Source organism: Vibrio sp. A8-1 (assembly GCF_013048685.1).
GTDB classification, from domain to species: Bacteria; Pseudomonadota; Gammaproteobacteria; order Enterobacterales; family Vibrionaceae; genus Vibrio; species Vibrio metschnikovii.
Window position 1 is genome coordinate 1 of sequence record NZ_VHTC01000018.1, and the last position, 57671, is coordinate 57671.

Consider the following 57671-nt stretch of genomic DNA (forward strand, 5'->3'; position numbering starts at 1 on the left):
TTTTCGTTTAACTCTCGCAGTTGCCAGACCGCAAGAGTGTTTTAACAAATTGAAAGGGGCTTTATAACTGACTTATAGCTGAAAGCTTTACGGAACCCCCAGCCTAGCTGGGGGTTTTCTCTATACAGAAAAAGCCCCAGCACAATGGCTGAGGCCTTAAATATGGTCGGTGAAGAGGGATTCGAACCCCCGACCCTCTGGTCCCAAACCAGATGCGCTACCAAGCTGCGCTATTCACCGAATTGATTTTTTACTTTGGATTAGCAAAAGAAGAAACTTCTCTGGTCCGCTATTCCTAAACTCAGAGATGCACTACAAAGCTGTGCTAATCACTGAATTGATTTCTACTTTGGATTAGCAAAAGAAGAAACTTCTCTGGTCCGCTATTCCTAAACTCAGAGATGCACTACAAAGCTGTGCTAATCACTGAATTGATTTCTACTTTAGATTAGCGAAAGAAGAAACTTCTCTGGTCCGCTATTCCTAAACCCAGAGATGCGCTACCAAGCTGCGCTATTCACCGTTCTATGCTGGGTATGTTACCGATTCTTTTTTGTGAAGCAAGTCCTTTTCGACGCTTTTCAATTTTCCAGATGACGTTCGAACAAAACTTGAACAAAGCGAACAAAATGTGATTAAAGGCACACAATCTTAAACATAAATGCAACCAATTAACTACATTTGATCCAGATCAGCGTCAAAACTTGGGCAGGGTTTTAAGGTGTCAGGGTCTTTAAACACTTTGTGAGAAACAGAGACGTCAGACCTAAGTAACGACTGGGTAATGCTATCCGCTTAATCTACAGACGGTCAGCCTCAGGCTACTTTTAGCCAGTTTAGTGGTTTACAAAGTGATCAAGGACAAATCTCCTCACTAGATCGCTTAGCTTCGATTGTTAAATAGTCTCACGCTATGCACCGAAGTAGATAATTTGTCTACTTCGGTTTTTTTTAATAACAAACTGATCAACGCTTTCTCTGCATCGGTATAATCAACTTACCAAGCCAATTGCGAATTTAAGGTGTGATGATGCCTAACGATGATTTAGAACTATTTCAGCAAATGATGGATGATGTAAAACCACTGGCTCACGATGTCGCACAACTTAACAAACCGTATACTATCACCGAAGCACAACTCGCCAAACGCCAAACGCCAAGCAGCCATCACGTTATCGACGCAAGAACCGGATTATCTTTCCATCGATTGCGCCCCCATGCTCAAACCTGATGACATCATTGAATATAAAAAAGCAGGTATTCAGGATGGGGTGTATAAGAAACTCCGCTTAGGTAAATACCCCTTACAAGCACGACTAGACTTACATCGAAAAACCCTCAAACAAGCTCGCGATGAAGTGATTCACTTTATCGCTCAATGCATAAAAATGGACTTGCGAACCGTGCTCATCGTCCATGGTCGAGGGGAGCGCTCTACCCCACAAGCGTTAATGAAAAGCTTTGTCGCCAGCTGGTTAACTCAAATTGATGAAGTACAATGCGCGCATAGTGCACAACGCTTTCACGGTGGAAGTGGTGCGGTTTATCTGCTGTTAAAGAAAAGTAAAAATCAGAAAAGTGAGAATCGAGAACGCCATCAAAAACGGCTTGGTTAAAGTGCAATAACTGGTAAAATGCTCCGTTCATCTACTTCATTTCATTTTTTCACCATTCCGTTGAGAAACGTCAGGAGTTTTCATGTCATCGTTAACCGAAAAACGCTTAAATAAATACATTAGTGAAACGGGCTTTTGTTCGCGCCGTGAGGCCGACAAACTGATTGAGCAAGGTCGTGTAACCATTAATGGGCAACTGCCACCAATGGGCAGCAAAGTCACTGAACACGACCAAGTATGCATTGATGGCAAACCGGTCGGCTATAAAGAAAAACCCATTTATATTGCGTTAAATAAACCGACTGGCATCACCTGTACCACCGAACGAGATGTCCCTGGTAATATTGTCGATTTTATTGGACACAATAAACGTATATTCCCCATCGGTCGCCTCGATAAACCCTCTGATGGGTTGATTTTTTTGACTAATGACGGTGATATCGTTAATAAAATTTTACGTGCCGGTAATAACCACGAAAAGGAATACGTGGTACGGGTCAATAAACCGATTAGTGCAGAATTTATTCGTCAAATGTCTGCGGGGGTCAATATTCTTGATACCGTCACCCTACCGTGTAAAGTGGTTCAAGAGACCCAGTACTCATTTAGAATTATCCTTACCCAAGGATTAAATAGACAAATTCGTCGCATGTGTGAAGCACTGGGTTATGAAGTGTTTAAACTACGTCGTGTACGTATTATGAACATCACACTAGATGGCATACCGAATGGTCAATGGCGTTATTTAACCGATGCCGAAGTCAATGAGATCCTCGCGATGTGCGAAAGCTCAGTCAGTACTGAAGAGGCATCAAAAACCGATAGTTCAGGTAAACAGATCCGCAAAGCCACCGATGCAAAATTGTTTGATAGTCGATTGGCGCAATCCAAAACCACCTCCGAAACTCCCCACAAAACTTATCAGGGGCGTCAAGCCAATGAGTTTCGTCATGCGCCAAATTCAAAAAAAGGCCGAGAACAGCGCCAGCAGCACGGCGACGTTAAACGTAACGACAATACTGCTCGCTCTGCACGCCGTAATCCAACCCGAAAAGCCGGCACGCTGAGCTTGAAAAAATAGCAGACCTTGAAACATGATGAGGAGCCAAGGCTCCTCATCATGTTTGTATCACTTAGCGAATTAAAAAACGCCGTTATTTAGTACCAAAAATCTTATCGCCAGCATCTCCCAAACCAGGCACGATGTAGCCTTTGTCATTGAGTTTCTCATCAATGGCGGCGGTGTAAAGTTCAACATCTGGATGCACTTTTTTCAGTGCTTCAATGCCTTCTGGCGCTGCGACCAAGACTAGCACTTTTATTTGATTACATCCTTTCTCTTTTAGAAGATCAATCGTTGCAATCATCGAGCCACCAGTCGCCAACATAGGGTCAACCACCAGCGCAATACGCTCTTCAATGTTCGATGCCAGTTTATTAAAGTAAGGCACTGGCTCAAGTGTTTCTTCATCACGGTAGATGCCGACAACACTGATTCTTGCGCTAGGAATATGCTCTAGTACCCCATCCATCATACCAAGGCCCGCACGTAGAATCGGGACAACCGTGACCTTTTTGCCTTTAATTTGATCAACAGCAACAGGACCATCCCAGCCTTCAATCGTCACTTTTTCTGTCTCAAAATCTGAAGTCGCTTCATAAGTTAATAAACTGGCAACCTCAGTCGCTAGCTCACGAAAACGTTTAGTGCTGATATCACCTTCTCGCATTAAACCCAGTTTATGTTTGACTAGAGGGTGTTTCACTTCAACAACTTTCATTTTCATCTCCGGCATAATTTAAATAAACTTTTCGATTATACACGCATTTCTACCTATTTTAAGCGTTTAAATCTGGATAAAAAAACTGACGCAAACGTTTTCCTTTTTGATTTAAGCCCTGTAGAATAGCGGCGTTTTCATATCCAATTAGATCGAGGACTTCCCCCGTGAGCGGTAACAACACTTCTCTTAGCTACAAAGATGCCGGTGTAGATATTGATGCAGGCAACGCACTGGTTGAACGAATTAAAGGCGCAGTAAAGCGTACTCGTCGTCCTGAAGTTATGGGTGGCCTTGGCGGCTTTGGTGCCCTGTGTGAACTTCCAAGTAAATACAAGCATCCGGTTTTGGTTTCTGGGACCGATGGCGTAGGGACAAAACTACGCTTAGCTTTGGATATGAAAAAACACGACACCATCGGCATCGATTTAGTGGCGATGTGCGTCAATGATTTGATCGTACAAGGCGCTGAACCGCTGTTTTTCCTTGATTATTATGCGACCGGAAAACTGGACGTCGATACAGCAGCGGATGTCGTCTCTGGGATTGCCGATGGCTGTGTCCAAGCGGGATGCGCGTTAATCGGCGGAGAAACAGCAGAGATGCCGGGAATGTACGAAGGCGAAGACTATGACGTCGCTGGGTTCTGTGTCGGTGTGGTTGAGAAAGAAGCGATTATCGATGGTTCCAAAGTGGCCGTGGGTGATGCACTCATCGCTGTCGGTTCCAGTGGTCCTCACTCTAATGGCTATTCACTAATCCGTAAAATTCTTGAAGTCTCGGGCGCTGATAAGAATGAACAATTGGCTGGTAAAACCATCGGTGAACATTTACTTGAACCAACCCGAATTTATATAAAATCTGGCTTAAAGCTGATTGCTGAACATGATATTCACGCCATTTCTCATATTACTGGCGGCGGTTTCTGGGAAAACATCCCACGAGTATTACCGCAAGGAACTAAAGCGGTGATTGATGGTAGCAGTTGGCAATGGCCAGCGATTTTCACTTGGCTACAAGAGAAAGGCAATGTAGCAACGCGTGAAATGTATCGTACGTTCAACTGTGGCGTCGGCTTAGTGATTGCCCTACCTCAAGCCCAAGCACAAGCGGCGGTTGAGCTGCTACAGCAAGAAGGTGAAACGGCATGGGTTATCGGTCAGATTGCTCAAGCACAAACCAATGAAGAGCAAGTAGAGATCAAATAATTCATGAAAAGTATTGTTGTTTTAGTTTCAGGAAATGGTTCTAATTTACAAGCGATCATCGATGCTTGTGAGACAAGTATCCATAATGGCAAAGTAACGGCTGTTTTTTCAAACAAAGCAACAGCATACGCTTTAGAGCGAGCGAAAAAAGCGGGAGCCGCAGCGCATTTTATTGATCCTAAGGCCTATGAAACTCGTGATGCATTTGACGCTGATTTAATGAAGTGGATGGATGAATATGCGCCAGATTTAGTGGTACTCGCTGGCTATATGCGTATCTTAAGTAGTGATTTTGTTCGCCATTATTTTGGTCGGATGATCAATATCCATCCCTCATTACTGCCTAAGTACCCAGGGTTAAACACTTATCAAAGAGCCATTCATGCTGGCGATGAAGAACACGGTACTAGCGTCCACTTTGTTACTGAGCAATTGGATGGCGGCCCGGTGATTTTACAAGCCAAAGTGCCTATTTTTGATAACGATACGGTAGAAAGCCTGACTGCTCGAGTACAATCTCAGGAGTATCGGATCTATCCCTTAGTCGTACAGTGGTTTGTCGAAGGACGCTTAACCATGACGAATGGCAAAGCCCTTTTGGATGGTCATATTTTAGGGATTCATGGCTACGCGGATCAGTAGCTCACGCCACGAAATAACCAAGGGGAGTATCAACTCCCCTTGGTATTAATGAAACTCTTTAGCCTAAAGGTTCAGTCGGGGCCTGATTACCCGGCTTGGCTTGGGCAAAGGCGACCGCAGTCAATTGGTCAACATTCGTCGCCACTCGCTCACCTAAGTGGAACAAATTAAACTCGCCTGGCTTCATACGTTGCCATATTTCATTTCCTGTCAAAGGTTGAGTAGCAATCACCGAGACTACATCATTAGGCGTCGTCTCTTCTTGAAAATTCACTTCAACATCTTCATCAATCAATGCCGCATGGCCAAAGGGGGCTCGGCGAGTGATCCAGTACAGATGGTTAGTACAATAACTCATCAGATAATCGCCATCAGAAAAAAGCATATTAAATACGCCTTTATCACGCAGTTGATCGCATAATTGACTCACATACTGGAAAACCGACAGCATATTGTCGGGGATCTGCGGGTAACGCTGCTCTAACTTATCCAGTAACCAACAAAATGCCGCTTCACTATCAGTTTGACCAACCGGGCGATGACGCCCTTGCGCCAAACGCTGATAATCAACCAGTTGACCATTATGCGCAAAAGTCCAATATCGCCCCCATAATTCACGCGTGAACGGGTGGGTATTTTCTAAGTTAACCGCCCCACGATTCGCTTGACGAATATGGCTAATCACTGCACAACTTTTTATCGGATAGTTCTGCACCAACTGAGCGATTTGTGACTGACAACTGGGCGCTGGATCTTTAAACGTCCGAAAACCACGACCTTCATAAAAGGTTATCCCCCATCCATCACGATGGGGACCCGTTTTACCGCCGCGTTGCATTAAACCCGTAAAGCTAAAGCAGATATCGGTCGGAACATTGGCACTCATACCGAGTAATTCACACATGGTTTATATCACTCCTAATAAACCCTCGGCGATTAGATTCACTCTCAGCAAATCCATCGTTCGATTTATGCCATCTCTTTTTCAATCAGTTGGATAACAATGTGAATGATTTTAATGTGCACCTCTTGGATGCGATCAGCATAACCAAAATGTGGAACGCGAATTTCTACATCAGCAAGGCCAGCCATTTTTCCACCATCTTTTCCGGTGAGGGCAATCGTCTTCATCCCTTTCGCCTTCGCCGCTTCAATCGCTTTTAAAATGTTGCCTGAATTACCTGAAGTAGAAAGACCAAACAGCACGTCGCCTTTACTTCCCACCGCTTCTACGTAGCGCGAAAAAACGTAGTCATAACCAAAATCATTACTTACACAAGAAAGATGGCTGGGATCTGAAATCGCAATTCCAGGATAACCCGGACGATTGTCACGATAACGACCCGTTAACTCTTCAGCAAAATGCATCGCATCACAATGCGAGCCGCCATTACCACAAGACAGTACTTTCCCCCCCTGTTTAAAAGAATCAGCAATCATTTTTGCTGCAGCTTCAATTTGCGCGATATTGTGATCATCGCTTAAAAAGGCATTCAATACTTCGGCGGCTTCATTAAGTTCACTGCGAATTAAATCATGATACATAATCTGGTCTCTTGGTTATTCTGCTGACAGGTAAGTTTCAATTAGGGAAACTCAGGTATGTCATTGAGTTTACCCAAACGAGATTCTCTGTCGAGAGTCTGTTCTCAACAAATTGACCGAATCCGATGATATTTTCTATGCAAAATTGACGCTTGACGCACAATTTGCAGTTTTCTTTTCACTGAGATCACTTTTTGACCGGTTTGATGTTTTACATTTCATTAATATATTGATTACAATCCTACTGGTTAGACCACCTCACCTATCAGGTCTCATTGAGTCTGTAAAAGGAAATAATTATGGATATCTTGCTCTCTACACTCGGCATATTGCTGGTATTAAGCGCTTGCTTATACCATCGTACGTCGCTATTTACTGGATTAGTCGCTTTAACCCTAACCATGTTTGGCTTAACCCTGTTTGGCCCGATTGGTTTCTTTGGCTGGGTTATCTATCTAGCGGCAGTCGCTATTTTTGCCGTTCCATCCGTTCGCCAAAGCTTAATCAGCGGGAAAGCTCTACGGGTTTTTAAAAAAGTATTACCTGCCATGTCACAAACGGAAAAAGAAGCGCTCGAAGCGGGTACCGTGTGGTGGGAAGCCGAGCTGTTTAAAGGTAAACCAGACTGGCAGCAACTGAAAAATATCAAAGCTCCAATACTGAGTGCGGAAGAACAGGCTTTCCTTGATGGCCCAGTTAACGAAGTCTGCGCGATGGTGAATGACTATCAAGTCACTCACGAGTTGGCCGACTTACCCCCTGAAGTCTGGCAATATCTTAAAGATCATAAATTTTTTGCGATGATCATTAAGAAAAAATACGGCGGTTTAGAATTTTCAGCTTATGCACAATCTCTGGTACTGCAAAAATTAACTGGTGTCTCTGGAGTGCTTTCCTCCACCGTTGGTGTTCCAAACTCTTTAGGCCCAGGTGAGCTGTTGCAACATTATGGTACTCAAGAGCAGAAAGACTACTATTTACCTCGCCTCGCGGAAGGTAAAGAGATCCCATGTTTTGCACTCACTAGCCCAGAAGCAGGATCGGATGCTGGCTCTATTCCAGATTTTGGCGTGGTCTGCAAAGGCGAATGGGAAGGGAAAGAAGTGCTTGGTATGCGTCTCACCTGGAACAAGCGTTATATCACTTTAGCCCCCGTCGCTACCGTACTTGGCTTAGCTTTTAAACTGCGAGATCCTGATGGTCTACTAGGGGATACTCCTGAGCTGGGCATCACCTGTGCTTTGATACCCACTCACTTAAAAGGTGTTGAGATTGGTAATCGTCATTTCCCGCTCAATGTGCCTTTCCAAAATGGTCCAACCCGAGCGACCGATCTTTTTGTTCCCCTTGATTTCATCATTGGTGGGCCAAAAATGGCTGGGCAAGGCTGGCGTATGCTGGTTGAGTGTTTATCGGTTGGTCGTGGTATTACTCTTCCCTCCAACTCAACGGGAGGCCTAAAAACCGCCGCCCTAGCAACCGGAGCTTATGCGCGTATTCGCCGTCAGTTCAAGCAACCGATTGGTCAAATGGAAGGCATTGAAGAACCACTCGCGCGTTTAGGGGGCAACGCTTATGTGATGGATGCAGCGAGTAATTTAACCGTAGCAGGCATCGATTTAGGCGAAAAACCGTCCGTTATTTCAGCGATAGTGAAGTACCACTGTACTCATCGTGGTCAACGTTCAATTATTGATGCGATGGACATCGTCGGCGGAAAAGGGATCTGCTTAGGCCCTGCCAACTTTTTAGCGCGTGGTTACCAAGGTTCACCGATTGCCATTACCGTTGAAGGGGCGAATATTTTAACTCGTTCCATGATCATCTTTGGTCAGGGAGCCATTCGCTGCCATCCTTATGTACTAAAAGAGATGGAAGCCGCTTACTCAGACCGTTCAGACGCTGTAGAGCAGTTTGACCAAGCTCTCGCTGGCCATGTTTCCTTTACTTTAAGTAACCTGGTGCGCAGTATTTGGTTTGGGATTACCGATGGCTATGGCTCGTCAGCGCCAAGCAAAGGCCCCACCAAGCGTTATTACCAAAAACTTAATCGTTACAGTGCCAACTTAGCATTACTGGCCGATATTTCGATGGCGGTATTGGGTGGTTCACTCAAACGTAGAGAGCGCTTATCGGCACGTTTAGGAGATATCTTAAGTCAGCTCTATTTAAGCTCTGCTACACTGAAACGCTTTGAAAATGATGGGCGACCAAGTGAAGATTTACCATTCGTTCATTGGGGACTTCAAGATAGTTTGAAACAAACCGAACTAGCGATTGATGAGTTCTTAGCTAACTTCCCTAATCCTGTTATTGGTAAGTTACTTCGTGTTCTTATTATGCCTATTGGACGAGTTCGTAAAGCGCCCAATGACCATTTGGATAGTCAGGTTGCTCAGATCTTACAAACCCCTAGTGCTGCACGTTCACGCTTAGGACGTAATCAATACTTACTGCCAACCGAACACAACCCAGCAGGTAAGATAGAACAAGCGTTGAGTATTATTCTCCAAGCTGAGCCAATCTTTACTAAGATGTGTGACGCGCTCAATCAGCGTCGTCCTTTTACTCAATTGGATCAGCTAGCGAAAATCGGTTTAGAGAAGCAGTTGCTTACTCAGTGGGAAGCAGATCTATTGATTGAAGCTGAGGCCCATCGTCTATACACGATTAACGTTGATGATTTTGACCCGCAGGAACTTGCAGCAAAAAAGTCTCACCCCAAACTCGAAGAAGTCGCGTAACTTCAAACGAGAAAAAGGGGACCACTCAATCAGAAAAAACGAGCGTTTAGCGTTTGCTCAATAAACAAAAAAGGAGGCTTGCCTCCTTTTTTGTTGCGGTTATTTTCTTTTCTTCACGATTGTGGTTTACGGTTTTTTCGGAATATTTAGATTCATCTCTTGTATGGCTACCGCTTTCGCTTTCAGCTTACGACGAATAAACCACCCAGCAAGCGCAACAATAATAACGAAAAGATTACCCAAAATAATGTACATCATCGTACGGCGGCGAGCTTGCTCTCGCATATGTTGAATGAGCTTTTCTTGCTCTAAACGACGAAGATTTTCTAACTCAGCTTCTTGCATACGCCGAGTCGTCGCTAAATCAATTTCACTGACCACCCCATAGGTTTGCTCTCGAATGGGGAAGATGAGTGGTCTTTGGGTTGCTAAATCCGTCGCATAAACTTGCCCATTCCACGCAAAATTACCAAATTGCTTCTCATTAGGAACCATTAGAACAACGCCTAAACCAGAGGGGTCGGCTTGCCCTTGGGCAAGAAATGGCGGTTGTCCTAATTCTCGATGCTCGATATGCGCAACCATAGAACCAGGCTCTATCATGCCTCGTTCACCATTAAAACTAATTTGATGAGCAACACCTTGAGTTCGTGACTGGATAAAGGTGGCCACAACTGGAGCGGGATAAACCAAAATTACCTGTTCTTGAGCACGTAAAAAGACACCATTGCCCGAAGTGATGCGCACACGGTACTTACCCGGTTCAGGAGTTATCGGTAAAGCGACGGTAAAAACACCATCACCCGGCTTTTCATCTAATCCTCGACCATCATCGGTAAATTGCCCAATTACTTCGGGAATTGGACGCATTTCTTGAGGTAACTGTTGTTCATCGTCGACATAACGAGTAAAGGTCACGGTAAGCTTAACCCGATCAAGGAAATCTCTTAATAACAGCGGCTCGCCGTCCGAGGTTAAACGCGCGGTAAATTTAATTGTTTCATCTTGATATAAGCGATGCGGTAATTGATCAGTTTCCAATTGCAAATGCGAAATCAAACGCACGTGGTTATTGGGCGAAATCTGGCCTATAGCTTGCCACGGCCCCGGCATCGGTTTATCAATCGAAACGATATCCATTGATGACTCTTGATACCATCGAACGTAATCAGGGTGACGAGAAGCATAATACTTAAAACCGTCTGGGCGAACTAATACCACAGGACGGGGGTTTTGCTCTCGATAAATGACAAAGGTGATTTGTGAAATCGTAGGATCCACCCGAAAACGGTTATCAAGCAAGGTAAGCGATGATTCATTGCTGGCAAAACTTCCTATACTGCATAACAAACTCAGTATCACTATTCCTAGCCGTAACATACTCTCTCCTACTGACGCCAGAGGCAAATTCCACTTTTTTCAACCACATCCAAACGTTGTTGGTGAGCTTCTATTTCATCGGCCGATGCACGTAAAACCTTAAGGTTTTTCCTCTCACCTTGTACGCGCTGCACAAAACTCCCAGCCGGCTCGCCACTTTGTGAACTAGCAGAAAACTGTAATGAAGTCTGCCCACCAGTCATTAATAAATAAACATCAGCGAGGATTTCCGCATCGAGCAAAGCGCCGTGCAAGGTTCGATGTGAATTATCTATCCCATAGCGATCACAAAGAATATCGAGGTTATTGCGCTTACCGGGGAAGATTTTCTTCGCCATCGCCAAGGTATCGGTAATTTTGCAATACTGCTCAGTTTTGCCAATCGCAGGGTTGACTTTGGCGAACTCATAATCCATGAAGCCGACGTCAAATGACGCGTTATGAGCCACTAACTCCGCCCCTTTGATAAAGTCTAAAAACTCCTGATGGACTTCTTTATATTGCGGCTTATCGACTAAGAAGGCATCGGTAATACCATGAACTTCAATTGCTTGCGGTTGAATCTCACGATCTGGTTTTAAATAAACATGGAAATGCCGTCCGGTTAATTTCCGATCAATAATTTCAACCGCGCCGATCTCAATGATCCGATGGCCTTCATAATGAGGTCCGCCTTCAAAGTTCATACCTGTCGTTTCGGTATCAAGTACCACAATACGATTGTGTTGCGAATTGCTGCTAGTATTCATAAGGATATCTATGTCAGACTATGCCAATTGTGTGAATAATCCAATAGTATCAAATCATGAACAAACAAGTGGAAATTTTCACTGATGGGTCGTGTTTAGGCAATCCTGGCCCGGGTGGCTATGGCGTAGTGTTACGCTATAAAAAAACTGAAAAGACCTTATCGAAGGGCTATCGCCTCACCACCAATAATCGAATGGAAATGCTCGCGGCGGTCATCGCTCTACAAAGCTTAAAAGAGCCCTGCGATGTCATCCTAACCACCGACAGCCAATATGTTCGTCAAGGCATCACTCAATGGATTCATAACTGGAAACAACGAGGCTGGAAAACGGCGGATAAAAAACCAGTGAAAAATGCCGACTTATGGCAAGCCTTAGAAAAAGAAACCGAGCGACATCAGGTCGATTGGCGCTGGGTAAAAGGGCATGCCGGTCACCGTGAAAATGAAATGTGTGATCAATTGGCACGTAGCGCGGCGGAAAACCCAACGGAAGACGATGTCGGTTATCAACCCTAAATTCATGACTATTAAGTCAACTTAGAATGGCACATAGGCTCGCTATCGTCTGGTTCAACAAGCGCTTGGAAATATCATCAACTATTGATCTTCTGACTTGACCCGATAGTTAAAACCAACTGGCGAAAAACGTCGCTTCAAACGCCAGTGTGGTTTAATGGGTTTAAGTGGATAAGTTCGCTTGCGAGCAACAATAAAATATAAGCTTCCTAACGGACTTGCCCAGCCACCCATCGCATTTTCTAACCAGGCCCAAAGCGGACGATATTTCTGCATCGGAAAAAGCGCGTATTGATCACATTCTAAAACTTGATAGTTCAGCACACTGAGCCAATCTTTAATGCGGCTCGAAGTAAACATACGCCCACTCCAAGGAAGGTTATGTTTACGCCAAGGCATCGTACTGGCAAGGCCAGTTAAACTGATCGGATTAAAACCAGTAATAATCACATAACCGTCATCAATCAATACTCGGTCGACTTCACGCAAGATACGGTGCGGGTCGTTACAGTAATCTAATTGATGGGCAATAATCGCAACATCAATGCTCTTTTCTAAAAAGGGTAAATCATAAGCATCAGCGATGACCGTATGGAGCGGATTATGGATATCCAGATGAACTTGGTGTTGAATAGTACAATTACCGCTGGACAGCTCACAGCTCAAACCGCCCAATTTTAGCATGTGATAACCGAAAAGCTTTGGACACCACTCGTCAAGCCGGGTTTGAATAGACTCACACACCCACTGGCCATTTTTTAGTTGGGACCAAGAGTGAGGACTCTCAATTTTTTTTTGACTGCGTGCTGGTTTCATTGCTAAATCGCTTTACCACGTGACTGGAGATAACTCATGTTACACATCAAAAGCATACCCGCATTTAACGATAATTACATCTGGCTGATTGAAAATAGCGATCGCCGTTGTGCGGTGGTCGATCCGGGGGATGCTCAACCTGTTTTAGCTTACCTACGACAGCAGGAATTAACCTTAGAAGCCATTCTGATCACCCATCATCATCATGATCATATCGGTGGCGTCGCCGAATTAGTCCGCCAATACCCTCATGTGGATGTTGTGGGGCCAGCTCAAGAACCCATTCCCACCCTCACTCATCCCGTTGAAGATGGTGATCAAATTGAATTATTTAACGAACGTTTTATGGTCTTAGGACTTCCTGGACACACTTTAGGCCATATTGGTTATGTCGGTGACAGTAAGCTTTTTTGTGGCGATGTGCTGTTTTCGGCAGGCTGTGGGCGGGTATTTGAAGGCACGATGGAACAAATGTTTTCCTCACTCAATAAATTATTAGCATTACCTGAGGAAACCGAAATCTATTGCGCTCATGAATACACCGCCAGTAACGTCGCTTTTGCGATGGCCGTTGAACCTGATAACGAACAGTTACAAATTTATCGCGACACCGTGATTCGCATGCGTGCACAAGGTCAAGCAACACTCCCCACCACCTTACAACGTGAAAAATGGGTCAATCCCTTCTTGCGTACCGGGGTTCCGAGCGTGATTAAGTCAGTAGCCAATCGTACTGAACAACATGATCCACTCGCTATTTTTAGCGCTTTACGTGAGTGGAAGAATGAATTTTAACGATTTGCTACTTGTCATCCGCTTAATACGACAAGTATTATCAGCAGCCAATTTATGACAAGGCTGTGTGATATGCGAGTACAATTCAGCTGGGTAATTGCACTGCTATTAGCAGGTTGCCAGCTTACCCAGCCAGAGAACGAGACCAGTTCAGAAACCAATCAACGCAAGGTAAAGCCAACCGATCAGCAGGTTCAAGTACAAAAGTCACCAAAAAAAACCGCTAAACCTCACGTCGTGGCGCCTAAAATTGACGTCCGCTCACCACAAGAGCAAGAGGATGTCTGGCAACGTATCGCGATGCAGCTAAGCATGCCGATTGCTGACGATCCTACGGTCGATTATTACCGTAATTGGTATCTCAATCATCCCAATCATCTCGCCACTGTTGCCAAACGTGCCGAACCGTTTCTGTACTTAATTACTGAAAAGATTGAACAACGCGAACTGCCGTTAGAGCTCGCTTTACTGCCAATCGTAGAAAGTTCCTTTGATGCCTTTGCTTACTCTCATGGCCAAGCCGCAGGGCTATGGCAGTTCGTACCAGCGACGGGCAACATGTTTGGTTTGGAGCAAAATTTTTGGTATGACGGCCGTCGAGATGTGGTTGCCGCCACTGATGCTGCGCTCGAATATTTAACCCGTTTGAATCAGCGTTTTGACGGCGACTGGTATTTGGCCATTGCGGCCTATAATAGTGGTGGCGGCCGGGTCTCGAGTGCAATAAGAAAAAATACTCGACTCGGTAAAGAGACCGACTTCTTCTCTTTAGATCTGCCCAAAGAAACCAGCAGTTATGTGCCTAAACTTCTCGCACTGGCAGATATTGTCGCCAATCAAGAACAGTATGGGATTTCCATTCCTAGTATTAGTAATCAACCCGTATTAGCCTTGGTTGATCCTCAAGAGCAGTTAGATTTAGCTATCGCGGCCAATTATGCGGGGATCAGCGTTAAAGAGTTACAAAGTTACAACCCTGCCTATAATCAATGGGCGACCGCCCCAGAAGGCCCGCATCAACTGTTAATACCCGTCGATAGAGTCGATGAGTTTAGTGAACAAGTTGAATCAAACCGTGGTCAAGGGATGAAGTTGGTTCGCTATCAAGTACAAGCCGGCGATAGCTTGAGTGTGATTGCTCAGCGGCATAATACCACCACGCAAATCATTCAAACCGCTAATAACCTCACTAGCCATACCATTCGTGTCGGACAACATTTAATGATCCCAACCTCTGTCACCGATGAAGAGGCTTATGCATTAAGTGCTAATAATCGCCTAGCAAGAACACAGTCGTTAGCACGAGGTCAATACCAACTTAACCACACCGTACGCAGTGGGGAAAGCCTATGGACCATTGCTTGCGCGCACAATGTCTCTTACCAAGCTTTGGCGCGTTGGAATGCGATGAGCCCGCAAGATACGCTACGAGTCGGTCAACAACTGGTCATTTGGAAACAAAGTAGTGAAGGCGCAATTATTCGCACCGTGTTTTATCAAGTACGCAGTGGCGATACCTTAAGCGATATCGCTTCGCGTTTTAAAGTCAACACCCAAGATATCGTCAAGTGGAATGAGCTTGCTAATCAACGATATCTACAACCGGGACAACGCTTAAAACTGTACGTGGATGTAACGCAAGTAAGCGTGTGAATGGGTTCGGAGAGTGATACGTAACGTATCACTCTTTTTTTGTTGATTAAAAAGACAAACACTTACCTTGTGATGATTGACCCCAAAATAGAAACCTTGGTGTCAACCAGCCTACTTCGAGTATCGATAACTTTCTCATCAGCTGTGCTAAATTAACTACTCGTCTTTATCTTGAGTATGCCTATCAACGTACGGCCAATAGTGATGTCCTGCACGAATGAGCAGCGTCGCTGCCGCTAAAATAAATGCCGCGAAAGAGAGCCAAACAACGGGGACTGCATCCAAATCTTTCATACCGAGGGTAATATAGCGGGCGATGGCCATCATCGCGATGTAGATAGGATAACGCACAGGAATTTTGCCATTAACCACAAATTGCTGCACCATCGCCAACACTTCGAGATAAATAAACATCAACAGAATATCGGTCAGTAATACTTGTTTTTCAACAAAAACATGTATGAACTCGTGTCCAATTGCATATACCGTTGCCAAAGTAATAGCAATAAGTAGTACCGCTTCCAGTAGATGAAACATTTTTAAAAATGGACGGCTAAACGATTTAGGTAAATTTGACGGCATAGTGGCTTATCCAAGCAAATCAAAATAGGTAGGTGTTGAGTTTATCATTCCTAAGCGCAGATTGATTAAGGGATTAGAGAAGAACTTAAGCATCCTTTCCCGATCGCTAATCACGCAAAGCCTCTCCATTCAGGTTGAGTATCTCATTTTAATCATGACTCATTTTATACTAAGTTGTGAACAGTCAACGCAAGTAGTAGACTGGATTGAATATGCCATTAGTATGTTATAACTAAAGAACTTAATCTACTGGTGTTATTATCAATAAAAATAAAATAATCTAGGCTAGGTTCACTCGATGCAACTAATCTCATCTTTACGCTCACTGTTGACGAGCACTCTTCCGGTCGACCAAAAACAGCAAATGCTCATCGCGTTAGTGATCAACACCTATCCATCGCAACAGCGTACTGACCTTTTCCTCTCAGTGACAGACTACCGTAAACAACAATTAGTCGATCTTTTCCCTGAACATCACAATACAAGTTTCTCTGTATTATTTGAGCTGATCGACTATCGCGAACTCATTCAGAATTATCCAAGCACCTTATCTGAAGAGATAGCACTACTTGAGCAAATCGTCGGCGAGTGTTATTCACATTGGCTGGACTTTTGGTGTGAATGTGAGATAGCCACCATCAAAGCGAACTCCGTCATTGATACTGCCGCCGGTGAGATTGAGCTACCACTGGAAGATCAGGCTTACTATGGCTTATTGATCGATAACATAGAAAATTCCGATCTTCTAGTCACTACGCCTAGTCACCCGCAAAAAATGCTCATCAAAGAGGCCATCACTTTAAGCAATCTTGAGCTGTTTATCCAAGGTGAAAAGTGGTACGAGATGCTGCCCCTCTTGTCATTATCACAAATGGGTAAACACTTTGTGTTGCTCAAATACCCTAATAATGGCAAGGTTCCCGTCCTAGTCGCTTCAATGTTAGTGCAAGATTGGGCATCGAATCAGACTTGGCTCAGTTATGCACCGCAGTTTAGTAATCCACAGTGGCAGTTCTGTTTACCCACACAGGGTTATGATGTTTTATCATCTTTGCCAATTTTCCAACCAGCGCTGTCAAAATGCGACTCTCTGCCAGAATTCGATCGGCAATTTAGGTTACGATTATCCGCTAAAAATAGGGTCTGTGAAGTGCTGCGTTTCACAGTAAGTGGAAATGCTAAGCAGAAGCTCTATTTTGTCTATCTTGCTCAAAAAGAAATCATTAGACTATTGTGCCTAGCTGGGTACAAAGTTAGTTTATTCGCTACCGCTCAACCTTTTATTCTAAACTTTTATCAATCTATTGAACAAAATGCGTATTTTTATTTTGGATATTGCGACTTAAATAATAATGGAATAAAAACTTACCGTTGCTTTTGGAATATTGAAATAATTAATAAAGTATTTAATCATATCTATTTTCTCGACTATAAGTATGCGGTTCGTCAAAGTAGGAAGCTCGATTCAGTAGAAAAGGAAGAGTATGTTTGATGCTAACTTAGGTACAATTCTCTATGCCAAAACAATAACCCTTCTTGCAACCATAGCAGTTGTAGTGGTCTGGCTAACCTACTATTACTATCGACTTAAACAAAAAAGCAAGATGATTTGGGGAACATATCACGCCTCTTACATCGCCTATTCCTGCTGTATTATTGCTTGGATTGTCAGTAATACTTATTTTCATACTAATTGGCTCGTCAAGTTTGGTACAGATAGAGCAATCTTTATGGCGGAACTTGCTAATATTAGTGCATCACTAGCTTTTGTTTTTGCCTATTACTTCTCATGTCAGCTCTCCGCCGAACAAAGAAAAGGCACAATATATCTTTGGCAACGACTAATATTTATTACTATAGCGGCGTATTCGATAATCATTAATTCACAATCTAATCTTACGGTAAAGCATGTGGATATCGTAGGGCCGAGCGAGTTTATTATTGAGTTTGGACCACATACGCCATACTTCTTTGGTGCCATGCTGTGTTCAGTGATACTAACATTATTCAACTTGGTCGCAATGCGAACCAATAGCAGTAAACTAACACTAGCCAAAACTAACTATATGATCGCAGGTATCTTGGTATATATGCTTTCAACGCTCGCAATCCAAGTCGGGCTCACCTTTTTTCTTCAAGATTTTTCACTCACTTGGCTACCACCAGCACTCTCGATCAGTGAAATGTTATTCGTGGGTTATGCCCTATTGACATCACGCTTCTACAGTGTGGAATATCTTGCTTATCTATGCCTCAATACCCTGATGGTGTGTGGCGTGTTAACTATCCCTTTAGGCATGGTCTTCATGCTTCTTACCGACAACAGTCAGTGGCTGTTTGTTATCCCATTTTGTGCACTGATCGGTGTGACTTGGGCTCCACTCTATAAAAACGTGAGTCGTTATGCCGCGTTACTGATTTACGGCAATCGACAAACTCCCGTTGAACAAATTCTCGCTTTGGAGGAAGACTTCAAGTTATCCATCGATGATGCGATGCGCCGTTTAGGTGAGTTACTACAAATACCGAGTGATAAGCTGCGCCTCGTGAGCAGTAATCACAGCGAAGCCGTTTACGCACGTTACCTTTCCTCTAAACAAACGGCTCTGGTTTTTGATGAACTGTTTGAAAAACTGGATAATAAAGTCACTGAAAAAAGCTCAGTCAAAGCACTTTATGACAAGATGAGCGCCAACAATACCGCATTAGTGATGCCACTATTCGGCCACGGAAAATCGGTGACGCATTTATTGATATCGCCACACAAAATCAACAATCAGATGTTTTCTCATGAAGAAATCTCGGCTCTTCAAACCTTGCTAACCCGAATACAAAGTATTATTGAGGCAGATCGCCGTATCCATCAAAGCCGAGCACTGGCCAATTCGATTGCTCACGAAATGCGTAATCCACTGTCTCAAGTTCAGTTGTGTTTTGAAATGTTAAAAAAACACGTTGAACATCAAGCACCAGCCCAGCAAATAAAGCAAGATATTGAGAGCGGCCAAGCTGCCATTCAACGTGGGCGTCAATTAATTGATATTATCTTACGTGAAGTAAGCGATAGTTCACCAGAACACGAACCCGTTACGATGACCTCTATTCATAAAGCGGTCGATCAGGCTGTCAGTCAGTACGGTTTTGAGAACGAAAAAGTCGTTGAGCGAATTCATTTACCACAACAAGATGACTTTGTTGTTAAGCTCAATGAAACCTTATTTAATTTTGTCATTTTCAATCTCATTCGTAATGCTATCTATTATTTCGACTCTTATCCCAACAGCCAAATTAAGATCACAACCCAAACGGGTACTTATGAAAACATATTGATATTCAAAGATACCGGTCCAGGGATTGATGAGACTATTGCTGATAAGATCTTCGATGATTTCTTCTCTTATCAAAAAAGTGGAGGCAGCGGTTTAGGGCTCGGTTATTGTCAACGTGTTATGCGCTCCTTTGGCGGCCGAATTGAATGCAAGTCTAGGCTGGGGGAATTTACCGAATTCCACCTATCCTTTCCTATTGTACCCAATGCCCCACAAGCAGACTCGCTTCGTACCCCTTATTTCGACGATTGGCCATCGAATCAAACCGCTACGGAAGATAACTACTTTCCCTCACCGGTTGTTAATTCATTATCAAGCCATAATTCAACGCCCACCGTACTCATTGTTGATGATAAAGAAATACAGCGTACGTTGGTTAAACTGTACCTAGATCAACTTGGCATTAGTAGCTTACAAGCAAACAACGGCGAGAGTGCGGTAAATATCGTTAAAACTCATTCTATCGATTTGATTTTGATGGATATCCAGATGCCAGTCATGAATGGGTTTGAAGCGAGTAAAATCATCAAAGCACATTTCCCCGCCATTCCGATCATTGCACTATCGGGAGAATCAGGGAACCATGAGCTCAAAATGATCAGTCTATTGATGGATGGCCGCCTAGAAAAACCGACTTCCTTACAGGCATTACAAGATCTGATTCACCATTGGTTTGGTAAAAATGTGCTATCGAATACTGAGTATCAATAATCCAACCATAACCAAGCTACAATCAACAGGCTGACACTGCGAGGTACAAGCAAGCTGTATTACGGCTTACAATATCTATTAATCAAGGCCTATAAACGAAAAGACACCAACATTGGATTATGATCAGAAGCATCGGATTCTGGCGCTTGGGCTTGCTCTAAGGTTAATCTTTTATAGAACACATGATCCAGAGGTAACCCCGTCATAAATCTTAACCGTTGATCGGGAGTAAATTCGACTTCTTTCATTTGCAGTGACAACAGTGCTGACTTTAAAAATCGGGCTCGCTGTTTATTCCAGCTATTAAAATCTCCGGCGACAATCATCGGCCCATTGTGTTTTCTTAACGCACTAAGCAGAGATTCAAGTTGCTCACGATAGGCTTTTTGTCCATAGGTAAAATTAACCGCATGCAAATTAACTACAGCTAAGGTTTGGCCATTACTCAGCGCATAATGAGCAAAAATACCCGATTTAGGTAAACGTAACCAAGGTTCTAGTTGAGTATAAGCACAGGCTAAGCGAGGCATACGATAGCTAAGGTTGAGAACCCCAGAAGAAGCGCCAAAGACGCGAAACGCATCCACATAAGCCCCGTCCCAAGCTTGTTGACTGATCCACTGGCGTAGCGCGGCAGTCATATTCGCTTCTTGCAATAAAAGTAACTGAGCATGCTCACTGTATCGGGTCAATTCACTTGCCCAATTGTCACGGTTTTGTTTGTAGATATTCCACACCAATACCGTTAATTGACCGTCATTATCAATCGGTTCTGCGTCAGGGTTCTGATAGCAGACTAAATCTCTCCCTAGTGTATCTTGACCTAAGGTGAGCAGTTGTGGCTGTTTAGAAATAGAGAATATAAGATGAAAAATAATCGTGACCGTAAGCGTTATAATAACTGGTAAAAGTAAAAGGTAGCGTTTTTTCATTAGACTCACCAGCATAAAAAACTAACGCTTTCACTTCTTATCATCTGACACCTAAGAAGCGAAAACCGTCTTTACGATCTCATCAAACAATGATTAGATCGCATCTTCATCTTCTTCACCAGTACGGATACGCACCACTCGTTGAATATCACTGACGAAGATTTTACCATCACCGATTTTGCCGGTTTGCGCCGTTTCAATGATGGTATCAACACATTGATCCGCCATTTCTTCACTGACGACAATTTCTAATTTCACTTTTGGTAAAAAATCCACCATATATTCCGCACCGCGATAGAGCTCGGTATGTCCTTTCTGGCGACCAAATCCTTTCACTTCAGAGACCGTCATGCCGGTTATCCCGACTTCAGCCAGCGCTTCACGGACATCATCCAATTTAAATGGTTTGATAATCGCTTCAATTTTCTTCATGTTCATCCCTTACACGGTTTCGTTATCAGAGTATTATTGGGGTAATCCAAACGCAATCTTGAATGCCTTTAACTTATGATGCGTATTATCGGTTAGCGATGGGTAACAATCAATACAAAGCCTAAGCATTACCCTGCTTGCGCTCATTTCCATCCAAAGCCGTGATCGACGACTTATCCCACAAAAGCCGGCACTCTTGCCCTGAAAAATCACGGTCAACAAATAAATCGGCGATAGCGACGACCCTATCGTGCTCGAGTAAAATCGGCATACGACGCCGTTGCCAACTAGGAATCGCGTATTCTTGAAACAGCTTTTTCAGTTTCCGAGAGCCAGCCCGCCCCACTGGGCAAGCGCTTAATCCTGTCGGATCAAAGATCACTTGCAAAGCCTCAGGCTCCTCCGGCAAACGGATATTACCTTGTCGATCTAACGACAAGGTTAACTTACCAAGCTGATCGGGTAGTACGAGTGGTGTATCTAAGCGGATCTTTTGCCGCCACTCACTGATATCGGCAACGGAAGTAACACAAAAAAGAAGATCATTAAAACGACGAATATCATACGCTTTGAGATGTAAAATCGGGTTAGCGCCCGCCTCTGCCAGCGCCACTTGATTCCAGATCATCTCGGTATGCTGACGACTGGGTAGCACACGCTGCTGCTTGGCTAGCCACGCGCGGATCAGTTGTCGCCGCATGGCATCGCTACACTCTTTTAGTCCTTGAATCGATAACGCACCATCCGAGTTAATCATATTCGCCAGTTTTTCCGCCAGCAACTCTTCAATTAACGTTTCTTGTTCAGCACATAATTCGGCACTGCGTTGCACCGCCTGACGAAAAGAGGGCCAACGCTGAGTAAGGATTGGCGCAACTTGATGCCGTAAAAAGTTACGGTCATAGCGTAAATCGGCATTGCTTTCATCATTGACTGACGATAATTGATGACATTGGGCAAACTGCTCAATCTGTTGTCGAGTGACGGCTAACAGTGGCCGAAGTAATTGCCCCTGACTAAAGGAAGCACAGGCAGCCATAGCCGATAATCCCTTAGGGCCACTCCCTCGCTTCAAAGCCAAGAGAAAAGTCTCTAGTTGATCATCAGCATGATGACCCAATAGCAAGGTGTCTTGCTGAGTCACGTATTGTGCTAATACCCGATAACGTGCATCGCGTGCTAATTTTTCAATACTTTCGCCGCTATCGCGCTCAAGTGCGACGTATTCAACATCAAAGGAGATATGGCTTTGATTACACCAAGTTCGGCATTGCTCAACCCAATGATCGGCATTACGACTCAATCCATGATGGACATGCACCGCACGCACGTTAACCGCATTCTGGTCCCGATATTGGGCCAGTAAATGCAGCAGCACTCGTGAGTCGACACCACCACTGAGTGCCAAAACCAAGTCTTTTGTATCATGGGCTTGCAGTTGATAAGAAAAATGCTGGTACAAATCCATACTGATCTTCTTAGGTCGAGATAAATAATCCTCAGTGTATCGCTAGAGACATCAAAGCAAAAGGGCTGGATTCTCTCCAGCCCTTTCAATTCAATGGCAGATAACTAAACGTTTTGCCACAGCAATCAGCCTGATTGCTTAGCAGTAACCATAGCTCATCAAACGCTGATAACGACGAGCTAACAAAGCATCATGCTCTAAACCTTGTAGATCGGCGAGCTGGCGAAGCAAAGTGGCTTTCAGGTTATTGGCCATTTGCAGAGGATTACGATGTGCTCCGCCAAGAGGCTCTTCAACCACTTCATCAATCAAAGCTAATTCTTTTAAGCGAGGGGCGGTTAATCCCATCGCATCAGCCGCTTGCGGCGCTTTATCAGAATCGCGCCATAAAATTGAAGCGCACCCTTCAGGAGAAATAACCGAATAGGTTGAATACTGTAGCATATTCACATAATCACCAACGCCGATGGCTAACGCACCACCAGAGCCACCTTCACCAACAACGTTACAAATGATCGGTACTTTTAAACCCGACATCACTTTCAAGTTAGTCGCAATCGCTTCTGACTGGCCACGCTCCTCAGCCCCAACGCCTGGGTAAGCACCCGCCGTATCAATAAAGGTGATGATAGGCATATTGAAACGCTCTGCCATTTCCATTAAACGCAGCGCTTTACGATAACCTTCTGGCTTTGGCATACCAAAGTTACGTCTGACTTTTTCGCGTGTTTCACGACCTTTTTGATGGCCAATGATCATCACAGGTTGATCATCCAAACGGGCAATACCCCCGACAATAGCTTTGTCATCGGCAAAGGCTCTGTCACCCGCCAACTCATCGAATTCAGTAAAGATATGATTGACATAATCAAGGGTATAAGGACGCTGAGGATGGCGTGCAAATTGAGCAACTTGCCATGCGCCTAAATCACCAAAAATTTTCTTTTTTAGTTCTAAACTTTTCTTCTCTAATTGTTCGATCTCTTTTTCAAGATCAACCGAAGAACTTGCACCATGACGAGAGACATCGCGTAGCGCCTGAATTTTCGCTTCAAGCTCGACAATAGGTTTTTCAAAATCTAAAAAATTTAGGCTCATCTACCGATCCTTTTTTACTCAGCTCGTCAATTGCGCAGCTGAATTTAGTTAAATTCGAGTTCTACTTGGTCTTTACCAAGTAACTGTTGTAATTCATCTAGCAATGTATCACTCGGCGTTACCCGCCATTCCGTACCCAACGTTAAACGCGCCCTCGCATCTGAGCGTTGATAGTATACATTGACAGGAACAGTCCCTGCTCGGTGAGGCTCTAAGATTTGACTAAAGCGCTCAAAAAATTGCTCATCGATTTGCGATTGTGCAATCGATACCGATAAACCACGGGCATATTTTTCACGCGCGCTACCCAAGTCCATGACTTCGCGCGCAGACATTTTAAGGCCACCGTTGAAGTCATCAAAGCTGACCTGTCCGGAAATCACCAGAATTCTATCTTTTTCTAACAATTCTGCATACCTATCTAAGGCATCAGAATAAAGCATGACCTCAATACGTCCAGAGCGATCATCTAAAGTCATTAAGCCAATCCGGCTTCCGCGCTTGGTGGTCATCACTCGAGCGGCAATCACCAAACCCGCTAATGTTAACGATTGATCACGCCGTGTCGGCGTGGCTTCATTTAAGCGACAACTGGTGTATTTAGGTAATTCTTTTAAATACTGGTTAATTGGGTGACCCGTTAAGTATAACCCTAATGTTTCTCGCTCCCCTTCAAGCCAGACCTTTTCCGGCCAAGGAGGAACTTGAGTATACTTTTGCTCAACCTCTTCGGGAGCATCGGTCAAAACACCAAACATATCCGCTTGGCCAAAGGCCTCCGCTTGATGATGTTGACTGGCCGCTTTTACTGCATCGTCCAACGAGGCCATCATCGCCGCACGATGGGGGCCTAACCTATCCAATGCTCCCGCAAGGATCAATTTCTCAATCACCCGTTTATTGACTTTTTTAAGGTCGATTCGCGCACAAAAATCAAACAAGTCTTTAAAATAGCCGTTTTTACTGCGCGAGTCTAAAATCGCTTCGATAGGCCCTTCACCAACGCCTTTGATCGCCCCGATACCGTACACAATCGCCCCGTTCTCATCAACATTAAAACGGTATAAACCAGAGTTAATGTCAGGCGGCAATACGGTTAAGCCCATACGTTGGCACTCATCCACCAAACCAACCACTTTCTCGGTGTTATCCATATCTGCGGTCATCACCGCCGCCATAAATTCAGCAGGATAATGGGTTTTTAACCATAAGGTTTGATAAGACACTAAAGCATAGGCCGCAGAGTGGGACTTGTTAAATCCATAACCGGCAAATTTCTCTACCAAGTCAAAGATTTTCATCGCCAACTCGCCATCAACACCGTTGTTTTCAGCCCCTTCTTTAAATATGGCACGCTGTTTAGCCATCTCTTCCGGTTTTTTCTTACCCATCGCACGGCGCAGCATATCTGCACCGCCTAAGGTATAACCTGCTAGCACCTGAGCAATCTGCATGACCTGCTCTTGATAGAGGATGATGCCGTAAGTCGGTTCTAAAATTTCTTTTAATGACTCATGTTGCCATTTTTCATCTGGATAAGAGATCACTTCACGGCCATGTTTACGGTCAATAAAGTTATCCACCATACCTGACTGCAAAGGCCCAGGACGAAATAGCGCCACCAAGGCGATAATATCTTCAAAACAGTCCGGTTTTAAACGTTTGATAAGCTCTTTCATTCCGCGCGATTCCAGCTGGAATACGGCGGTCGTTTCAGATTTTTGTAGTAATCGGAATGAAGCTTCATCTTGCAGTGGAATCGCTTCAATTCGCAACGGCTCCTCACCAAGAGCGGTACGGCGCGGATTAATTAAACCCAATGCCCAATCAATGATGGTTAACGTGCGCAGACCTAAGAAGTCGAATTTCACTAATCCGGCGTATTCAACATCGTTTTTATCAAATTGAGTAACCGGATGATGACCTTCTGCATCGCAATACAGCGGCGCAAAATCGGTGATCGTGGTCGGAGAAATCACCACGCCGCCGGCATGTTTACCGGCATTTCGAGTACATCCTTCAAGAATACGACACTTATCGATCAGCTCTTTGACTTCTTCATCGGTGTCATACAACTCTTGCAGCGCTGGCTCCGCTTTAAAGGCTTTTTCGAGCGTCATGCCGGGATCGGGTGGGATCAACTTAGAAATACGATCAACAAATCCGAAAGGATGCCCCAATACCCGCCCGACGTCACGAATCACCGCTTTTGCCGCCATGGTACCAAAAGTAATGATCTGGGATACCGCATCACGACCGTATAATTCAGCCACGTGATCAATCACCTGATCTCGCTTATCCATACAAAAGTCGACATCAAAGTCAGGCATCGAGACCCGCTCTGGGTTAAGAAAGCGCTCAAACAGTAGGTCATATTCAAGGGGATCAAGATCAGTAATTTTCAGCGCATAAGCCACCAAAGAACCGGCACCAGACCCACGACCAGGACCCACTGGTATATCATTATCTTTTGACCATTGAATAAACTCCATAACGATCAAAAAGTAACCCGGGAATCCCATCTGGTTGATCACTTGTAGCTCAATATCCAAACGTTCATCGTATTCAGGGCGACGCTCGGCACGAACTTGTGGATCGGGGAACAAAAATTCTAGGCGCTCCTCTAATCCTTGTTTGGATTTCACGACCAAAAATTCTTCAATTGCTAACCCGCCCGTCGGAAAATTAGGTAGGAAATACTCACCTAAACGCACGGTCACATTACAACGTTTAGCAATTTCAACACTATTTTCTAGCGCTTGCGGAATATCCGCAAACAGCTCACACATCTCTTGCTCGGTGCGTAAATATTGCTGAGGGCTGTAATTTTTAGGTCGTCTTGGATCCTCTAAAGTATAACCATCGTGAATAGCAACGCGAATTTCATGGGCATCAAACTGCTCTGCGTTTAAGAAAACCACTTCATTGGTCGCCACAACCGGTAATTGCGTTTGTTCTGCTAAGTCGAGAGCAAAATGTAAATAGCTCTCTTCATCCGCTCGCCCTGTGCGCACCAGCTCTAAATAGAAATGATCGGCGAAATACGTTTGATAAAACTCTACGCACTTTTCCGCTAACGCTTGGTTGCCTTTTAATAACGCTCGGCCGATTTCACCATTTTTACCACCAGAAAGTATGATCAAACCTTCGGCGTGTTTCACCAACCACTGTTTATCAATCACTGGTTGATGCTGAACATGACCGCGCAAATACGCTTCTGAAATCAATAAGGTGAGATTTTTATAACCAATATTATTTTTGGCTAAAATAGTGATTTTGGTCAGTTCATCAGCAAACTCATCGGAACGAAGCGTAAAATCAGCACCAATAATCGGCTTAATCCCGCAACTATGCGCGGTGCCATAAAATTTCACCAATCCACATAAGTTTGTAAAATCGGTCAGGGCCATGGCTGGCATCCCCATCGCCGCCACTTGCTTAACCAGAGGGGGGACTTTGGACAAACCGTCCACCATGGAGTAATCACTATGCACACGTAAGTGGATAAACTTTGGGTCTGACATTCAATTGAATCCTAGGTGTTTCGAAGGGGCTAGATCGTGCAATAGCGCTATTCTACGTTAAACCGCAAGCGCATAAAACCATCAGGGGAAACCTGACGCTATAAACCCAATGCACGCTTGACGGGGGAAAAACTGCGCCGATGCTGATCGATCACGCCATGCTGCTCGATGGCGGCAAAATGCGCTTTGGTCGGGTAGCCCTTATGCTGCGCAAAACCAAACTGCGGGTAAAGCAGATCGAGTTCGGCCATCTCTTGATCGCGCACGACCTTAGCAATGATCGAGGCCGCGCTGATCTGCGCGACTCGTAAGTCGCCCTTCACCACGGCTTCAGCGGCCATCGGCAACTTAGGCACTTTATTACCGTCGACCAAGACTAAATCAGGTTGAATGGCTAAGTCCGCTACGGCACGCTGCATGGCGAGCATCGTCGCTTGAAAAATATTCAGTTGATCAATTTCACTTGGTGAGCAGCGACCTACTGACCATGCTAACGCTTTCGCTTGAATTTCTGGTAGTAACGCAAGGCGTTTCTTTTCTGACAATTTTTTAGAGTCATTCAAACCGTTAATCGGTTGCGCTGGGTCTAAAATCACCGCAGCAGTGACCACATCCCCAACCAGCGGCCCACGTCCAACTTCATCGACCCCTGCAATCCAGTGATAGCCAGTCGGAAGAATAAAAGGGGGCAGATCGTTATTGGCTTTTATGGTCACGCGGTTATTTTCCTATTAATGTCAGTACCGCTTGCGCGGCTTGTTGATCCGCATCTTTGCGGATCCAATGATGCATCTCTGTAAATTTATCTAATAATGCTTGGTTATCGCTTTGCAATAATCGAGTTAACTCGTGATACAGGTTATCAACACTGCACTCTTGTTGTATAAACTCTTTCACCAGCTCTTGCCCTGCTAAAATATTCGGCAGCGAAACATAAGGTATTTTAACTAATCGTCTCGCTAAAAAAGCGGTAATCGCATTGACTTTATAACCGACCACCATCGGCCGTTTGAGTAACATGCACTCCAATGCGACGGTGCCAGAAGCCAGCATGACCACATCCGATGCCGTAATCACATCACGAGCGGTATCATCGATTAAGGTAAAATCCAACTCTGGGGCTACTTGCTGCCAAACCGCTTCAAACTGCTCGCGCCGCTGTGAGTTAACCAGCGCGACGACAAATCCTAACTCTGGGTAGGTTTGATGCAGTCGTTGGCACGTTTCAATAAACGGCTGAGCCAGTAGCTTCATTTCGCCACTACGGCTACCGGGCAACACCGCAAGCCAGCGCTTTTTCTCATCTAACCCTAATAAACGCTGAGCGGCTTGCTTATCTGGCTGAAGTGGTAAAGCATCAGCTAAAGTATGGCCAATAAACTCACACGGTACGTTAAACCGATCATAAAACGCTTTTTCAAACGGTAAAAAAGCGAGCACGAGATCCGTTGCCGCGGCAATTTTAAAAATTCGCTTCTGACGCCAAGCCCATACTGAAGGGCTGACATAATGCACCGTTTTAATTCCCGCTTGCTTTAAATCTCGCTCCAGGCGTAAATTAAAATCCGGCGCATCAATTCCGATAAAGACATCCGGTGGATTTTGCGTAAAATGCTGTACCAACTCGGCTTTAACTTTGAGCAAACGAGGCAACCGTCCTAGCACTTCCACCAAGCCCATGACGGCTAATTCTTCCATATCAAACAGAGAATGGCAGCCTTGATCAATCATTTTCGGGCCGCCAATCCCGACAAATTCAGCATTAGGATAACGGGTTTTGATCGCTTTAATAAAGCCTTCACCGAGGGTATCCCCCGACAATTCACCCGCAACAATACCAATACGTAAAGGTTGTTGTTCCATTTCTCAATGCCTCTTGATAGGTAATCGCCATAAAATGCAAAAGATCGCCGATAAATGGCGATCTTTTGTCTAACGCCAAGTCTAAAACTAACGGATGATACCGCGAGCCGAGTTAGCTAAGAAATCAAGAAAACGTTGGACCGCAGGGAAACTTGCCGCTTCTTTAGCGATTTCCACTTTAGCTTCTTCCAAAGTGAGTCCATTACGATACAACGCCTTATAAGCACGGCGAATCGCATGTATTTCCGCTTTCTCAAAACCACGACGCTTTAAGCCTTCAACATTAATGCCAAAAGGGGCACAGTGGTTACCTTGCGCCATGACAAAAGGAGGCACATCTTGTACAACGATCGATCCACCGCCCAGCATACAATGATCGCCAATGTGGCAGAATTGATGAATGGCTGACATACCACCAATGATGGCTTGATTGCCCACTTTGACATGCCCAGCTAAGGTTGCGTTATTGGCAAAAATACAGCGATCACCAATCACACAATCATGAGCAACGTGTGCATTAATCATAAATAAGTTATCACTGCCAACAATGGTGATGCCTTTATCTTGCACGGTACCACGATGCATAGTGACACTTTCACGAATGGTATTGCGATCACCAACAATCAGTTGAGTATCTTCACCCGCGTATTTTAGATCCTGACAGGCTTCACCAATTGAGGCGAATTGGAAGATGCGGTTGTCTTTACCAAGCTTAGTTGGCCCTTTGACAACAACGTGCGATAACAGCTCAGTGCCGTCACCAATCTCCACTTTGCCATCAACATAACAAAATGGACCAATCTTAACATTTGCGCCAATCACTGCGCCGTCTTCGACCACCGTGGTTGGGTGGATTTGTGCCGTTGGATGAATCATATTAAAACTCTCTGCGTGCACATTTTAGAACCGCGGAGCAAACTACGTCACCATCGACTTTTGCCACTCCGTTAAAAAGAGCAATGCCTCGGCGCTCTTTGATAAATTCCACTTCAATCATTAATTGATCGCCAGGGCCAACTGGTTTACGAAACTTTGCATTATCAATACTTGCAAAATAGTACAGCTCGTTTTCTTTTGGTGCACCGAAAGTTTTAAATGCCAACAACCCAGTCGCTTGAGCCATGGCTTCTAAAATAAGCACGCCAGGGAAAACCGGCAACTGAGGGAAATGACCAGTAAACTGAGGTTCATTCACCGAAACATTCTTTAGCCCAACAAGGTATTTACCTTCTTCATAATCAGTCACACGATCGATCAATAAAAAAGGATAACGGTGCGGAAGCAGGCTCTGAATTTCAGTGATATTCATCATTTTCTTTTCAGTAGTCAAAGTCATATTCCTATCAATAAATAGATTAAATGCGATACCCCGCTCTCAAAGACAGGGAAAACTGTCGCTGCTTAAAGCATCACGAAAACAGATCCAGAGCAGAGCAAATAAGTTGGCTTGTATTATATACTCAAACCGCGGAGAGTGGCAGGCAGCAGGTTAATCAATCTGACTAAGGTTCTAGTCACAAAACACCAAACTAGCGTCGCCGACACGCGATACCAACCATTAACAAACAAGAGATAGAGATAAAAAAGACCCGCGTACGGCGAGCCTTTTTAGCAAATCAGTCCATTATGAATGAGTGATTTGCTCCAGTTTTTTTTCTAAGGCTTTTAATCGCTTGTTCATCTCATCAATCCGATGCACCCGTGCGGCGGTTTTACGCCACTCTTTATTCGGCTGCAGCGGAATACCGGATGAATACATACCTTTCTCTTCAATGCTGCGCATCACCATGCCCATGCCGGTAATGGTGACCCCATCAGCAATGGTAATGTGACCATTAATGACCGTCGCCCCGCCAATAATGCAGTATTTACCAATATGAGTACTGCCAGCAATCACTGTACCACCAGCAATCGCGGTGCCATATCCGATGTGTACGTTATGCGCAATTTGCAATTGATTATCCATGATCACATTATCTTCAATCACGGTATCATCTAACGCGCCACGATCAATGGTTGTCGAGGCACCAATTTCAACGCGGTTGCCAATCCGTACCGTGCCCATTTGAGGGATTTTTACCCATTCGCCACGTTCATTGGCATAGCCAAAACCGTCAGATCCGATCACGGTACCAGATTGAATCAAACAATCATCACCAATCTGTACGCCATGGTAAACGGTGACATTCGCCCACAGCTTAGTGTTATGACCTAATCGTGCGTTATGACCAATAAAGCATCCAGCGCCGACCACCGCGTTATCACCAAGAACCACTCCCGATTCAATGACTGCGTTAGCACCAATCGCTACATTCTGACCCAGTTGGGCATCTGTCGCGACAACCGCACTTGGTGCAATCCCGACCAACGCTGGTTTGGGTGTTTTATCTAATGCCTGAGCTACCTTAGCAAAGGCAATATAAGGGTCAGCGACCACTAATACATTCGATGGGCACAACTCTCGTTCCGACTCTTTCACCATCACTACTGACGCTTGGCACAACTTAAGGTGTTTAGCGTATTTAGTATTAGAAAGAAAGGTGACATCCCCTTCCTTGGCCCTATCCATTGGCGCGACCGCGCTTACTTTCACGTTAGCATCACCGTATAGGGTGCCGCCGGTTATGGTTGCCAAATCGGCTAAAGTTAGAGTCATCATAGTCATCGAATATTATTTAATTGCTTTAATTACTTGCTCAGAAATATTGTACTGTGGTTTGCCGTATTGCATAGCGCTAACATCAACAATCAAGTCATAACCTTCTTTTTCCGCGACTTTTTGTACAGCGTCTTGGATAATTTTAAACAATTTTTGTTTTTCTTCTGCTTCACGACGTGCAGAAGCCCGTTCCAGAGCTTGGGCTTTCATCTGGTACATATTATCCAACTGCCCAATTTCCATACGCAATTTTTCAACGTCATCTTGGCTCATCAGCTCAGCATCACGTCTTAATTTTTCAATTTTCGTCTTGGCTTGAGCTTGAAGACTTTGTAGCTCTGCAGCTTTGTCTTTAAACTCGTCCTGCATTTTCTGCAAAACCACTTCACGTTGTGGTAACGCTTGAAATACTTGTGCGGTGTTAATAAAGCCTACTTTTTGCGCAGCCTCAGCAGCGTTGGCAAAAAAAGCAGAACTAAGAATAATCAGGCTAACACTGGCCGCTTTAACGGTATTTTTTAACATACTTTCCTCTATTTAGAAGGTTCGTCCGATAGTAAAAGTGAAGAACTCTTCGTTATCACCATCGTATTTTTTAATGGGTTTAGCAAGGGAGAAGACCAGAGGCCCCATTGGAGACATCCATTGTAAAGCGACCCCATATGAAGCGCGATATTTACTCGGGTCTGAATAATCATAATAATAACGGTTACCATAACTCGCTCCCGCAGAACGATAATCAAACTCAGTATCCCACACACTGGCCATATCAATAAAGACGCTGGTACGAACTTGACTGCGCGCTTCATCAGAAGCAAACGGCGTCGGCACGATCAATTCCATACTCGCTAATGCGATGGCGTTGCCCCCCACCGAATCATTTGTCGTATCATCAACACCATTATTAGTCTCGTATCGATATACTGCTTTAGGGCCGGCAGAGTTAGACCCAAAGCCTCGCAAGGTAGTAAAGCCACCGGCATAGAAGTTTTCATAAAATGGGTAAAGGTTATCTTTACCGTCCGTTTGACCATAACCGTTACCATAACCCAAACGACCACGCAGTAGCAGAGTAAACTCATGTTTTCTGGTTAATGGGAAGTACTGACGCACATCGTATTGGAGCTTGAAAAACTGTGCATCGGAACCCGGAGTGGTCATTTTAGCAAACGCACGCTGATGGTTACCTGCGGTTGGGAAAAAACCTCGGTTAAGATTATTTCGTGTCCAAGCAACGTTGACATCAAAATCATCGGTGATCAACTCTTTCGGGTCACAATCACCTAAGTTGCACAGGAACTGCTCAACTTGTAAGTACGGCGATAAATTACCAATTTTGTTATGGGTATAGCCAACACCGAATTCAAAACGATTGAGTTCATCAAACGGGAATCCCCAAGTCAAACTGGTGCCATAACTTTGGTTGGTATAATCGACAATCCCTGCTTCTGAGGCTTCAAACTTGTTGTAGAAAACGCGGCCGCCAAGGCTGACGCCATCAATGTTCCAATAAGGATCACGGTATTCAAGTGTAATATTTTGTTGATAGTCGTTAGTGGTTGCCGTGACACCAACGCGATTACCGGTTCCTAAGAAATTATCTTGGGTTAACCCTACGGTAAAACTCACCCCTGATTCGGTACCATAACCAACACCAAAGTTAATACTTCCCGAGTTAGCCTCTTTGACGGTATAGACCAAATCAACTTGATCGTCTGAACCAGGAACACGTACCGTTTGCACATCGACAGTTTCAAAAAAGCCCAAACGATTTAAGCGCGTTTTTCCGGTATCAATCGCACGCGAATTCAACCCACTGCCTTCCATTTGACGCATTTCGCGGCGTAGGACTTCATCACGAGTGGCGTTGTTACCGATAAAACGAATATCACGGACATAAATACGTTTACCGGCTTCAACATGCACGATGAGAGAAACTTGTTGGGTTTCATCATCAAACTCCGGAATGGTCCGGACTTGAGGATAGGCATAACCGGCTTCACCTAGGACGCGTTTGACACTTTCTTCCAATTGCGTCACCGCCGAGCCCTGATAAGTCTCACCTAACTCAAAGGGAATCTGAGCCTTAAACTCATCTTCTTTGCCAATCAACTCGCCACGAAATTGAACCTCTTTTACCGTATACGGTAAACCTTCATTCAAATTCAGGGTGATGTAGACACCTTTTTTATCTGGAGAGATAGAGACGTGGGTCGATTCAACTTGGAACTTCAAATAGCCTCGGTCCAAGTAAAAAGTACGTAGTGCTTCAATATCTGCTGCTAGTACCTGCTTTTGATACTTATCATCAGAGAGGAAGTTCCACCACGATAGATCGACATTCAGGTTGAAGCGAGATAAAAGATCTTCATTACTGAATACTTCATTACCGATAAAGTTAATCTGTTGAATTTTTGCCGAAACACCCTCGGTAAAAATAAACTTCAAATCCGCTCGATTGCGCGGTAAGGGCGTAACCACTGCTTTTACGCTGGCGTTATATTTACCGACGCTGTAATAAAAATCTTCTAAGCCTTTTTCGATATTGCTCAGTTTAGTACGATCCAAAGCCTCACCAACTCGAATACCAGAAGCTTCAAGATTTTGTTGCAGTTGCTCTTGTTTAATCGCTTTGTTGCCAGAGAAAGAGACACTCGCAATGGTTGGACGCTCTTGAACTTGTACGATCAACGCGGAACCATCGCGCAGAACTTTCACGTTTTCAAAGTTACCCGAGGCATACAACGCTTGGATAATTTGTGCAACATCTTGAGAATCAACGGTATCGCCAATTCGCACCGGCATTCTCAATAACGCAGCCCCGAGAGCCACTCGCTGCACTCCTTGAATCTGAATGTCCTGCACTACAAAATTTTCGGCACCATTAACGGATACGCTTGTTGCGAGCAGTGTCGCGAACAGGATTTTTTTCATCGCCATATTTGTTTTAGTTAGTCCTTACTACAACCATTGCCTAATGCGAATCAATCACAGGCGAGTAAAATCGTTAAATATCGCTACCGCCATTAAGGAGAAAATGATCACTCCTCCGAGTCGATAGCCAATTTCTTGTATTTTTTCCGGAACAGGGCGTCGAATCACCGCTTCAATCGCGAAGAACAGTAAGTGCCCACCATCAAGCATTGGCAGAGGAACCAAATTAATAATCCCCAAGTTTATACTGATCAAGGCCAAGAAACCGAGAAAATAAACTAAGCCATAATCAGCCGTTGTCCCTGCACCTTTAGCAATAGAGATCGGCCCACTAAGATTATTCAGTCCCACATCACCGACAATCAGCTTTTTCAGCATACTGATGGTTAAGTCGATCACTTGGCCTGTCTTTGCAAACGCTTTACCGATCGAGTCGATCACGCCAAACTGTAACTCAAAGCGATACCCCGGCGGCCATTCAGCCATTTGCGGAGCGATACCAGCAAACCCTATCGTTTGTCCAGATACGCTTCGTGCATCAGGAACCAAAGTAAGCGTTAACCGTTGCTGATCACGTTCAATCCCTATCTCTAACGCTTGATTAGGATGTGCCTGAATCTCTGTCACCGCCTGTTGCCAAGAGGAAACCGCTTGACCGTTAATGTGCGTTAAGCGATCGCCTACTTGCAGTCCCGCTTTAGCTCCAGCACTACCAGCAGAAATCGTCGCTAATACCGTCGATACTTCAGGTACAAAAGGTTTAAATCCTAGCGCTCCCATAGCAGACTCTGTTTCTGGGTTAAAGTTCCATGACGCTAGGTCAAAAGTCTTGATTTGCTCGATGCCAATGTCATCTGGAGAAGCGACGGTCAAGGTTAGGCTCTGGTTACCAATATGGCGAATTAATCCCATATTGACTGACTCCCAATCCAGCGTCTTCACGCCTGATACGGCCTTAATTTCCATACCAGGCTTTACTCCGGCCTCTGCAGCAATCGAGTATGGCGCGACGTCACCAATCACCGGTTTGACCGCAGGTACACCAATAATAAAAACCAACCAGTAAGCGAAAAGAGCGAACAAAAAGTTAAAAGCTGGCCCCGCAGCAACAATCGCTGTGCGTTGCCATAATGATTTTTTATCAAAAGCGAATGGATACTGCTCGCGGGGAATATCGTCTACTCGGCTATCGAGCATTTTGACGTAGCCACCGAGTGGAATAACCGAAATACTGTACTCCGTTCCGTCTTTACCCATACGTTTCCAAATCGCTCGTCCAAAGCCAATTGAAAACTTTTCTACTTTAACGCCGCACTTTCTTGCCACCCAAAAATGCCCGTACTCATGGACGGCGACTAAAATGCCTAAGGCGACAATAAAGGCAACGAAGTTCCATAAAATGCCACTCATAACATACGCTCTTTCAAGTGTTGATTAGCCAGACTGCGCGCCATTGTATCTAGCTCGAGTAGGCTTTCCAAGTGATAGGAATGTAACGGACTGTTTGCCCCGCACACGGTCGACAATACCTTTTCATTAATCACAGCAATATCAGTAAAACGAATCTGCCCTCGTAAAAAGGCCTCAACGGCCACTTCATTCGCCGCATTGAGCGACGTAGTGGCATGCTGGCCGAGATAACACGCGTCTATCGCCAATTGCAAACAAGGGTAACGCTGATAATCAACCTCCATAAAGGTCAACTCACTCAAACGAGTAAAGTCTAGCGGTTCAACGCCTGCACTGACCCGCTGAGGATAGGCCAGCGTTTGTGCAATTGGCGTCGCCATATCTGGCTCGCCGAGCTGTGCAATCACCGAACCATCCCTATATTGGACCATTGAATGGATCACTGATTGAGGGTGGATCAAAACCTTAAGCTGTTCACGAGACGCGTTAAATAGCCACTTAGCCTCAATATACTCAAGCCCTTTGTTCATCATGGTTGCAGAATCAACCGATATTTTGGGCCCCATCGACCAATTAGGGTGAGCAATCGCTTGTTCTGGAGTCACTTGAGCTAAAGTCTCAATATCGGCATAACGAAATGGCCCGCCGGACCCCGTCAGCAGAATATGGGAAACGCCCTGCTCTTGTAAATTACAGCGTCCGAGCTGAGTTTGAATATCAACGGGTAAACATTGAAAAATCGCATTATGTTCACTGTCGACGGGCAATAATTCAGCTCCATAGTGCTCAACCGCATCAATAAATAACTGCCCAGACATAACCAAGGCTTCTTTGTTGGCTAAGAGAACTCGCTTCCCGGCTTTAACCGCGGCCATCGTCGGCAACAAGCCTGCGGCGCCGACAATCGCCGCCATCACAGTATCAACGTCATCGCTAGAAGCAACATGACACATTGCCTCTTCGCCATACAACACTTCGGTTGGCAGTGAAAGTCCAGCTAATTGGGAGGATAACAACTGTGCCGCTTGTGGCGTCGCCATTACGGCATACTTAGGTCGCCATGTTTGGCAAAGCTCGCGCATTTTGTTGACATTACTACCCGCCACCAAAGCCACCACACTAAAGTGATCAGGATTCTCGGCCACCACTTTAAGGGTGCTCGCACCAATAGAGCCAGTGGCTCCGAGAATGGTTAATTTACGCATCACAAAAACCGTCATGGTTTATGCTGATGAAGGCGTGCTTCACCAGCATTAAAATAAGAAATAGCATAAAGCAAATACAGGGAAAGCAGCCGTCAGACTATCCACTCGGTCTAAAATACCACCGTGACCAGGAATGATTTTACTGCTGTCTTTGATGCCAGATACCCGCTTAAACATACTTTCCACCAAATCGCCCAAGACTGAGATCACCACGGTAACCAAAATGGTCAATAGCATGATAGTGGTAGACGCAAATTGAATATTAAACCAACTGGCGCATAACCAACCCACCAACATGGCAGCAATAACCCCACCGACTAAGCCTTCAATAGTTTTATTCGGACTGACAGCTGGAGCCATTTTATGCTTGCCAAAACTTTTGCCGGAAAAGTAAGCCCCACTGTCCGCGGCCCACACAATCAAACAGACATAAAGTACCAATTTCGCCCCGTGATAACTGTCGGAGACAATATGTTCAGAGCGTAAAAAAATCACACTCCAAAAGAAAGGCAATAATGTCAGCACGCCAAAGAGATGACGCACAGCATTGGAATTTTCCCAGCAAGCTCGTGATTTAGGATAGGTAATGGCTAAACCACTAGCGACAATCCACCATAGTGAGCCAATCACTAAGATGCCATAATGCATCGGTTGCAAGGCACTTAATACCGAAAGCTGAGGTACAAGCAACCAATAACTTATTGCACCAACCACCAGACCGGGTAATAAGGCAAGATAACGAGAGGAAGAAGAAACGAATTGCGTCCATTCCCATAAGCCCAATAACGTTACTACGCCCAACGCCAAAATAAAGCCAGATTGCGGGAGCCAAAAAATGCCAGCAATCACTAAAGGGGCAAGTAAAAGCGCAGTAATAATTCTTTGCTTCAAACTGAGAAGTCCTATTTTATGGTGTCATTAACGCTTTGACTTGCTCACCGGTACAACCAAATCGGCGCTCACGATTAACAAACCAAGTCACAGCTTCAATTAAACTTTCTTCACCAAACTCAGGCCAATAAACAGGAGTAAAATACATTTCTGCATAAGCCAACTGCCAAAGAAGGAAGTTACTGATCCGGCATTCACCACTAGTGCGAATCAGTAAATCCACTTCAGGAAGATCAGCCATCGTTAAATGTTCAGCGATCAATGTCTCGTTAATATCCGTGACACTGAGTTCATCACGACTGATTTTAAGAGCAATATGGCGCATCGCCTGAGTGATGTCCCATTTTCCACCGTAATTCGCCGCAATATTAATCACCATGCCCGTATTATGCTGAGTCAGCGCTTCAGCTTGGGCGATTTTATTTTGTAACCGCTCACTGAATCGACCGGTATCACCAATAATACGTAAACGCAGGTTATTTTTGTGCAGTTTTTTGACCTCGGTCGATAAGACACGAAGAAATAACTCCATCAACACGCCGACCTCTTCCTCAGGACGTCGCCAATTTTCACTGCTAAAGGCAAATAAAGTCACGGCTCTGATCCCCAGTTTTGCTGCGGTAGAAACCGTTTTACGCACCGCAGCAACCCCGTTTTTGTGACCAAAGATCCGAGGTTTACCTTGTGCTTTTGCCCAACGACCATTGCCATCCATAATAATGGCGATATGCTGAGGGAGAACATCTAACGAGAGCTGCGAATTTTGCATAGAAACGTAATAAAGAAAAAAGATGGTGAAGAGTAGCATAAAAAACGCTGTGCTGTGAGCACAGCGTTTTCCTGTTAAGGTTTTGTAGAAATTAAACTTCCATGAGTTCTTTTTCTTTAACCGCTAAGATGTCATCAATTTTCTTGACAGCCGCATCGGTCAGTTTTTGAATTTCATCTTGAGCCTTACGCTCTTCATCTTCTGAAATTTCTTTATCTTTCAATAACGCTTTTAGATCGTTGTTGGCGTCACGACGAATGTTGCGCACGGCGACTCGACCACCTTCCGCTTCACCACGGACGATTTTAACGAGATCACGGCGACGCTCTTCCGTTAACGGTGGCAGTGGAACACGAATCACGGTTCCTGCTGACATTGGGTTTAACCCTAAATCAGACATGAGAATCGCTTTTTCAACTTTTGGCGTAAGTTCTTTATCAAATACCGTAATCGCTAATGTACGTGCATCTTCAGCAATCACGTTGGCAATTTGGCTTAGAGGTGTTGACGCACCGTAGTACTCAACAGAGAGGCCAGATAGTAGGCTTGGGTGAGCGCGACCAGTACGAATCTTTGATAGATTGTTCTTTAGCGCTTCTACACTTTTATCCATACGCTCTTGAGCGTCTTTTTTGATCTCATTAATCACAATATCACCTTAATTCTTATTTCATTTCGAGAGTGATTATACAGCGGAGCTGATCAGCGTACCTTCCGCTTCACCCATAACCACACGGCGTAATGCGCCAGGCTTGTTCATATTAAAGACACGGATTGGCATGTTGTGATCGCGAGCCAGAGTAAAGGCCGCCAAATCCATCACTTTAAGTTCTTTATCCAGTACATCGTTGTAACCCAGCTTATCATACAGTTGCGCATCTGGATTGGCTACAGGGTCAGCACTGTAGACGCCGTCTACTTTTGTCGCTTTGAGAACCACGTCAGCTTCAATTTCGATACCACGTAAACAAGCGGCAGAATCGGTTGTGAAAAACGGGTTACCCGTACCAGCAGAAAAAATTACTACACGACCTTGACGTAATTGACTGATCGCGTCAGCCCAATTGTAGTCATCACACACCCCTTTAAGTGGGATAGCAGACATCACGCGTGCATTCACGTAAGCTCGATGTAGGGCGTCACGCATCGCAAGGCCATTCATCACTGTCGCCAACATGCCCATATGGTCACCCACAACACGGTTCATTCCCGCTGCCGCTAAGCCTGCACCACGGAATAAGTTGCCACCACCAATGACGACACCCACTTGAACACCTAATTCGACCAATTCTTTTACTTCTTGTGCCATACGATCAAGCACGGTCGGATCGATACCAAAACCTTCTTCACCTTGAAGCGCTTCACCGCTCAATTTTAATAAAATACGTTGATATGCGGGTTTAGGGTTTGTTGTCATGGACTTTACCTTTCAAAAAGTATCGTTAGTTAACAGTCATAAATAAACTTACTGCGTAAATGTATTGATGATCATTACCATCGTGAGTTCGAAAACCGCTCTCTTTAACCGTCGAGGGAGTGATATTCGTAAAAAGACCGCAGCCATGGCCACGGTCTTTATCTTGGTCATCAAAAAGGCAATTAACCTTTCTGAGCCATAGCCACTTCTTCAGCGAAGCTCAGGCCTTCTTGTTTTTCGATACCTTCACCTACTTCTAGGCGAACGAAAGTCGATACTGAAGCGCCTTTCTCTTTCAAAATTTCACCAACAGTTTTCTTTGGCTCCATAACGAAAGGTTGACCAGTTAGAGAAACTTCACCGGTGAATTTCTTCATGCGGCCTTCAACCATTTTCTCTGCGATCTCTTTTGGCTTGCCTTCGTTCATTGCGATTTCAACTTGAACTTCACGCTCTTTCGCAACAACATCAGCCGGTACATCTTCAGGATTAACGTATTCAGGGCGAGAAGCCGCTACGTGCATCGCGATGTGTTTTAGAGTTTCTGCATCGGCATCACCAGCAACCACAACACCAATACGAGAACCGTGGCTGTATGCAGCCAAAGCTTTACCTTCAGCGTATTGAACGCGACGGATATTGATGTTTTCGCCGATTTTAGCAATAAGAGTAACACGAGCATCTTCAAACTGTGCTTGTAGCTCTTCTAGGCTTAGTTTTGATGCTAACGCTGCTTCAGCGACTTCGTTAGCGAATGCTAGGAAGTTGCCATCTTTAGCAACGAAATCGGTTTGACAGTTGATTTCAACCAAAGCGGCAGAACCTTCTGCTTCTTTGATGATGATCGCGCCTTCAGCAGCGATATTACCTGCTTTTTTAGCCGCTTTTGCAGCACCGCTTTTACGCATATTTTCGATGGCAAGTTCGATGTCACCGTTGGTTTCAACGAGTGCTTTCTTACATTCCATCATACCTGCGCCAGTACGTTCACGCAGTTCTTTTACTAGAGCAGCAGTAACAGCCATTCTCTATTCCTCAGTTGATTCAGGATTAAAAATTGGGGGCCTAATGATTTGGCCCCCAATACTAACTATGACTTAGCCCATGTAGTATTCTACAGAAGGCTAAGTAAGACTAAGAGCCGCTATTATTCCGCTTCTACAAAGCCGTCTTTTTCAGCAACTGCCGCTACGTCTTTGTTACGACCTTCGTTTACTGATTCAGCTGCAGCGTTCAGGTATAGTTGAACGGCACGGATCGCATCGTCGTTACCTGGGATGATGTAATCAATACCATCTGGGTTAGAGTTAGTATCAACAACAGCAAACACTGGAATGCCTAGGTTGTTTGCTTCTTTAACTGCAATGTGCTCGTGATCAGCGTCGATAACGAATAGAGCGTCAGGTAAACCGCCCATGTCTTTGATACCACCAAGAGATTTCTCAAGCTTGTCCATTTCACGAGTACGCATTAGCGCTTCTTTCTTGGTTAGCTTGTCGAAAGTGCCATCAGTCGCTTGAACTTCAAGTTCTTTTAGACGCTTGATTGATTGACGAACGGTTTTCCAGTTAGTTAGCATACCACCTAACCAACGGTTGTTTACGTAGTATTGATTGCTTGCAATCGCTGCTTCTTTTACTGCTTCAGAGGCTGCGCGCTTAGTACCTACGAAAAGTACTTTACCTTTTTTGTCGCCGATTTTCACTAGCTCAGCCAGTGCTTCGTTGAACATTGGTACGGTTTTTTCTAGGTTGATAATATGAACTTTGTTACGAGCGCCAAAAATGAATGGTTTCATTTTTGGGTTCCAGTAACGAGTCTGGTGACCGAAGTGAACACCAGCTTTTAGCATATCGCGCATTGATACAGTTGCCATGAAATAATCCTCTATGGGGTTAGGCCTCCACATCCCCCATGTCTCCGACTCCTCAACGTTTATAACGCTGGAAGCACCCCGGAACATGTGTCGGAATGTGTGTGATTTAAAGATAAATGTGTGTGGACTCGGGCAGTTTCGCCGTTACGAAGAAATCAGGCCGATGTTCCGGCGCGTTTTATATCATATTTAGCACTAATCTGACTAGCAAAAATTGTGGCGTAGGTGCTTGGATTGAACCAGCGAGAGCGATGATGAGCAAGAAAATCCATCTTACTATCGATCATCAGGAGATGGGTCATTTAACCTAGCTAACCATCGCGCTTAATCATTCTTATTTACACCGCTTCTTGCGCTTCCTTTTCTCACTGTTACAATATTGCGATTAGCACCCAGTGCCTAAAATTTGAATAGAGAAAGCCGATGTCTGTAAAAATTAAAAATGCTCAAGAAATAGAAAAAATGCGTGTAGCGGGGCGATTGGCTGCGCAAGTTTTAGAAATGATTGAACCTCACGTCAAAGCTGGCGTGACCACTGAACACCTTAACCAACTTTGCCACGATTATATTACCGAAGTGCAAGGCGCTATTCCTGCCCCTCTTAACTATCATGGCTTCCCAAAATCGATTTGCACATCGATTAACCATATCGTGTGCCATGGCATTCCGGCTGAACAAGACACGCAATTTGGTCAACTGCTTCGCCCTGCCGTCTTAAAAGAGGGTGACATTATGAACATCGATATTACCGTCATTAAAGATGGTTATCATGGTGATACCTCAAAGATGTTCTTAATTGGTGATGTGCAGCCAGCCGACAAACGTTTATGTCTAGTCGCTCAAGAGTGTCTCTATTTGGCCTTAAAAAAAGTGAAACCAGGCGTACAACTCGGCGAAATTGGTACCACGATAGAGAAATACATCAAAACCAATAATAAAAATAACCCGCGTTCAAAATTCTCGATTGTTCGTGACTACTGTGGTCATGGTATCGGTGCAGAGTTTCATGAAGAGCCACAAGTAGTGCACTACAAAAATAGTGACCGCACACTGCTTCGTGAAGGGATGATTTTTACCATTGAGCCGATGATCAATGCGGGTAAATTTGGTTGTCGCTTGGATGATGAAGATAACTGGACCGTCTATACCGCCGATAGTAAGAACTCGGCTCAATGGGAGCACACCATTTTGGTTACCGCAGATGGCTGTGAAATTCTCACGCTACGTGAAGAAGAGACCATCCCACGTATTTTCCACAATGCTTAATCCTGCCCGATAGTCGGTAAAGGGAGCTTGAGCTCAGCGCTTGATTTCTGTTAGATTGAGCATTCACACTGAGTTCACTCCCTGGCATGGACCGCACTGTTATGGCTTATTTATCCCCGCTGAATTACACCGATCAACAGCTCACGGTTGAGCAATTAAAACAGCAACTCGACCTTTTTTCTGCCTACCAGCGCCAAGCGTTTCTCTCTCGCCATCCGGTCAGTGATCTCGTGGTTGGCCGTGCCGATTATATGGATATGCTCCTGAATCGTCTTTGGCAATATTTTGGGTTTGATAAACTCAATGACCTCTGTCTGGCCGCTGTTGGCGGATACGGAAGAGCTGAATTACATCCCTTATCAGATATTGATATTTTAGTCGTCTCTACGACCCGATTAGCCGATGATATTGGCAGTAAAGTCAGCCAATTCATTACCTTATTATGGGACTTGCGCCTAGAAGTCGGCCATGCTGTACGTACCGTAGAAGAGTGTATTGAGATTGGTAAAGCGGATTTAACCGTGGCCACCAATTTGCAAGAGGCACGCTTGTTGTGCGGCAGTGACCGTATTTTCCAACGTTTACAATCAGCCATTCATAGCGAATCTTTTTGGCCAAGTGAATGCTTCTACCAAGCTAAAATAAAAGAGCAACGTGAGCGTCATGCCCGTTATCACGATACGGCCTATAATCTTGAGCCCGACATTAAATCAACGCCTGGCGGTCTAAGAGATATTCATACCTTAAGCTGGGTTGCTCGTCGCCACTTTGGGGCGACATCACTCTATGAAATGAGCCGCTTCGGCTTTCTTACTGACGCTGAATTTCGTGAACTGGCCGAATGCCAAGATTTTTTGTGGCGAGTTCGCTTCGCTCTGCATCTTGAACTAAAACGTTATGACAATCGACTCGGTTTTGCTCATCAAGCTCAAGTCGCCGAACATCTTGGATTTACTGGCGAAGGCAACCGAGCGGTCGAAAAAATGATGAAGGAGTTCTATCGCACCTTACGCCGCGTATCTGAACTCAATAAAATGCTCTTGAAGTTGTTTGATCAAGCGATCTTAAACCGTGGTGAAGAAGTCAAAGCAGAGATCATTAATCACGACTTTCAGCGTCGTGGTTCATTAATTGAAGCTCGAAAGCCCGCTCTATTTCAAGCTCGACCTGAAACCATTCTCGATATGTTTTTGCTCATGGCCAATGACTCGAGCATTGATGGGGTTGCCCCTTCTACGATGCGCCAATTAAGAACCGCACGGCGACGATTGAACAAATTTTTGCATACGATTCCTGCTGCGCGTGAAAAGTTTCTCGCGCTGACTCGTCACCCTAATGCGCTTCACAAAGCGTTTGGACAAATGCATAAATTGGGCGTATTGGCCGCTTATTTACCGCAATGGAGTCAGATAGTTGGGCAGATGCAATTTGACTTGTTTCATGTTTATACCGTTGATGAGCACAGCATTCGTCTACTAAAACATATCCATCTGTTTAATGACCCAAAAAACCATCAACGTCATCCTATTTGCTGTGAGATTTTCCCGAAAATACAAAAAAAAGAACTGCTGATCCTCGCGGCCATTTTCCATGATATTGCCAAAGGCCGCGGCGGCGATCATTCAGAAATAGGTGCGAGTGAAGCTTACGATTTTTGTATCGAACACGGCCTCTCTAAGCCAGAAGCGAAACTGGTGGCTTGGTTAGTCCAAAATCACTTATTAATGTCCGTCACCGCTCAACGGCGCGATATTTATGATCCAGACGTGATCATCGAATTTGCTAAAAAAGTCCGCGATGAAGAGTATCTGGAATACTTGGTCTGTTTAACGGTGGCTGATATTTGCGCCACTAATCCAGACCTATGGAACAGTTGGAAACGAACCTTACTGGCGGAACTCTTTTACTCAACGCAAAGAGCATTAAGACGCGGGCTTGAACACCCTGTTGATGTTCGAGAACGAATTCGTCATAACCAACAAATGGCGTCGGCACAGCTACGTAAAGAAGGCTTCCATAGCCGTGAAATCGAGCAATTGTGGCAACGATTTAAAGCCGATTACTTTTTACGCCATACTCACAAACAAATAGCATGGCATGGTATGCACATTTTAACGCACTCATCGCCTACTGAACCTTTGGTCTTAATCAGTAAAAAAGCCACGCGCGGTGGTACCGAAGTGTTTGTGTATACCAAAGATCAGCCCGCATTGTTTGCAACCGTGGTCGCCGAATTAGACCGTCGAAACCTGAATGTTCATGACGCGCAAATCATGACCAGTAAAGACGGCTATGTTTTAGATACCTTTATGGTCTTAGATCACAACGGCCAAGCAATTGAAGAAAACCGTCATCATGCGTTAATTAAGCATTTAAGCCATGTATTGACCGATGGCCGTCCAACGAGACTCAAAACACGCCGCATCCCACGTAATCTGCAACATTTCACGGTTCGAACTCAGGTCGATTTCTTACCAACAAAAAGCAAAAAACGCACCTTAATGGAGCTGGTTGCTCTCGATACTCCGGGATTACTGGCGACCATAGGAGCGACGTTTGCCGAATTAAACTTAGATTTACATGGGGCAAAAATCACTACCTTAGGAGAGCGCGCAGAAGACTTATTTATTTTAACCAATCAACAAGGGGCTAAACTCACAGACCAAGAGCAAAGTACCCTACGTGAACGATTAATTGATACTATTGCTCAGCTCTCTTCTTCTCACCAAGAAGCTTTATCGCCTTAATCACTCAAAACAATGCAGAGGATGCTTATGTTTCCACAACTCACCAGCTTGGGAATCGATCAACCCCATACGATTGAACGTTACTCATTGCGCCAAGAGGCGCAAAAAGATGTGCTAAAAATCTATTTCAAGAAACAAAAAGGTGAGTTTTTTGCTAAAAGTGTCAAATTTAAATACCCAAGACAGATCAAAACGGTTTTGGTCGATGGCGGTACTCACCAATACCGAGAAATTAGCGAAATCAATCGTACTCTTACTTTAGTCATTGATGAGTTGAACCAACTCACACGTAATGAGAACGCCGGAGATAACGGCAGTGAGGTGGACGTTAAACAAAAAATATTGAGTGATTTACGTCACTTAGAGAAAGTAGTGGCCAGCAAAATTGCTGAAATTGAAGCCGATCTGAACAAACTTTAGTTTGGCTTACCCATAAGGGAGCCTCTGCTCCCTTATGGGTGACTGATCAACACGACGTAACTGTGCTTAGTTTAGCCATCCCGCCCACTGCCCAACAAAAAACAGCATGATAGCCGCCATGATACCCGCGACGATATCATCGAGCATAATTCCTACGCCACCTTCTACTTGTTTATCTAGCCATCCAATTGGCCATGGTTTGACCATATCAAAAAAACGAAAGAGCACGAATCCCGTAACAATCCATTGCCAATCAAAGATTGGCAATTGCAGTAACGGAACAATAGACATGGTGATCCAAAAACCAGCAAACTCATCCCAAACAATCGAACCATGATCGTGAACTTGCATATCTGTTGACGTCACTTGGCAAATTTTCACCCCGAGAATACACGCCATTAAGACGACGAAAAGATAGGCAAATAAGGGCAGTTGCACTAGAAGTAGATACAGAGGAATGGAAGCTAATGTCCCCATTGTGCCAGGTATGATCGGCGATAAACCACTGCCAAATCCGGTAGCCAGTAGATGCCAAGGATTGCGTAGTGAAAGACGAGAAAGAGGATGGCTCATGCTGATTCCTTAAAATGATCATAACCAGTCAACGACCAGTCGACTTTTTGCCCATGGTTGAGTAAGTCAAACACGCCATGAGGACGAATTTGACCAATGCAGGTGATAGGCGTCGCAGTATGTGCCAGAGCACTTGCTAACGATCCTTTATTCTCTTCAGGCACCGTAAAGCAGAGTTCGTACTCTTCACCACTGGTTAATGCATACTGCTGCGCAATAAGCGGATCCCCCGTGTACTGCACTAACGCTTCAGATAACGGCAAGGTATGCAAATCAAGACTCGCTCCTACTTGAGAAGCACTTAAAATATGGGTTAAATCCGCGACTAGGCCATCAGAAATATCAATCGCTGATGAGGCTAAATTGAGCAAGGCTTGTCCGGCGAGAACTCGTGGAGTCGATACGTAATGACGTGACTCTAACACTGATGCACAAGGTAGAGCACGTTTACTCGCATCGAGTACCACCTCAAGTCCCGCTTTACTGTCGCCGAGTTGACCTGTGACATAAATCCAGTCCCCGACTTTTGCACCAGAACGTAACAAGGCTTTATCTTGCGGTACAAAACCTTGCACGGTGAGAGTGATACTCAACGGACCTTTGGTGGTATCACCACCAATCAATTGGACATTGTAGTAGTTCGCTAAATCAAAAAAGGCGTCACAAAATGGAGTAAGCCAATTGGGGTTAATCTCAGGTAAAGTAAGTGCCATCGAGACCCAAGCAGGGGTTGCCCCCATCGCGGCTAAATCACTGATATTAGAAGCAAGGGCTTTATGTGCCACCCATGCTGGATTAGCATTAGCCAGAAAATGAGTCCCTGCAACTAAGGTATCGGTACTGATAGCCAGCCGAACATTCTCTGGTACATTGACGATTGCACAATCATCCCCCAGAGCTAAATGGACATCTTTACGCTGTGGTTGACGTGCCGCCAAATAGTGTTCAATAAAGTTAAATTCACCTAACATGGATGATTCTCTAGCCAGACCAACGAATCCACCGAATGATTCATTCATACGATGTAAATGCGGTTAGTAAAACTAAGCCCATCAATAACACTCGCTCAACCGTTGTAGATGGACTCATTGGTCGATTTTATCTATAAAAAAGGCCAGCGAATGCTGACCTTTTATGCCAAAACTGATTACGCTTTTTTGCGTACATGAGGCGCGGCTTTATCAAGCACGCCATTCACAAACTTATGGCTATCTTCTGCTGCAAACACTTTTGCTAGCTCAATGGCCTCGTTAATCACGACCTTATAAGGAACATCTTCGCGTCGAGTCATTTCATACATCGCTAGACGAAGTAGCGCAAGTTCCATCATATCCAAATCTTGCATCGGACGAGAAACAAAAGGACGTAGTTTGCTATCTAGCTCGGTATGATTGAGCACAACGCCGACAAGCAGATCACGGAAATAGGTCACATCGGTTTGTGGAGCCGATAGCGCAGGCTCTGCTGCATGATGTTCTTCTTCATCATACTTACCACCGGATAAGAACTGCTCTTCAATAGTCGCCACATTCTCTTTAGTAATTTGCCACGAATAAATAGCTTGTAGCGCAAATTGACGTGCATTACGACGTGCGGCTGGTTTCACACTGGCCCCCATTAGGAATCGATTTCAGAAAGAACGTTTATCATCTCAAGTGCGCTAAGTGCTGCTTCTGCACCTTTATTACCAGCCTTGGTTCCTGCGCGTTCAATAGCTTGATCGATAGTATCAACAGTTAACACACCAAACGCGACAGGAATACTGAATTCCATCGACACTTGGGCTAACCCTTTATTCATTTCACTGCAAACATAGTCAAAGTGTGGTGTACCACCACGAATAACCGAACCCAGTGACACTATCGCATCAAATTTGCCTGTTTTGGCAACGCGCTGAGCCACCAGTGGCAGCTCAACCGCACCAGGACAACGCACAACGGTAATATTCTCGTCGCTAACTTGACCATGACGCTTTAAAGTATCGATGGCACCAGACAGCAGACTTTCGTTAATAAAACTGTTGAAACGAGAAATCACAATCGCAACTTTGGCATGGGGGGCTGGGAAACCACCTTCGATCACTTTCATAAGCTTTCCTTTAACTCTGTTCATCAAGTGAGAATCGCCGGATTCTAGCACAAATTTGTGAACAATATCTAATAGTAATTTGCCGCCACAAGGGCGGCCTATCGTGCAGACTTAACGAGCCGAACGTAGAATAACTGGCTTACTCGCTGATATACTCGACAACATTTAAGCCAAATCCACCCAAGGCGTGGTATTTCTTATTGGCTGAAGAGAGCAAACGCATATCACTGACGCCTAAATCGGCAAGGATCTGTGAGCCAACCCCGACCCGTCGAGATGTCCCTTGCTTTTTCGCCATCGTTGGGGCTGCGCCTTTATCTTGCTGTTCAAACATTTTAACGCGATGGATAAGCAGATCAGTGGACTCTTCATTACCAAGAATCACCAACACGCCCCCTTCTTGACCAATACGTTGCATGGCTTTATCCAAAGTCCAACTACGATCGGCGCTGCGATCGCTACGTAATAGATCAGTAAAGGTATCTTGTAGATGAACACGCACTAAAGGCGCTTGCTGACTCACGCTCTCTTTGCGCAAAGCAAAATGAATTTGATTGTCAATGATATCGCGATACGTCACCAGCTCAAATTCACCGAATTCGGTTGGCAATTGGCATTGCGCGACCCGTTCGATGGTGGTTTCTGTATTATTACGATACTCAATTAAATCGGCAATGGTACCTAATTTGATGTCGTGTTTTTTAGCAAAAACCTCCAGATCGGGGCGACGAGCCATACTGCCATCGTCATTGAGGATCTCGACAATCACTGACGCAGGCTCAAGCCCGGCGAGACGTGCTAAATCACAACCGGCTTCAGTATGACCTGCGCGGGTAAGTACGCCGCCATCTTGCGCTGCTAATGGAAAAATATGCCCAGGTTGGACTAAATCGGCTGCTTTAGCCTCTTTTGCTACGGCAGCTTGCACCGTACGAGCGCGATCAGCCGCTGATATCCCCGTCGTTACGCCTTCTGCTGCTTCAATCGATACCGTAAAGTTAGTGGTATACTGTGCGTTATTATCCTGCACCATCGGAGCTAATCCTAGATGCTGGCAACGACTTTTAGTCATGGTTAAACAAATCAATCCGCGCCCATGAGTCGCCATAAAATTGATCGCTTCTGGTGTGATATGCTCAGCGGCCATGATTAAATCGCCTTCATTTTCGCGATCTTCATCGTCCATCAAGATAACCATTTTACCTAAGCGAATATCTTCGATAATGTCTTGTGGGGTACTAATTGACATGACTGTTGTCCTATATTTTGTCTTATTGCGTCACGTATGATTACGCAAAACCATTTTGTTGTAAGAATTCCATTGTCATTCGAGAAGGTGATTCGGGCTCATTCTGACCACCGACCAATAAACGTTCTAAATATCGAGCAAGCACATCCACTTCGAGGTTCACCTTGCGGCCAGGTTGAAAGCCATCAATGGTCGTTTCTAACGAGGTATGCGGCACGATGGTCAGCTTAAAGGCATTTTTTCGTAACCCATTGACGGTTAAGCTAATCCCATCAATAGTGATCGAGCCTTTTTCAGCAACATACCGAGTTAACTCATTCGGTAAGCTCACCCACAATTCAATCGCACGCCCCACCCACTGGCGCTCAATAATTTCACCAATCCCATCAACGTGTCCCGATACAATATGCCCACCAAAACGCGTCGTCGGAAGCATGGCTTTTTCTAAGTTGAGTTTTTCTCCAACTTGATAGTGAGCAAACGCTGATTTATTGAGTGTTTCTAATGAGAGATCGGCACAGTAATGTTGAGAACTGACATCAATAACGGTTAAACACACACCGTTAGTAGCAATGCTATCGCCGAGTTTAACATCACTCATATCAAGTTTTCCCGTAGCAACGGTAATGGTGACGTCTTCACCTTGGCGAGTCATCTCAACCAAGGAGCCTACAGCTTCTATAATTCCGGTAAACATAATCAGTTATCTTATTGGGTTGAGGTAAGAGTTGCGGTTAGGCGAAGATCTGGGCCGACCATTCGACAGTCTTGAATGACTAATCCTAATGCTTGATCCATATGAGTAAAACCTAAGGCGCCTAATAAACCACGGCCGTCACTGCCCATGATTTTCGGCGCAAGGTAGATGATTAGTTCATCTACCAGTTGCTGCTCAAGCAAGCTTTTGGCCAATGTTGGCCCAGCTTCTACCCAAAGATGATTGATCTGATACTGTTCAGCCAAACTGGCTAAGATATCACGCAGATCGAGCTGTTGATGTTCATTCAATGGCACACACAGTTCCGCGTCTTGTTCTGCTACACGAATTATCGGTGAAGCGGTGGCATAAAGAGCCAGTGATTGGTGCAATTGATGCTGGCGGTCAAGTATCACACGAGTTGGCTGGCGAAGTTCAGCATGAGGGTATTGCTGTTGCACATCGGCTGGTAATTCAGACCAACGTACCGCTAATGAGGCGTTATCGGCGACCACCGTTTGACTGGTTGATAACACCGCTCCTGCTTGCGCTCGATATACTTGAACATCTTGCCGTGCTTGAGCTGAGGTTATCCATTGACTTTCACCATTAGCCAGTGCCGTTTGTCCATCTAGACTGGCCGCTAATTTTAGCTGAACATAAGGCATTCCGGTTTGCATCCGTTTAATAAACGCCGGATTGAGCGCCTTGGCGTCCGCTTCTAATAAACCAACTTCCACCTCAATTCCTGCTTCTCGCAACATAGCAATGCCGCGTCCAGAAACTTGTGGATTAGGATCTTGCATCGCGCAAATCACCTTTGCTACTCCGGCTTGAATTAACCCTTCAGCACAAGGAGGCGTTCGTCCGTAGTGAGAACAAGGCTCTAGTGTCACATAAGCGGTCGCACCACGAGCGTGCTCTTTAGCCATCCGCAAAGCGTGCACCTCGGCATGTGGTTGACCAGCTCGATAATGGAAACCTTCGCCAACAATGCGGCCTTGTTGAGTAATCACACACCCAACCTTTGGATTCGGCGCCGTGGTAAAGCGTCCGCGCTGAGCAAGTTGAATGGCTCGCGCCATCATTTGATAATCGACAGCAGAAAAGTTTGACATCATCGGACTCACGTTCAATTTTCTAATTTAGCAATCTCTTCACCAAATTCGCGAATATCTTCAAAACTACGATAAACCGAAGCAAAGCGAATGTATGCCACCTTATCTAACTCTTTCAGTTGTTCCATCACTAAATTACCGATCAATTCACTCGGAACTTCCCGCTCGCCGGTGGCGCGTAATTTAGATTTAATGGTACTGATCGCTAACTCAATCGCATCGGCGCTAACAGGGCGTTTTTCTAAAGCGCGTAGCATCCCACCGATCATTTTTTCTTCATCAAATGGCTCTCGATTACCGTTGGATTTGATGACTCTTGGCATCACTAGCTCTGCGGTTTCAAACGTGGTGAAACGTTCGCTACAAGTCAAACATTGCCGACGACGGCGCACTTGGTGACCATCAGCCACTAGACGAGAATCGATAACTTTTGTTTCGTTTTCAGAGCAAAAAGGACAATGCATATTACCTCCCTAGCAAGGCGATCAGTGTACCGGAAATGGGCATATGAACAAAAGGAAAAGGGGCCAACAAGCCCCTTTTCCTGATTGATTTAGTCAAATTTGTTAAGCGCCTCTATCGATAAACAGCAGCACATCATATTCAGCAGTTAAATGGCTTTAACTGCGTAATAAATAATTTCCTTTACCAACCCATTTGTAACTGGTCAACTCTTCAAGTCCCATTGGGCCACGAGCATGCAGTTTTTGGGTCGACACAGCGACTTCTGCCCCTAAACCAAATTGCGCACCATCGGTAAAACGAGTCGAAGCATTGACATAAACCGCAGCAGAACCCGCGGTATTAACAAACCGCTCAGCATTGAACAGATCGTTAGTCATGATAGCATCGGAATGGCTGGCATTATGCTCACGCATATGATCGATCGCCTGCTCAACACCACTAACGACTTTAACACCTAAGGTATAACTTAACCATTCGGTATCAAAATCTCCCGCTTGTGCGAGGCGAATATTGTTTGCCTCGGGAAGCAGTGCTTTGGCATGTTCATCGACAACTAACGTCAGTTTATCGTGCAATTGATGCTGCAGTTTTTCTAACAAAGGTTGAGCGATCGCTTGATGAACCAGTAAGGTATCTAATGCGTTGCAGGCTGATGGACGTTGCATTTTGGCGTTTTCAATCACCGCAAGCGACTTATCAAGGTCGGCACTCTCATCAACGAAAATATGGCTGATACCAAAACCGCCAATGATCACTGGAATGGTGCTGTTTTCCTTACACATTTTATGCAGCCCAGCACCACCACGCGGAATGATCATATCGACATACTGATCCATTGTTAATAATTGAGTAACGTATTCACGCTCGGGTTGACTGATATATTGAACGGAAGCCATAGGGAGTTCAGCTTTGCTCAAAGCTAACTGAATCACTTTAACTAACTCAAGATTGGAGAAAAAAGTCTCTTTACCACCACGTAATATCGCAGCATTACCGGTCTTTAAACATAACGCGGCAATATCAATCGTAACATTAGGGCGAGCTTCGTAAATAACGCCCACCACACCAAGGGGAACACGACGACGAGCTAATGACATGCCATTTTCAAGGACTTTACTGTCAATTTCACTGCCGACAGGATCAGGTAAACTGATGACATTACGCACATCATGGGCGATGGACTGTAAGCGTGATTCATTAAGCAGAAGTCTATCGAGCAACGCTTCACTTAAACCTGACGCTTGCCCTAAAGCAATATCCTTGGCATTCGCCGCTAAAATAGCGTCCATATTCGCTTCTAATTCATCCGCAATTATCGCGAGTGCTTGGTTTTTCTGCGCAGTTGAAGCGGTAGCAAGTTGAAACGAGGCCGATTTTGCCGCCTTACCCATTTCGATTAAATCCACGATTCTTCTCCCTATTCTTGAATTACAACCATATTATCACGGTGAATGACTTCAGCGCCGTAATCATAACCAAGAATATCAATGATCATGGTGCTGTGTTGGCCGGCAATTTTACTCAAGTCGCGACTGGAATACGTACTGATACCACGGGCAATCAGATGTTGATGTTGATCTTTCACGCAAATGACCTCGCCGCGCGCAAACTCGCCCGCGACTTTAATAACCCCTTTAGCCAACAAACTGCTGCCTTTACCAAGTAAGGCATTAACCGCGCCTTGATCAATGTACACATCGCCAGCAGCAGCAGGCCCCGCTAAAATCCAACGTTTACGATTTTCTAGTGCTTCTTCAAGAGCTAAAAAGCGTGTGCCTTGTGGCGTGTCGCTTAATGCATCAAAAATGACATTGGGCGCTCGGCCAGCAGCAATAATCACTTCAATCCCAGCTCGACGAGCAATATCGGCCGCTTGCAGCTTAGTCGCCATGCCTCCGGTACCTAATGTTGTGCCACTTCCACCCGCGATTTTTCGCAACGTATCATCAATGGTTTTAACCTCTTTGATTAACTCAGCATTGGGGTCTTTACGCGGATCGGCGGTGAACAAACCTTTTTGATCGGTTAATAATAAAAGCTTATCCGCTGCACACAAAATACCGACTAAGGCCGAGAGATTATCGTTATCACCGACTTTAATTTCATTGGTTGCAACAGCATCGTTTTCATTGACCACTGGAATAATGCCGTGTTCGATCAGCGCATTAATCGTATCTCGCGCATTCAAAAAGCGCTCTCGATCTTCCAAATCAGCACGAGTTAACAGCATTTGACCAATTTTTATGCCGTAAAGCGCAAATAACGACTCCCACGCTTGAATCAACTGGCTTTGACCAACGGCAGCCAATAACTGTTTACTCGATATGGCTTGGGGCAATGCGGGATAACCTAGATGCTCTCGACCCGCTGCAATCGCTCCTGAAGAGACAATCACCACACTGTGGCCTTGTTTTTTTAATTCAGCACATTGACGGACTAACTCAACCATATGTGCACGATCAAGTGCTAACGTTCCACCGGTAAGAACACTGGTTCCTAGCTTCACAACGATGGTTTGTAACGCTGTTTGGCTCTGTTGATTCATTGTCATGATTTTGTCTGTTGAAGAAAACATTTAAGAGGTGATGTTTTAGCAATCCAGCGCCTCTTACACAAGCAGAAAAGGTGCTAAAGAGCACCTTTTTTTAGTGGGAATTATTTCTTACTCTGCTAAGCACTCAATGATCAGTAAAGGAAGTGCTCTTATTAACACGATAAAATGCAACAACCCAATCATTAAGTGATAACGCGGTCATGGTGAAAAAGCAGGCAACCTATAATTAAGCAAATTCAGCCGACTGTTGATGGAGCGATAAACTTAATTCAAAACGTTGCTGCAAAGTTTGAGCTAACTTTTTATGGAAATCCTCTTGGGTACGAATCACTTCAGGCAGCGCCGCTGCCGTCGGTTTACTCTCTTCCCATTCGCCTGCGAGATTATAGCGGCCGATACGGTAATTAGCCTCAAAGCCCGTCTCGGTCGTCGTCAACTCCATCCACCAGCCCCAAAATTCACGTTTTTCGGGCGATTTTTTATCATTGATACAAAAAGCCAAACAATCAAACCAATAAATGCCTTCCTGGCACTGCCCTTCCCGTAAATAGGGACCAATCGCTTTTAACGTCGATAATAAACGATAATGAGTAGGGTATTTTGCTGCCTCTGACATGTAGACTCTCCTTGTTAAGAATGATTATTGCTTTTAATAATCATACGCTTAAAAACGTAGATAATTCTCTCTTAACTAATTTAAGCCAAAAGTCATTCGCAAAGTTGTTCTTCCAGCCACTTTATCGCTAAATCGAGGGATTGCTCATATCCTCGTGTAAGACTTTCACTCTTTATCTGTTTTGATTGCCCACCTTGACTAAAAGTCGCAATCAAATGGTTATCACTAGCAGGAGAAACCGGATCGCCCTCCATTGCCAACGCCAAAATTGGAACTTTAGTACGTCGAGTCGCGAGGAAGCCTTGTACTTTCAATGACCACGCCATCAGTTGAGCCGATAAACTCGGAATATCTACCGCATGTTTACCAATTCGCGACGCTAACACATCCATGTACATTTTCGACATTAGCTTCATTTTTTGCTGAGAAACAAAAATATCATGCACCGGAGCGCCGATAGCGACACACGCTTTAATTTTATCTGATTCAATAAACGATAATCTGACCATCGCATTACCACCAAAGCGAAAGCCAATTAAACCAACTCGACGATGATCAACCCAAGGCAAAGGCGCTAATTGATTAAGTACCGCTTGGTGTAAACAGGAAGAATCTTGCGTTAATGACCAATGATTACTGTGGCCAACAGAGGGCATATCAATCGTTAACATCGCAATATTTCGTTTAGCCAAATAATCACGAAAGAGACGCCACATATCGGTTTGCAAACTATCAAGACCGGCACTAACGATCACCACGGGTTGTGGCTCATCGGTGTGTGATAAATGTAGGTGGCCAAGAATTTTCTTACCTTGATAATCAAACTCTAATGGCTTAATCGTATACTGCGTCAGTTCAGAGGCATGTTTATAAGCAGCATTGGCTAACACTCGCGCTTGAATAGCTAAGGTATCATTTTTTAAATGAGGATAACCGGCAATACTGTAGCAAAGGGAAGCACTAAACATACGTTCTGCCGCCGCTTCTCCCGTTAAGGCTTCACTTTGCTTATGGTAACGCCCGCCGAGCTTTGTCCACTCATACGTCCAATTACCGCTATGATAACCAATCACCGTGTCTAACCACTTTTCATGACTACGAGAATGCTCAGATGAAGCCATGTTAGCGAGGACTTCTTCTTGGTCAATCGGATTAATTCCTAACCAAGCCCACTGTAAACGGCGTAAATTTCGATACCAAGAAAAAGGGTCTTGCTCCATTTTCTGTTCAAAAAACTCACTACTGCTCGGCATGTATTGCGTGAGAGAGGAGGTCTCTTTCGCCTCTTTATGCTGTTGAAAGAGCGTTTCAGATAGGTTGATATTACTTGA

51 protein-coding genes, 1 tRNA gene and 1 pseudogene (1 of these 53 running past the window's edge) are annotated in these 57671 nt (G+C 44.8%); 13 read left to right on the forward strand and 40 right to left on the reverse strand.

Features of this window, described 5'->3' with window-relative positions; genetic code table 11:
* Positions 1-163: 163 nt before the first annotated feature.
* Positions 164-240 (reverse strand) — tRNA-Pro (locus tag FKN93_RS10860).
* A 790-nt stretch (positions 241-1030) separates the two neighbouring features.
* Between FKN93_RS10860 and smrA the strand changes: the two are divergent.
* Both smrA and rluF read left to right on the forward strand, forming a co-directional pair.
* Positions 1031-1616 (forward strand): annotated as a pseudogene (gene smrA / locus FKN93_RS10865) (DNA endonuclease SmrA).
* A gap of 82 nt (positions 1617-1698) precedes the next feature.
* A complete protein-coding gene (gene rluF / locus FKN93_RS10870) occupies positions 1699-2697 on the forward strand; it encodes a 23S rRNA pseudouridine(2604) synthase RluF (RefSeq protein WP_158138797.1) in 999 nt (332 codons plus the stop codon).
* Between the two features lie 73 nt (positions 2698-2770).
* On the opposite strand, the gene upp is transcribed toward rluF, so the two are convergent.
* Positions 2771-3397, reverse strand: a complete 627-nt coding sequence (gene upp, locus FKN93_RS10875; RefSeq protein WP_004394693.1) for a uracil phosphoribosyltransferase — start codon at positions 3395-3397, stop codon at positions 2771-2773.
* Between the two features lie 167 nt (positions 3398-3564).
* Between upp and purM the strand changes: the two genes are divergently transcribed.
* Both purM and purN read left to right on the forward strand, forming a co-directional pair.
* Positions 3565-4605, forward strand: coding sequence for a phosphoribosylformylglycinamidine cyclo-ligase (purM, locus tag FKN93_RS10880; protein WP_004394692.1), 1041 nt, complete (start codon positions 3565-3567; stop codon positions 4603-4605).
* A 3-nt stretch (positions 4606-4608) separates the two neighbouring features.
* Positions 4609-5247: a phosphoribosylglycinamide formyltransferase gene (gene purN, locus FKN93_RS10885; RefSeq protein WP_154170371.1), complete on the forward strand. Its 639-nt coding sequence runs from the start codon at positions 4609-4611 to the stop codon at positions 5245-5247.
* A 58-nt stretch (positions 5248-5305) separates the two neighbouring features.
* Here purN and FKN93_RS10890 read toward each other — a convergent pair whose 3' ends face one another.
* A complete protein-coding gene (locus FKN93_RS10890) occupies positions 5306-6151 on the reverse strand; it encodes a class II glutamine amidotransferase (RefSeq protein WP_170905097.1) in 846 nt (281 codons plus the stop codon).
* Positions 6152-6216: 65 nt separating this feature from the next.
* Complete coding sequence (lpcA, locus tag FKN93_RS10895) at positions 6217-6792, reverse strand: D-sedoheptulose 7-phosphate isomerase (RefSeq protein WP_004394689.1); 576 nt, start codon at positions 6790-6792, stop codon at positions 6217-6219.
* 299 nt (positions 6793-7091) lie between these two features.
* Here lpcA and fadE point away from each other — a divergent pair, with 299 nt between their 5' ends.
* Entirely contained in the window at positions 7092-9536 is a 2445-nt protein-coding gene (fadE, locus tag FKN93_RS10900) for an acyl-CoA dehydrogenase FadE (protein ID WP_170905098.1), read from the forward strand.
* Positions 9537-9662: 126 nt separating this feature from the next.
* Here the strand turns inward: fadE and FKN93_RS10905 are convergent, their stop codons facing one another.
* Positions 9663-10916 carry a TIGR03503 family protein gene (locus tag FKN93_RS10905; protein WP_170905099.1) on the reverse strand — a complete coding sequence of 418 codons (1254 nt, stop codon included), beginning with the start codon at positions 10914-10916 and terminating at the stop codon, positions 9663-9665.
* Between the two features lie 8 nt (positions 10917-10924).
* A complete protein-coding gene (gene dnaQ, locus FKN93_RS10910; RefSeq protein WP_004394686.1) occupies positions 10925-11665 on the reverse strand; it encodes a DNA polymerase III subunit epsilon in 741 nt (246 codons plus the stop codon).
* Positions 11666-11721: 56 nt separating this feature from the next.
* Between dnaQ and rnhA the strand changes: the two genes are divergently transcribed.
* Positions 11722-12183: a ribonuclease HI gene (gene rnhA, locus FKN93_RS10915; protein WP_170905100.1), complete on the forward strand. Its 462-nt coding sequence runs from the start codon at positions 11722-11724 to the stop codon at positions 12181-12183.
* Positions 12184-12264: 81 nt separating this feature from the next.
* Here the strand turns inward: rnhA and FKN93_RS10920 are convergent, their stop codons facing one another.
* Positions 12265-12999 carry a class I SAM-dependent methyltransferase gene (locus tag FKN93_RS10920; RefSeq protein WP_154170367.1) on the reverse strand — a complete coding sequence of 245 codons (735 nt, stop codon included), beginning with the start codon at positions 12997-12999 and terminating at the stop codon, positions 12265-12267.
* A 36-nt stretch (positions 13000-13035) separates the two neighbouring features.
* On the opposite strand from FKN93_RS10920, the gene gloB reads away from it, so the two are divergent.
* Both gloB and FKN93_RS10930 read left to right on the forward strand, forming a co-directional pair.
* Positions 13036-13794, forward strand: coding sequence for a hydroxyacylglutathione hydrolase (gene gloB, locus FKN93_RS10925; protein WP_170905101.1), 759 nt, complete (start codon positions 13036-13038; stop codon positions 13792-13794).
* A 72-nt stretch (positions 13795-13866) separates the two neighbouring features.
* Positions 13867-15447: a LysM peptidoglycan-binding domain-containing protein gene (locus tag FKN93_RS10930; protein ID WP_170905102.1), complete on the forward strand. Its 1581-nt coding sequence runs from the start codon at positions 13867-13869 to the stop codon at positions 15445-15447.
* Positions 15448-15603: 156 nt separating this feature from the next.
* On the opposite strand, the gene FKN93_RS10935 is transcribed toward FKN93_RS10930, so the two are convergent.
* Positions 15604-16029, reverse strand: a complete 426-nt coding sequence (locus FKN93_RS10935; protein ID WP_154170361.1) for a phosphate-starvation-inducible PsiE family protein — start codon at positions 16027-16029, stop codon at positions 15604-15606.
* A gap of 298 nt (positions 16030-16327) precedes the next feature.
* On the opposite strand from FKN93_RS10935, the gene FKN93_RS10940 reads away from it, so the two are divergent.
* Both FKN93_RS10940 and FKN93_RS10945 read left to right on the forward strand, forming a co-directional pair.
* Positions 16328-17521 (forward strand): acyl-homoserine-lactone synthase, encoded by a 1194-nt coding sequence (locus FKN93_RS10940; protein ID WP_170905103.1) that lies wholly within the window; start codon positions 16328-16330, stop codon positions 17519-17521.
* Positions 17514-20069, forward strand: a complete 2556-nt coding sequence (locus FKN93_RS10945) for a hybrid sensor histidine kinase/response regulator (protein WP_170905104.1) — start codon at positions 17514-17516, stop codon at positions 20067-20069. Before FKN93_RS10940 ends, FKN93_RS10945 begins: the two co-directional genes overlap by 8 nt.
* 89 nt (positions 20070-20158) lie before the next feature.
* On the opposite strand, the gene FKN93_RS10950 is transcribed toward FKN93_RS10945, so the two are convergent.
* The 20 genes from FKN93_RS10950 to rpsB form a co-directional block, all read right to left on the reverse strand.
* The gene (locus FKN93_RS10950) at positions 20159-21001 is read right to left on the reverse strand and encodes an endonuclease/exonuclease/phosphatase family protein (protein ID WP_170905105.1); all 843 of its coding nucleotides are present in this window, start codon (positions 20999-21001) and stop codon (positions 20159-20161) included.
* A 93-nt stretch (positions 21002-21094) separates the two neighbouring features.
* The gene (gene glnB, locus FKN93_RS10955) at positions 21095-21433 is read right to left on the reverse strand and encodes a nitrogen regulatory protein P-II (RefSeq protein WP_004394677.1); all 339 of its coding nucleotides are present in this window, start codon (positions 21431-21433) and stop codon (positions 21095-21097) included.
* 121 nt (positions 21434-21554) lie between these two features.
* Positions 21555-22901 carry a tRNA lysidine(34) synthetase TilS gene (tilS, locus tag FKN93_RS10960; protein WP_170905106.1) on the reverse strand — a complete coding sequence of 449 codons (1347 nt, stop codon included), beginning with the start codon at positions 22899-22901 and terminating at the stop codon, positions 21555-21557.
* 138 nt (positions 22902-23039) lie between these two features.
* Complete coding sequence (accA, locus tag FKN93_RS10965) at positions 23040-23999, reverse strand: acetyl-CoA carboxylase carboxyl transferase subunit alpha (RefSeq protein ID WP_170905107.1); 960 nt, start codon at positions 23997-23999, stop codon at positions 23040-23042.
* Positions 24000-24043: 44 nt separating this feature from the next.
* The gene (gene dnaE, locus FKN93_RS10970; RefSeq protein WP_158138807.1) at positions 24044-27523 is read right to left on the reverse strand and encodes a DNA polymerase III subunit alpha; all 3480 of its coding nucleotides are present in this window, start codon (positions 27521-27523) and stop codon (positions 24044-24046) included.
* A 98-nt stretch (positions 27524-27621) separates the two neighbouring features.
* Positions 27622-28239 (reverse strand): ribonuclease HII, encoded by a 618-nt coding sequence (gene rnhB / locus FKN93_RS10975; protein WP_170905108.1) that lies wholly within the window; start codon positions 28237-28239, stop codon positions 27622-27624.
* Positions 28240-28243: 4 nt separating this feature from the next.
* The gene (gene lpxB / locus FKN93_RS10980) at positions 28244-29386 is read right to left on the reverse strand and encodes a lipid-A-disaccharide synthase (protein WP_170905109.1); all 1143 of its coding nucleotides are present in this window, start codon (positions 29384-29386) and stop codon (positions 28244-28246) included.
* A gap of 87 nt (positions 29387-29473) precedes the next feature.
* Positions 29474-30262: an acyl-ACP--UDP-N-acetylglucosamine O-acyltransferase gene (lpxA, locus tag FKN93_RS10985; RefSeq protein ID WP_170905110.1), complete on the reverse strand. Its 789-nt coding sequence runs from the start codon at positions 30260-30262 to the stop codon at positions 29474-29476.
* Position 30263: 1 nt separating this feature from the next.
* Positions 30264-30695 carry a 3-hydroxyacyl-ACP dehydratase FabZ gene (gene fabZ / locus FKN93_RS10990; protein ID WP_170905122.1) on the reverse strand — a complete coding sequence of 144 codons (432 nt, stop codon included), beginning with the start codon at positions 30693-30695 and terminating at the stop codon, positions 30264-30266.
* A 315-nt stretch (positions 30696-31010) separates the two neighbouring features.
* Entirely contained in the window at positions 31011-32045 is a 1035-nt protein-coding gene (lpxD, locus tag FKN93_RS10995) for a UDP-3-O-(3-hydroxymyristoyl)glucosamine N-acyltransferase (protein WP_040904724.1), read from the reverse strand.
* Positions 32046-32057: 12 nt separating this feature from the next.
* Positions 32058-32570: an OmpH family outer membrane protein gene (locus tag FKN93_RS11000; protein WP_004394665.1), complete on the reverse strand. Its 513-nt coding sequence runs from the start codon at positions 32568-32570 to the stop codon at positions 32058-32060.
* Positions 32571-32582: 12 nt separating this feature from the next.
* Positions 32583-34985 carry an outer membrane protein assembly factor BamA gene (bamA, locus tag FKN93_RS11005; protein WP_170905111.1) on the reverse strand — a complete coding sequence of 801 codons (2403 nt, stop codon included), beginning with the start codon at positions 34983-34985 and terminating at the stop codon, positions 32583-32585.
* Positions 34986-35033: 48 nt separating this feature from the next.
* Positions 35034-36389, reverse strand: coding sequence for a sigma E protease regulator RseP (rseP, locus tag FKN93_RS11010; protein ID WP_170905112.1), 1356 nt, complete (start codon positions 36387-36389; stop codon positions 35034-35036).
* Positions 36386-37594, reverse strand: a complete 1209-nt coding sequence (ispC, locus tag FKN93_RS11015) for a 1-deoxy-D-xylulose-5-phosphate reductoisomerase (protein WP_170905113.1) — start codon at positions 37592-37594, stop codon at positions 36386-36388. Before ispC ends, rseP begins: the two co-directional genes overlap by 4 nt.
* Before the next feature lie 48 nt (positions 37595-37642).
* A complete protein-coding gene (locus FKN93_RS11020) occupies positions 37643-38485 on the reverse strand; it encodes a phosphatidate cytidylyltransferase (RefSeq protein WP_170905114.1) in 843 nt (280 codons plus the stop codon).
* A 16-nt stretch (positions 38486-38501) separates the two neighbouring features.
* Positions 38502-39254 (reverse strand): polyprenyl diphosphate synthase, encoded by a 753-nt coding sequence (gene uppS / locus FKN93_RS11025; RefSeq protein WP_170905115.1) that lies wholly within the window; start codon positions 39252-39254, stop codon positions 38502-38504.
* 91 nt (positions 39255-39345) lie between these two features.
* The gene (gene frr, locus FKN93_RS11030; protein ID WP_004394659.1) at positions 39346-39903 is read right to left on the reverse strand and encodes a ribosome recycling factor; all 558 of its coding nucleotides are present in this window, start codon (positions 39901-39903) and stop codon (positions 39346-39348) included.
* Between the two features lie 36 nt (positions 39904-39939).
* Positions 39940-40671 (reverse strand): UMP kinase, encoded by a 732-nt coding sequence (pyrH, locus tag FKN93_RS11035; protein WP_004394658.1) that lies wholly within the window; start codon positions 40669-40671, stop codon positions 39940-39942.
* A 182-nt stretch (positions 40672-40853) separates the two neighbouring features.
* Entirely contained in the window at positions 40854-41696 is an 843-nt protein-coding gene (tsf, locus tag FKN93_RS11040) for a translation elongation factor Ts (RefSeq protein ID WP_004394657.1), read from the reverse strand.
* Positions 41697-41818: 122 nt separating this feature from the next.
* On the reverse strand, positions 41819-42547 hold the full coding sequence (gene rpsB / locus FKN93_RS11045; RefSeq protein ID WP_004394656.1) for a 30S ribosomal protein S2: 729 nt from the start codon (positions 42545-42547) through the stop codon (positions 41819-41821).
* Positions 42548-42970: 423 nt separating this feature from the next.
* On the opposite strand from rpsB, the gene map reads away from it, so the two are divergent.
* From map to FKN93_RS11060, 3 genes are all read left to right on the forward strand, one after another.
* Entirely contained in the window at positions 42971-43813 is an 843-nt protein-coding gene (gene map / locus FKN93_RS11050; RefSeq protein WP_170905116.1) for a type I methionyl aminopeptidase, read from the forward strand.
* A 101-nt stretch (positions 43814-43914) separates the two neighbouring features.
* Positions 43915-46560 carry a bifunctional uridylyltransferase/uridylyl-removing protein GlnD gene (gene glnD / locus FKN93_RS11055; protein ID WP_154170333.1) on the forward strand — a complete coding sequence of 882 codons (2646 nt, stop codon included), beginning with the start codon at positions 43915-43917 and terminating at the stop codon, positions 46558-46560.
* A gap of 27 nt (positions 46561-46587) precedes the next feature.
* Positions 46588-46980 (forward strand): DUF3461 family protein, encoded by a 393-nt coding sequence (locus tag FKN93_RS11060; RefSeq protein WP_154170331.1) that lies wholly within the window; start codon positions 46588-46590, stop codon positions 46978-46980.
* A gap of 66 nt (positions 46981-47046) precedes the next feature.
* On the opposite strand, the gene pgpA is transcribed toward FKN93_RS11060, so the two are convergent.
* From pgpA to frsA, 12 genes are all read right to left on the reverse strand, one after another.
* Positions 47047-47553 (reverse strand): phosphatidylglycerophosphatase A, encoded by a 507-nt coding sequence (gene pgpA, locus FKN93_RS11065; protein ID WP_040904079.1) that lies wholly within the window; start codon positions 47551-47553, stop codon positions 47047-47049.
* Positions 47550-48524 (reverse strand): thiamine-phosphate kinase, encoded by a 975-nt coding sequence (thiL, locus tag FKN93_RS11070; RefSeq protein WP_158144758.1) that lies wholly within the window; start codon positions 48522-48524, stop codon positions 47550-47552. Before thiL ends, pgpA begins: the two co-directional genes overlap by 4 nt.
* A 176-nt stretch (positions 48525-48700) precedes the next feature.
* A complete protein-coding gene (gene nusB, locus FKN93_RS11075) occupies positions 48701-49171 on the reverse strand; it encodes a transcription antitermination factor NusB (RefSeq protein ID WP_004394650.1) in 471 nt (156 codons plus the stop codon).
* Positions 49171-49641 (reverse strand): 6,7-dimethyl-8-ribityllumazine synthase, encoded by a 471-nt coding sequence (gene ribE / locus FKN93_RS11080; protein WP_004394649.1) that lies wholly within the window; start codon positions 49639-49641, stop codon positions 49171-49173. Before ribE ends, nusB begins: the two co-directional genes overlap by 1 nt.
* A 139-nt stretch (positions 49642-49780) precedes the next feature.
* Positions 49781-50890 carry a bifunctional 3,4-dihydroxy-2-butanone-4-phosphate synthase/GTP cyclohydrolase II gene (ribBA, locus tag FKN93_RS11085; protein ID WP_004394648.1) on the reverse strand — a complete coding sequence of 370 codons (1110 nt, stop codon included), beginning with the start codon at positions 50888-50890 and terminating at the stop codon, positions 49781-49783.
* Between the two features lie 40 nt (positions 50891-50930).
* The gene (locus FKN93_RS11090; RefSeq protein ID WP_004394647.1) at positions 50931-51587 is read right to left on the reverse strand and encodes a riboflavin synthase; all 657 of its coding nucleotides are present in this window, start codon (positions 51585-51587) and stop codon (positions 50931-50933) included.
* An 11-nt stretch (positions 51588-51598) separates the two neighbouring features.
* A complete protein-coding gene (ribD, locus tag FKN93_RS11095) occupies positions 51599-52705 on the reverse strand; it encodes a bifunctional diaminohydroxyphosphoribosylaminopyrimidine deaminase/5-amino-6-(5-phosphoribosylamino)uracil reductase RibD (protein ID WP_154170740.1) in 1107 nt (368 codons plus the stop codon).
* A 14-nt stretch (positions 52706-52719) separates the two neighbouring features.
* On the reverse strand, positions 52720-53169 hold the full coding sequence (nrdR, locus tag FKN93_RS11100; RefSeq protein ID WP_115152664.1) for a transcriptional regulator NrdR: 450 nt from the start codon (positions 53167-53169) through the stop codon (positions 52720-52722).
* A 156-nt stretch (positions 53170-53325) separates the two neighbouring features.
* Positions 53326-54576, reverse strand: a complete 1251-nt coding sequence (locus FKN93_RS11105; RefSeq protein WP_170905117.1) for a glutamate-5-semialdehyde dehydrogenase — start codon at positions 54574-54576, stop codon at positions 53326-53328.
* 11 nt (positions 54577-54587) lie between these two features.
* Positions 54588-55721 (reverse strand): glutamate 5-kinase, encoded by a 1134-nt coding sequence (gene proB, locus FKN93_RS11110; protein WP_154170327.1) that lies wholly within the window; start codon positions 55719-55721, stop codon positions 54588-54590.
* Between the two features lie 229 nt (positions 55722-55950).
* Positions 55951-56340, reverse strand: a complete 390-nt coding sequence (gene crl / locus FKN93_RS11115) for a sigma factor-binding protein Crl (protein ID WP_154170325.1) — start codon at positions 56338-56340, stop codon at positions 55951-55953.
* Between the two features lie 92 nt (positions 56341-56432).
* Positions 56433-57671, reverse strand: the 3' portion of a protein-coding gene (gene frsA / locus FKN93_RS11120; RefSeq protein WP_154170323.1) for an esterase FrsA. Its footprint extends 9 nt past the window's final position; the window shows 1239 of its 1248 coding nt (coding positions 10-1248); its start codon lies beyond the right edge, outside the window; it ends in the stop codon at positions 56433-56435.

Excerpts from the sequence above, each read along its gene's own strand:
- rluF (WP_158138797.1), top strand. The coding sequence starts at position 1,699 with ATGTCATCGTTAACCGAAAAACGCTTAAATAAATACATTAGTGAAACG.
- upp (WP_004394693.1), bottom strand. The coding sequence starts at position 3,397 with ATGAAAGTTGTTGAAGTGAAACACCCTCTAGTCAAACATAAACTGGGT.
- purN (WP_154170371.1), top strand. The coding sequence starts at position 4,609 with ATGAAAAGTATTGTTGTTTTAGTTTCAGGAAATGGTTCTAATTTACAA.
- FKN93_RS10890 (WP_170905097.1), bottom strand. The coding sequence starts at position 6,151 with ATGTGTGAATTACTCGGTATGAGTGCCAATGTTCCGACCGATATCTGC.
- lpcA (WP_004394689.1), bottom strand. The coding sequence starts at position 6,792 with ATGTATCATGATTTAATTCGCAGTGAACTTAATGAAGCCGCCGAAGTA.
- fadE (WP_170905098.1), top strand. The coding sequence starts at position 7,092 with ATGGATATCTTGCTCTCTACACTCGGCATATTGCTGGTATTAAGCGCT.
- FKN93_RS10905 (WP_170905099.1), bottom strand. The coding sequence starts at position 10,916 with ATGTTACGGCTAGGAATAGTGATACTGAGTTTGTTATGCAGTATAGGA.
- dnaQ (WP_004394686.1), bottom strand. The coding sequence starts at position 11,665 with ATGAATACTAGCAGCAATTCGCAACACAATCGTATTGTGGTACTTGAT.
- rnhA (WP_170905100.1), top strand. The coding sequence starts at position 11,722 with ATGAACAAACAAGTGGAAATTTTCACTGATGGGTCGTGTTTAGGCAAT.
- FKN93_RS10920 (WP_154170367.1), bottom strand. The coding sequence starts at position 12,999 with ATGAAACCAGCACGCAGTCAAAAAAAAATTGAGAGTCCTCACTCTTGG.
- gloB (WP_170905101.1), top strand. The coding sequence starts at position 13,036 with ATGTTACACATCAAAAGCATACCCGCATTTAACGATAATTACATCTGG.
- FKN93_RS10930 (WP_170905102.1), top strand. The coding sequence starts at position 13,867 with ATGCGAGTACAATTCAGCTGGGTAATTGCACTGCTATTAGCAGGTTGC.
- FKN93_RS10935 (WP_154170361.1), bottom strand. The coding sequence starts at position 16,029 with ATGCCGTCAAATTTACCTAAATCGTTTAGCCGTCCATTTTTAAAAATG.
- FKN93_RS10940 (WP_170905103.1), top strand. The coding sequence starts at position 16,328 with ATGCAACTAATCTCATCTTTACGCTCACTGTTGACGAGCACTCTTCCG.
- FKN93_RS10945 (WP_170905104.1), top strand. The coding sequence starts at position 17,514 with ATGTTTGATGCTAACTTAGGTACAATTCTCTATGCCAAAACAATAACC.
- FKN93_RS10950 (WP_170905105.1), bottom strand. The coding sequence starts at position 21,001 with ATGAAAAAACGCTACCTTTTACTTTTACCAGTTATTATAACGCTTACG.
- glnB (WP_004394677.1), bottom strand. The coding sequence starts at position 21,433 with ATGAAGAAAATTGAAGCGATTATCAAACCATTTAAATTGGATGATGTC.
- tilS (WP_170905106.1), bottom strand. The coding sequence starts at position 22,901 with ATGGATTTGTACCAGCATTTTTCTTATCAACTGCAAGCCCATGATACA.
- accA (WP_170905107.1), bottom strand. The coding sequence starts at position 23,999 with ATGAGCCTAAATTTTTTAGATTTTGAAAAACCTATTGTCGAGCTTGAA.
- dnaE (WP_158138807.1), bottom strand. The coding sequence starts at position 27,523 with ATGTCAGACCCAAAGTTTATCCACTTACGTGTGCATAGTGATTACTCC.
- lpxB (WP_170905109.1), bottom strand. The coding sequence starts at position 29,386 with ATGGAACAACAACCTTTACGTATTGGTATTGTTGCGGGTGAATTGTCG.
- lpxA (WP_170905110.1), bottom strand. The coding sequence starts at position 30,262 with ATGATTCATCCAACGGCACAAATCCACCCAACCACGGTGGTCGAAGAC.
- fabZ (WP_170905122.1), bottom strand. The coding sequence starts at position 30,695 with ATGAATATCACTGAAATTCAGAGCCTGCTTCCGCACCGTTATCCTTTT.
- lpxD (WP_040904724.1), bottom strand. The coding sequence starts at position 32,045 with ATGATGACTCTAACTTTAGCCGATTTGGCAACCATAACCGGCGGCACC.
- FKN93_RS11000 (WP_004394665.1), bottom strand. The coding sequence starts at position 32,570 with ATGTTAAAAAATACCGTTAAAGCGGCCAGTGTTAGCCTGATTATTCTT.
- bamA (WP_170905111.1), bottom strand. The coding sequence starts at position 34,985 with ATGGCGATGAAAAAAATCCTGTTCGCGACACTGCTCGCAACAAGCGTA.
- rseP (WP_170905112.1), bottom strand. The coding sequence starts at position 36,389 with ATGAGTGGCATTTTATGGAACTTCGTTGCCTTTATTGTCGCCTTAGGC.
- ispC (WP_170905113.1), bottom strand. The coding sequence starts at position 37,594 with ATGCGTAAATTAACCATTCTCGGAGCCACTGGCTCTATTGGTGCGAGC.
- uppS (WP_170905115.1), bottom strand. The coding sequence starts at position 39,254 with ATGCAAAATTCGCAGCTCTCGTTAGATGTTCTCCCTCAGCATATCGCC.
- pyrH (WP_004394658.1), bottom strand. The coding sequence starts at position 40,671 with ATGACAACAAACCCTAAACCCGCATATCAACGTATTTTATTAAAATTG.
- tsf (WP_004394657.1), bottom strand. The coding sequence starts at position 41,696 with ATGGCTGTTACTGCTGCTCTAGTAAAAGAACTGCGTGAACGTACTGGC.
- rpsB (WP_004394656.1), bottom strand. The coding sequence starts at position 42,547 with ATGGCAACTGTATCAATGCGCGATATGCTAAAAGCTGGTGTTCACTTC.
- map (WP_170905116.1), top strand. The coding sequence starts at position 42,971 with ATGTCTGTAAAAATTAAAAATGCTCAAGAAATAGAAAAAATGCGTGTA.
- glnD (WP_154170333.1), top strand. The coding sequence starts at position 43,915 with ATGGCTTATTTATCCCCGCTGAATTACACCGATCAACAGCTCACGGTT.
- FKN93_RS11060 (WP_154170331.1), top strand. The coding sequence starts at position 46,588 with ATGTTTCCACAACTCACCAGCTTGGGAATCGATCAACCCCATACGATT.
- pgpA (WP_040904079.1), bottom strand. The coding sequence starts at position 47,553 with ATGAGCCATCCTCTTTCTCGTCTTTCACTACGCAATCCTTGGCATCTA.
- thiL (WP_158144758.1), bottom strand. The coding sequence starts at position 48,524 with ATGTTAGGTGAATTTAACTTTATTGAACACTATTTGGCGGCACGTCAA.
- nusB (WP_004394650.1), bottom strand. The coding sequence starts at position 49,171 with ATGGGGGCCAGTGTGAAACCAGCCGCACGTCGTAATGCACGTCAATTT.
- ribE (WP_004394649.1), bottom strand. The coding sequence starts at position 49,641 with ATGAAAGTGATCGAAGGTGGTTTCCCAGCCCCCCATGCCAAAGTTGCG.
- ribBA (WP_004394648.1), bottom strand. The coding sequence starts at position 50,890 with ATGTCAATTAGTACCCCACAAGACATTATCGAAGATATTCGCTTAGGT.
- FKN93_RS11090 (WP_004394647.1), bottom strand. The coding sequence starts at position 51,587 with ATGTTTACCGGAATTATAGAAGCTGTAGGCTCCTTGGTTGAGATGACT.
- ribD (WP_154170740.1), bottom strand. The coding sequence starts at position 52,705 with ATGTCAAACTTTTCTGCTGTCGATTATCAAATGATGGCGCGAGCCATT.
- nrdR (WP_115152664.1), bottom strand. The coding sequence starts at position 53,169 with ATGCATTGTCCTTTTTGCTCTGAAAACGAAACAAAAGTTATCGATTCT.
- proB (WP_154170327.1), bottom strand. The coding sequence starts at position 55,721 with ATGACAATGAATCAACAGAGCCAAACAGCGTTACAAACCATCGTTGTG.
- crl (WP_154170325.1), bottom strand. The coding sequence starts at position 56,340 with ATGTCAGAGGCAGCAAAATACCCTACTCATTATCGTTTATTATCGACG.